The sequence below is a fragment of the Stenotrophomonas sp. YJH_SMC_19 genome (assembly GCF_059367915.1).
Genome location: NZ_JCAFRI010000001.1, coordinates 396041 through 452529 on the forward strand (window position 1 = coordinate 396041; position 56489 = coordinate 452529).

Annotated in this window: 53 protein-coding genes (2 of these 53 running past the window's edge); 33 read left to right on the forward strand and 20 right to left on the reverse strand. The window is 67.4% G+C overall.

The window, feature by feature from the left end; genetic code table 11:
* From AC5P5R_RS01780 to AC5P5R_RS01805, 6 genes are all read right to left on the reverse strand, one after another.
* Positions 1 to 84, reverse strand: the start of a protein-coding gene (locus AC5P5R_RS01780; RefSeq protein WP_100437973.1) for a hypothetical protein. 225 nt of this gene lie to the left of the window's left edge; 84 of the gene's 309 nt are visible here — the first part of the coding sequence; it begins with the start codon at positions 82 to 84; its stop codon lies off the left edge, out of view.
* Positions 81 to 545 carry a GNAT family N-acetyltransferase gene (locus tag AC5P5R_RS01785; RefSeq protein ID WP_012479386.1) on the reverse strand — a complete coding sequence of 155 codons (465 nt, stop codon included), beginning with the start codon at positions 543 to 545 and terminating at the stop codon, positions 81 to 83. The genes AC5P5R_RS01780 and AC5P5R_RS01785 overlap by 4 nt, the downstream gene beginning before the upstream one ends.
* A gap of 150 nt (positions 546 to 695) precedes the next feature.
* Positions 696 to 1082 carry an SseB family protein gene (locus AC5P5R_RS01790; protein WP_043034169.1) on the reverse strand — a complete coding sequence of 129 codons (387 nt, stop codon included), beginning with the start codon at positions 1080 to 1082 and terminating at the stop codon, positions 696 to 698.
* 121 nt (positions 1083 to 1203) lie between these two features.
* A complete protein-coding gene (locus tag AC5P5R_RS01795; RefSeq protein WP_044569633.1) occupies positions 1204 to 2919 on the reverse strand; it encodes an alpha-amylase family glycosyl hydrolase in 1716 nt (571 codons plus the stop codon).
* Positions 2919 to 4406 carry an MFS transporter gene (locus AC5P5R_RS01800; RefSeq protein WP_012479383.1) on the reverse strand — a complete coding sequence of 496 codons (1488 nt, stop codon included), beginning with the start codon at positions 4404 to 4406 and terminating at the stop codon, positions 2919 to 2921. The genes AC5P5R_RS01795 and AC5P5R_RS01800 overlap by 1 nt, the downstream gene beginning before the upstream one ends.
* Complete coding sequence (locus tag AC5P5R_RS01805) at positions 4403 to 6595, reverse strand: glucosidase family protein (RefSeq protein WP_100437971.1); 2193 nt, start codon at positions 6593 to 6595, stop codon at positions 4403 to 4405. The genes AC5P5R_RS01800 and AC5P5R_RS01805 overlap by 4 nt, the downstream gene beginning before the upstream one ends.
* Before the next feature lie 237 nt (positions 6596 to 6832).
* Here AC5P5R_RS01805 and AC5P5R_RS01810 point away from each other — a divergent pair, with 237 nt between their 5' ends.
* Positions 6833 to 8884, forward strand: a complete 2052-nt coding sequence (locus AC5P5R_RS01810) for a glycoside hydrolase family 97 protein (RefSeq protein WP_099524223.1) — start codon at positions 6833 to 6835, stop codon at positions 8882 to 8884.
* Between the two features lie 216 nt (positions 8885 to 9100).
* Positions 9101 to 11857, forward strand: a complete 2757-nt coding sequence (locus AC5P5R_RS01815; RefSeq protein WP_162292021.1) for a TonB-dependent receptor — start codon at positions 9101 to 9103, stop codon at positions 11855 to 11857.
* A 177-nt stretch (positions 11858 to 12034) separates the two neighbouring features.
* On the opposite strand, the gene AC5P5R_RS01820 is transcribed toward AC5P5R_RS01815, so the two are convergent.
* On the reverse strand, positions 12035 to 13648 hold the full coding sequence (locus AC5P5R_RS01820) for an alpha-glucosidase (protein ID WP_044569629.1): 1614 nt from the start codon (positions 13646 to 13648) through the stop codon (positions 12035 to 12037).
* A gap of 214 nt (positions 13649 to 13862) precedes the next feature.
* Here AC5P5R_RS01820 and AC5P5R_RS01825 point away from each other — a divergent pair, with 214 nt between their 5' ends.
* Positions 13863 to 14861 carry a polyprenyl synthetase family protein gene (locus AC5P5R_RS01825; RefSeq protein WP_005408451.1) on the forward strand — a complete coding sequence of 333 codons (999 nt, stop codon included), beginning with the start codon at positions 13863 to 13865 and terminating at the stop codon, positions 14859 to 14861.
* A 188-nt stretch (positions 14862 to 15049) separates the two neighbouring features.
* Here the strand turns inward: AC5P5R_RS01825 and AC5P5R_RS01830 are convergent, their stop codons facing one another.
* A complete protein-coding gene (locus AC5P5R_RS01830) occupies positions 15050 to 15841 on the reverse strand; it encodes a dienelactone hydrolase family protein (protein ID WP_100437970.1) in 792 nt (263 codons plus the stop codon).
* Positions 15842 to 15973: 132 nt separating this feature from the next.
* Between AC5P5R_RS01830 and AC5P5R_RS01835 the strand changes: the two genes are divergently transcribed.
* A complete protein-coding gene (locus tag AC5P5R_RS01835; RefSeq protein WP_043034176.1) occupies positions 15974 to 16567 on the forward strand; it encodes an SMI1/KNR4 family protein in 594 nt (197 codons plus the stop codon).
* A gap of 94 nt (positions 16568 to 16661) precedes the next feature.
* On the opposite strand, the gene murD is transcribed toward AC5P5R_RS01835, so the two are convergent.
* From murD to AC5P5R_RS01850, 3 genes are all read right to left on the reverse strand, one after another.
* The gene (gene murD / locus AC5P5R_RS01840) at positions 16662 to 18071 is read right to left on the reverse strand and encodes a UDP-N-acetylmuramoyl-L-alanine--D-glutamate ligase (RefSeq protein ID WP_043034177.1); all 1410 of its coding nucleotides are present in this window, start codon (positions 18069 to 18071) and stop codon (positions 16662 to 16664) included.
* Positions 18052 to 19404 (reverse strand): UDP-N-acetyl-alpha-D-muramoyl-L-alanyl-L-glutamate epimerase, encoded by a 1353-nt coding sequence (murL, locus tag AC5P5R_RS01845; protein WP_043034178.1) that lies wholly within the window; start codon positions 19402 to 19404, stop codon positions 18052 to 18054. Before murL ends, murD begins: the two co-directional genes overlap by 20 nt.
* 76 nt (positions 19405 to 19480) lie before the next feature.
* Complete coding sequence (locus AC5P5R_RS01850; RefSeq protein ID WP_043034179.1) at positions 19481 to 22075, reverse strand: bifunctional aspartate kinase/diaminopimelate decarboxylase; 2595 nt, start codon at positions 22073 to 22075, stop codon at positions 19481 to 19483.
* A 75-nt stretch (positions 22076 to 22150) separates the two neighbouring features.
* Here AC5P5R_RS01850 and AC5P5R_RS01855 point away from each other — a divergent pair, with 75 nt between their 5' ends.
* Positions 22151 to 23023 (forward strand): PhzF family phenazine biosynthesis protein, encoded by an 873-nt coding sequence (locus tag AC5P5R_RS01855; RefSeq protein WP_164281461.1) that lies wholly within the window; start codon positions 22151 to 22153, stop codon positions 23021 to 23023.
* A 91-nt stretch (positions 23024 to 23114) separates the two neighbouring features.
* Complete coding sequence (locus AC5P5R_RS01860) at positions 23115 to 23993, forward strand: PhzF family phenazine biosynthesis protein (RefSeq protein ID WP_043034181.1); 879 nt, start codon at positions 23115 to 23117, stop codon at positions 23991 to 23993.
* A gap of 158 nt (positions 23994 to 24151) precedes the next feature.
* Here the strand turns inward: AC5P5R_RS01860 and AC5P5R_RS01865 are convergent, their stop codons facing one another.
* Positions 24152 to 24583, reverse strand: coding sequence for an OsmC family protein (locus tag AC5P5R_RS01865; RefSeq protein WP_005408443.1), 432 nt, complete (start codon positions 24581 to 24583; stop codon positions 24152 to 24154).
* Positions 24584 to 24955: 372 nt separating this feature from the next.
* On the opposite strand from AC5P5R_RS01865, the gene AC5P5R_RS01870 reads away from it, so the two are divergent.
* The 4 genes from AC5P5R_RS01870 (at position 24956) to AC5P5R_RS01885 (ending at position 27219) form a co-directional block, all read left to right on the forward strand.
* Entirely contained in the window at positions 24956 to 25354 is a 399-nt protein-coding gene (locus AC5P5R_RS01870) for an HU family DNA-binding protein (protein ID WP_005408442.1), read from the forward strand.
* 295 nt (positions 25355 to 25649) lie between these two features.
* Positions 25650 to 25958 carry a DUF3861 family protein gene (locus tag AC5P5R_RS01875; RefSeq protein ID WP_005408441.1) on the forward strand — a complete coding sequence of 103 codons (309 nt, stop codon included), beginning with the start codon at positions 25650 to 25652 and terminating at the stop codon, positions 25956 to 25958.
* A gap of 51 nt (positions 25959 to 26009) precedes the next feature.
* Positions 26010 to 26540 (forward strand): hypothetical protein, encoded by a 531-nt coding sequence (locus AC5P5R_RS01880; protein ID WP_043034182.1) that lies wholly within the window; start codon positions 26010 to 26012, stop codon positions 26538 to 26540.
* Between the two features lie 82 nt (positions 26541 to 26622).
* Complete coding sequence (locus AC5P5R_RS01885) at positions 26623 to 27219, forward strand: YceB family lipoprotein (RefSeq protein ID WP_005408439.1); 597 nt, start codon at positions 26623 to 26625, stop codon at positions 27217 to 27219.
* Positions 27220 to 27257: 38 nt separating this feature from the next.
* Here AC5P5R_RS01885 and AC5P5R_RS01890 read toward each other — a convergent pair whose 3' ends face one another.
* Positions 27258 to 27800, reverse strand: coding sequence for a type 1 glutamine amidotransferase domain-containing protein (locus AC5P5R_RS01890; RefSeq protein ID WP_012479370.1), 543 nt, complete (start codon positions 27798 to 27800; stop codon positions 27258 to 27260).
* Positions 27801 to 27962: 162 nt separating this feature from the next.
* Entirely contained in the window at positions 27963 to 28430 is a 468-nt protein-coding gene (locus AC5P5R_RS01895) for an SET domain-containing protein (RefSeq protein ID WP_012479369.1), read from the reverse strand.
* A 208-nt stretch (positions 28431 to 28638) separates the two neighbouring features.
* On the opposite strand from AC5P5R_RS01895, the gene AC5P5R_RS01900 reads away from it, so the two are divergent.
* From AC5P5R_RS01900 to AC5P5R_RS01925, 6 genes are read left to right on the forward strand one after another with little or no spacing between them, the layout of a single operon-like run.
* Positions 28639 to 29094 (forward strand): SUF system Fe-S cluster assembly regulator, encoded by a 456-nt coding sequence (locus AC5P5R_RS01900; RefSeq protein ID WP_005408436.1) that lies wholly within the window; start codon positions 28639 to 28641, stop codon positions 29092 to 29094.
* Positions 29095 to 29111: 17 nt separating this feature from the next.
* Positions 29112 to 30587 (forward strand): Fe-S cluster assembly protein SufB, encoded by a 1476-nt coding sequence (gene sufB, locus AC5P5R_RS01905; protein WP_005408435.1) that lies wholly within the window; start codon positions 29112 to 29114, stop codon positions 30585 to 30587.
* On the forward strand, positions 30584 to 30988 hold the full coding sequence (locus AC5P5R_RS01910) for a hypothetical protein (protein WP_043034183.1): 405 nt from the start codon (positions 30584 to 30586) through the stop codon (positions 30986 to 30988). Before sufB ends, AC5P5R_RS01910 begins: the two co-directional genes overlap by 4 nt.
* Positions 30989 to 30990: 2 nt before the next feature.
* Positions 30991 to 31755 carry a Fe-S cluster assembly ATPase SufC gene (gene sufC / locus AC5P5R_RS01915; RefSeq protein WP_043034184.1) on the forward strand — a complete coding sequence of 255 codons (765 nt, stop codon included), beginning with the start codon at positions 30991 to 30993 and terminating at the stop codon, positions 31753 to 31755.
* A complete protein-coding gene (gene sufD / locus AC5P5R_RS01920; RefSeq protein WP_043034185.1) occupies positions 31755 to 33017 on the forward strand; it encodes a Fe-S cluster assembly protein SufD in 1263 nt (420 codons plus the stop codon). Before sufC ends, sufD begins: the two co-directional genes overlap by 1 nt.
* Positions 33014 to 34270, forward strand: a complete 1257-nt coding sequence (locus AC5P5R_RS01925) for a cysteine desulfurase (protein ID WP_043034186.1) — start codon at positions 33014 to 33016, stop codon at positions 34268 to 34270. Before sufD ends, AC5P5R_RS01925 begins: the two co-directional genes overlap by 4 nt.
* Positions 34271 to 34411: 141 nt before the next feature.
* On the opposite strand, the gene AC5P5R_RS01930 is transcribed toward AC5P5R_RS01925, so the two are convergent.
* A complete protein-coding gene (locus AC5P5R_RS01930; protein WP_099524193.1) occupies positions 34412 to 35062 on the reverse strand; it encodes a transposase in 651 nt (216 codons plus the stop codon).
* Between the two features lie 206 nt (positions 35063 to 35268).
* On the opposite strand from AC5P5R_RS01930, the gene AC5P5R_RS01935 reads away from it, so the two are divergent.
* The 13 genes from AC5P5R_RS01935 to AC5P5R_RS01995 all read left to right on the forward strand — a co-directional run bounded on the left by AC5P5R_RS01935 (position 35269) and on the right by AC5P5R_RS01995 (position 48748).
* A complete protein-coding gene (locus AC5P5R_RS01935; protein WP_005408429.1) occupies positions 35269 to 35808 on the forward strand; it encodes a GNAT family N-acetyltransferase in 540 nt (179 codons plus the stop codon).
* Positions 35805 to 36137 (forward strand): non-heme iron oxygenase ferredoxin subunit, encoded by a 333-nt coding sequence (locus tag AC5P5R_RS01940; protein WP_012479365.1) that lies wholly within the window; start codon positions 35805 to 35807, stop codon positions 36135 to 36137. Before AC5P5R_RS01935 ends, AC5P5R_RS01940 begins: the two co-directional genes overlap by 4 nt.
* Before the next feature lie 201 nt (positions 36138 to 36338).
* A complete protein-coding gene (locus AC5P5R_RS01945; protein WP_005408427.1) occupies positions 36339 to 36743 on the forward strand; it encodes a hypothetical protein in 405 nt (134 codons plus the stop codon).
* A 152-nt stretch (positions 36744 to 36895) separates the two neighbouring features.
* Positions 36896 to 39202 (forward strand): TonB-dependent receptor, encoded by a 2307-nt coding sequence (locus AC5P5R_RS01950; RefSeq protein ID WP_033835561.1) that lies wholly within the window; start codon positions 36896 to 36898, stop codon positions 39200 to 39202.
* 68 nt (positions 39203 to 39270) lie between these two features.
* Positions 39271 to 39990, forward strand: a complete 720-nt coding sequence (locus AC5P5R_RS01955; RefSeq protein WP_012479363.1) for a tetratricopeptide repeat protein — start codon at positions 39271 to 39273, stop codon at positions 39988 to 39990.
* Between the two features lie 10 nt (positions 39991 to 40000).
* Positions 40001 to 40678, forward strand: coding sequence for a Fe2+-dependent dioxygenase (locus tag AC5P5R_RS01960; RefSeq protein WP_012479362.1), 678 nt, complete (start codon positions 40001 to 40003; stop codon positions 40676 to 40678).
* A gap of 165 nt (positions 40679 to 40843) precedes the next feature.
* Positions 40844 to 41245 carry a hypothetical protein gene (locus AC5P5R_RS01965; protein ID WP_044569619.1) on the forward strand — a complete coding sequence of 134 codons (402 nt, stop codon included), beginning with the start codon at positions 40844 to 40846 and terminating at the stop codon, positions 41243 to 41245.
* Positions 41246 to 41391: 146 nt separating this feature from the next.
* The gene (locus AC5P5R_RS01970; RefSeq protein ID WP_164281734.1) at positions 41392 to 43812 is read left to right on the forward strand and encodes a TonB-dependent receptor domain-containing protein; all 2421 of its coding nucleotides are present in this window, start codon (positions 41392 to 41394) and stop codon (positions 43810 to 43812) included.
* Between the two features lie 199 nt (positions 43813 to 44011).
* The gene (locus tag AC5P5R_RS01975) at positions 44012 to 44650 is read left to right on the forward strand and encodes a PepSY-associated TM helix domain-containing protein (RefSeq protein ID WP_076739864.1); all 639 of its coding nucleotides are present in this window, start codon (positions 44012 to 44014) and stop codon (positions 44648 to 44650) included.
* Positions 44651 to 44676: 26 nt separating this feature from the next.
* Positions 44677 to 45195 carry a DUF2271 domain-containing protein gene (locus AC5P5R_RS01980; protein WP_005408420.1) on the forward strand — a complete coding sequence of 173 codons (519 nt, stop codon included), beginning with the start codon at positions 44677 to 44679 and terminating at the stop codon, positions 45193 to 45195.
* Between the two features lie 122 nt (positions 45196 to 45317).
* Positions 45318 to 46121 carry a DUF4198 domain-containing protein gene (locus AC5P5R_RS01985; RefSeq protein WP_049459151.1) on the forward strand — a complete coding sequence of 268 codons (804 nt, stop codon included), beginning with the start codon at positions 45318 to 45320 and terminating at the stop codon, positions 46119 to 46121.
* A gap of 54 nt (positions 46122 to 46175) precedes the next feature.
* A complete protein-coding gene (locus AC5P5R_RS01990; RefSeq protein ID WP_049459152.1) occupies positions 46176 to 47147 on the forward strand; it encodes an FAD:protein FMN transferase in 972 nt (323 codons plus the stop codon).
* Positions 47144 to 48748, forward strand: coding sequence for a sulfite reductase subunit alpha (locus AC5P5R_RS01995; RefSeq protein ID WP_164281733.1), 1605 nt, complete (start codon positions 47144 to 47146; stop codon positions 48746 to 48748). Before AC5P5R_RS01990 ends, AC5P5R_RS01995 begins: the two co-directional genes overlap by 4 nt.
* Before the next feature lie 147 nt (positions 48749 to 48895).
* Here the strand turns inward: AC5P5R_RS01995 and AC5P5R_RS02000 are convergent, their stop codons facing one another.
* From AC5P5R_RS02000 to AC5P5R_RS02015, 4 genes are all read right to left on the reverse strand, one after another.
* Positions 48896 to 49504: a HutD/Ves family protein gene (locus tag AC5P5R_RS02000; RefSeq protein ID WP_005412516.1), complete on the reverse strand. Its 609-nt coding sequence runs from the start codon at positions 49502 to 49504 to the stop codon at positions 48896 to 48898.
* 34 nt (positions 49505 to 49538) lie between these two features.
* Positions 49539 to 50264: a murein L,D-transpeptidase catalytic domain family protein gene (locus tag AC5P5R_RS02005; RefSeq protein WP_005408415.1), complete on the reverse strand. Its 726-nt coding sequence runs from the start codon at positions 50262 to 50264 to the stop codon at positions 49539 to 49541.
* Between the two features lie 17 nt (positions 50265 to 50281).
* Positions 50282 to 51367 carry a L,D-transpeptidase gene (locus AC5P5R_RS02010; RefSeq protein ID WP_049459154.1) on the reverse strand — a complete coding sequence of 362 codons (1086 nt, stop codon included), beginning with the start codon at positions 51365 to 51367 and terminating at the stop codon, positions 50282 to 50284.
* A gap of 352 nt (positions 51368 to 51719) precedes the next feature.
* Complete coding sequence (locus AC5P5R_RS02015) at positions 51720 to 52046, reverse strand: ComEA family DNA-binding protein (protein ID WP_024958219.1); 327 nt, start codon at positions 52044 to 52046, stop codon at positions 51720 to 51722.
* A gap of 199 nt (positions 52047 to 52245) precedes the next feature.
* On the opposite strand from AC5P5R_RS02015, the gene AC5P5R_RS02020 reads away from it, so the two are divergent.
* The 4 genes from AC5P5R_RS02020 (at position 52246) to murU (ending at position 55874) form a co-directional block, all read left to right on the forward strand.
* The gene (locus AC5P5R_RS02020) at positions 52246 to 53739 is read left to right on the forward strand and encodes a M20 family metallopeptidase (RefSeq protein ID WP_049459155.1); all 1494 of its coding nucleotides are present in this window, start codon (positions 52246 to 52248) and stop codon (positions 53737 to 53739) included.
* A 68-nt stretch (positions 53740 to 53807) separates the two neighbouring features.
* On the forward strand, positions 53808 to 54077 hold the full coding sequence (locus tag AC5P5R_RS02025; protein WP_099498037.1) for a GlsB/YeaQ/YmgE family stress response membrane protein: 270 nt from the start codon (positions 53808 to 53810) through the stop codon (positions 54075 to 54077).
* 64 nt (positions 54078 to 54141) lie between these two features.
* Positions 54142 to 55167 (forward strand): aminoglycoside phosphotransferase family protein, encoded by a 1026-nt coding sequence (locus AC5P5R_RS02030; protein ID WP_099498036.1) that lies wholly within the window; start codon positions 54142 to 54144, stop codon positions 55165 to 55167.
* The gene (gene murU / locus AC5P5R_RS02035) at positions 55164 to 55874 is read left to right on the forward strand and encodes an N-acetylmuramate alpha-1-phosphate uridylyltransferase MurU (protein WP_100437969.1); all 711 of its coding nucleotides are present in this window, start codon (positions 55164 to 55166) and stop codon (positions 55872 to 55874) included. Before AC5P5R_RS02030 ends, murU begins: the two co-directional genes overlap by 4 nt.
* Positions 55875 to 56373: 499 nt before the next feature.
* Here the strand turns inward: murU and hda are convergent, their stop codons facing one another.
* On the reverse strand, positions 56374 to 56489 hold the final stretch of the coding sequence (gene hda / locus AC5P5R_RS02040; RefSeq protein WP_005408408.1) for a DnaA regulatory inactivator Hda. It continues 592 nt past the right edge of the window; only the last 116 of its 708 coding nucleotides appear in the window; the start codon falls outside the window, past its right edge; the stop codon is at positions 56374 to 56376.

Sequence of the window (56489 nt, forward strand, 5' to 3'; positions counted from 1 at the left end):
GGGCATGGACACCAGCGCGGCAGCGATCGCCGCGATCAGGAAGATCAGGGCCGAGCGGGAATGGCGTGCCGTGGATACGCTCATGCGGCCAACCTGCGCACCATCACCAGCACGCGATAGCTGCGGTTGTCGGCTTCCTCCAGCGGCTTCCAGCCCAGACGCGCATACAGCCCACCGTCCAGGGCCTCGGTCTGCAGGTAGAGATCGGAAACCCCCATCCGCACCGCCTGCGCCGCTGCTTGCTCCACCAGCGCGCCAGCCAGCCCACGCCCGCGATGGCTGTCGGCCACGAACACGCTGCCCAGCCAATGTTCGTACTGTGGGAAAGCCTGCATTTCCCGCCGCTTGAGCTGGACTGCGCCAACCACCTGACCGTCATCGAATACGGCGATCAGGTGCGGGAAACCTTCGGCATCCTGTGGCGGATTGAGCCGCTGCAGTTCCTGTTCCACTGTCAGGCCGGCGTCCTGGCCCCATTCCGCGTGGTACCACCGGGCCAATTGCTGCCGTTCCGGTGCGTCGGCGGGTAGTCCCCTGAATTCCATGGCAATGCCTCGATCCCGATGTCACCCAAGGGGATCATGGACGGCGCCCGAAGGGAAGCCTTCTGTAAAGTCGAGCCATGCTCGACACATCAAGCCATGCGCGAAAGGCAGTCGAGTATGGCTCGGCGTTACAAATGGCGCGACGGCAACTCAGCCTTGGGCGAAGTCCTTCAGGATCTCGCCAACGCCGCTGGGCGAGATCTCAAAGCCCAGCGAAGTACCCGGGTTGATCACCACGCCGTAGCCACCCGGCACGCGGCGCAGCACGTCCAGCATCAGCCAGCGGATCTGGTGTTCGGCCTGCTGGCTGTAGACGCCCACCCGCGACGGATCGGTGAACACCGCCACATGCAGGGTGCCCTGCTTGTCGAACAGCAGCGGGTCGAAGCCGCTGCCGTCCGGGGTGACCAGGCTGCCGGTCAGCAGCACTACCTCGGAAGCGACGAAGGCTTCCATGAAGGTGCGGATCGGCACCGCCCCGTCCATCGCCGCCTTCAGCAGGGTTTCGATCGGGGTCTGCGGGGCGAGGTCGGTCATGGCGATACGGCGGGGCGTGAGGGGTGCCTATTGTGCCGGATGCGGCCAAACCCGGTAGTGCCGGCCACTGGCCGGCAGCTGCAGGTACCCGGAATCCGGGGCTGCCGGCCAGCGGCCGGCACTACCGCCCCAGACGCTGGTCCCGCGCCTTCTGGTCGGCCATCGCCTTGTCCAGCTCGGCCTGCAGCGCCGGCTGCTGCACGGCAGCGTCCAGCACATAGACCTTCACGCCGTGCGCGGGCACGTCGGCCTTCAGCGGACCGTTCACCTGCAACGAACCGCCGTCCAGCGCATCGCGCCAGCGGCCGGACTGGACGAAACGCGCCACGGTGAGGGTCCTGGCGTGGTCGCCCTTGTTCAGCAGCACCAGCGCGGTCTGCGCCACCTCGCCATGCTGCAGCACGCGCAAGAACACTGCCTCATCGCCCTGCAGGCGCTCGTTCACCTGCAGGCCGCGCTGCAGCGCCGGGGTGGCTTCGCGCAGCCTGGCGATACGCTGCAGCGGCGCGAAGATCGGGCTCTTCGGCGCCGCATCCACACGCGGCTGGCCGAAGTACGCACGATTGCCGGCATGCTCGGCACGGCCACGCATGAAGCCCGTCTCCGAACCGTAGTAGACCACCGGAATGCCGCGCGCGGTGAACAGCCAGTTGTGCGCATCGATGAAACCATCGTCGCTGGCCTGCAGGCGCGGCATGTCGTGGTTGTCGTAGAAGCTCATCAGCTCGTACGGGTTGGCGTACGGTCCGCCGCTCAGGTGCAGCGGCTCGGCCAGGGTTTCGAAGCCCTTGCCGGCGGTGCCGAAGGTCTGCTCCAGCGCGCCGCGCAATGGGAAATCGAGCACGCTCACGTTCGCGTTGGCGGGCCAGGTGTGCTCGGCGATGCGCGCGGCATCGTAGTCGAACGCTTCGCCGAACATGAACATGCCCGGATGCTCGGCGCGGATGCGCTTGACGAATTCATGCCACCACGGGTGCGGCAGCCAGCCGATGGTGTCGATGCGCAATGCGTCCACGCCCTGCGCGGTCCATTGCAGGTAGGCGCCGACCAGGTAGTCCATCACCGCCGGATTGTCCTGGTTGAAGTCCGACAGCTCGGCCAGGTTGCCGTCGAAGATCGAGCCGTCCTTGCTGTCGACCGGACCGATGTTGTTGTAGAACGCGTGCAACGGGTTGTGCTTCGGATCCAGTTTCTGCGGCGGCAGGTTCTGGTGGTCGGCGATCAGTTTTCCGTCCTTGTCGAAGATCTGCCCGAACTGCGGCTGCCGTGTCGGCATGGTCCAGGCCGGCGAACCGTGGTTGCCTACGATATCCAGCACCACCTTCAAGCCAGCACCGTGCAGGCCCTTGGTCAGCCCGGCGAAGTCCAGGCCCCTGCTCGGCAGGTGCTCGTCGAGCTTGTAGAAATTGATGCCCCAGTAGCCGTGGTAACCGGTCTTCCCACGATCAGTCAGCGTGCTGGTACAGCTGATCGGCTTGCTGCCGGTAAAGGCCTCGTCCGGGTTGTCGACGATGGGCGTGATCCACACCGCACCGAAGCCCAGGTTGCGGATGTACTGCGCATTGTCGAGCACGCCGCGAAAGTCGCCGCCGAGATAGCCGATGTTGCCGTCCACCTTGTCCGGGCATGGCACCGGGATATCGAAGGTGCGGTGCGCGCCACCCTGGTCACGATGGTCATTGGACGGGTCACCGTTGACAAAGCGGTCGGTGACCACGAAGTACACCGCATCGCTGGCGAACGGCTCGGTGGTGCCGACGTAGTCCGGGCGCGGCGCGGCCGCGGCCTGGCCGGCGAACAGGGCAAGGGAAACAGCAACAGCCAGGACACCACGCATCACACCACCTCCGGACGGGACGGAACCCGCAGCACGCACAGGCCGGCCAGGAACAGGCTGCAGCCGCCCAGCACCAGCACATGCATCGGCTGGCCACCCAGCCATGCGCGCAGGGCAAAGCCAAGCGCGCTGGCCGCCACCAGCTGCGGGATCACGATGAAGAAATTGAAGATGCCCATGTACACACCCATCTTCGACGCCGGCACGCTGTCGGACAGCAGTGCATACGGCAACGACAGGATCGAGGCCCAGGCAAAGCCCACACCCACCATCGACAGCAGCAGCCAGTGCGGGTCGCGGATGAACATCAGCGAGACCAGGCCGGCGCCGCCCAGCCACAGGTTGACCAGGTGGCTCCAGCGCAGGCCGATCGCACGCACCATCGGCGGAATCAGCACCGCCGCCAGCGCAGCGAAGCCGTTGTAGGCGCCAAACAGCACGCCCACCCAGTTGGCACCTTCGTTGTAGGCGGCCGACTGTGGATCGGTCGAACCGAAGTGGGTACCGGCCACCGCAGCGGTGGTGTAGATCCACATGGCGAACAGCGCGAACCACGAGAAGAACTGCACCCACGCCAGGCGGCGCATGGTGACCGGCATCGCGCGCAGGTCGCCGACGATGGCGGCCAGCATATGCGTGGCCGGCAGCGCGCGCGCCGCCGCCAGCAGCAGGCCGTAGCCGGCGCACAGGCCGGCCAGCACGTACAGCATCCTGTCGCCTTGCCGCCAGGTGATCAGCAGCGCCAGCAACACACCCAACCCAAGCCACAGGGTCACCCGCGTCCATGAAGCCGGGCCGTTGATCGCGGCCGCCGCGTGATGTTCCGGTGGCTCGGCATCATCGAACCCGGCCAGCTCCGCTGGTGAATATTCGCGGGTGCTGACCACCGTCCAAGTGATCGCCGCGAGCAGCACCACCGCGCCGAAGTAGAACGCATAGCGCACAGTGTCGGGCACTTCCCCGGCGGCCGCGGTGTTGGCAACGCCGAAGTGGGCCAGGATGAATGGCAGGAAGCTGGCGACGATGGCGCCCACGCCGATGAAGAAGCTCTGCATCGCGTAGCCGGCCGGACGCTGGCGTGGCGCCAGCTGGTCGCCGACAAAGGCACGGAACGGCTCCATCGATACGTTGATCGAAGCATCCAGCACCCACAGCGTGCCGGCCGCGATCCACAGCGTCGGCGAGTTCGGCATCACCAGCAGCGCCAGCGTGGTCAACACCGCACCGATCATGAAGTACGGACGACGACGACCCCAGCGGGTCCAGGTGCGGTCGGACAGGTAACCGATCACCGGTTGCACCAGCAGGCCGGTCAGCGGCGCGGCAATCCACAGCCCGGGTACCGCGTCGATGTCCGCACCCAGCGTCTCGAAGATGCGGCTGGCGTTGGCGTTCTGCAGGGCGAACCCGAACTGGATGCCGAGGAAGCCGAAACACATGTTCCAGATCTGCCAGAACGACAGCTGCGGTTTGGCGGGACGATTCATCGTGCACCCTCTTCCATCGCCACCGGCGCCACCGTCAGCGCCTGCACCTGGGCATGGTTGAGCACGCCCTCGCGGCCGCCCTTGCCACCGGTGTAGTGCGCGAAATGTTCAAGCGCGCTCATGTTGAAGCCCTCTTCAAGCGCGACCGTACATTGCCCCTTTGGCACCGTGAATGTTGCCGAGGTCGAGTCCTGCACGGCCACGCTGTGCGGCAGCGTGACCGTATGCCGCTGCAACGGCTGGCCCGGGCACTGCAGCACCAGCTGCTTGACCGCAGCCGTGACGCCGGTGTTGATCGGCCCGTTCGGGTTTCGATATTGCAGGCGCAGGCGAACCTGCCCGGCCTTGGCCGAGGTGAACTGCCAGCGCTGCGCACCCTTCAGCACCTGCTGCGGACCGACGCAGACCATTGGGCTGTGCAGCGATTCCAACGCGCCTTCGCGTCGGGTCAGGCTGAGGCAATGCTGCAGCCCATCGTCGCTGATCTGCACCTGGCCATTGCTGGCGACGACGGCCCTGCCGTCCTTCCACAGAACCTGCCCGGCTTGCACCGGAACGTTCCAACCCGTGCCCCTGCGCAGGGCCTGCGGTGCCGCCGGTGTTGCGGGCGCACGCGCGTTGGCATCCGCAGTCGTGGCAGCGAAGCCTGTTGCTGCCGGGGCAGTCACCAGCTGCACCGTGGTGGTCGTGCCGCGCGTGGTGGTCCTGCCCGCCACCAGCAAGCCATCGCCCACGCTCTGCGGACGCTCCACCACATAGCGCTTGCCAGTGACTTCCAGGCTGATGCTGCGCTGCGTGCCGAACAGTTCCGGCACCAGCGCGGCCGGCAGCTTGGGCTGCACGCGGCCATCGTCCTGCACGCCGAACACGCCTTCGACCACCATCGACAGATACCCGGCCACCGACCACAGCTGGCGTTCGGAGTTGACCACCGGGCCGCTCAGCGCGCCTTCCTCGACATGCACGGCCTGGCTGACCAGCTCGTAGTTCTCCATGTTGGAACCGGCCAGCGCGGCGCCCCGCATCAGCGAACGGATCTCGGCGGCGATGCGCGGCGCATCGTCCAGCTGCCGCGCCGCACGCAGCGAGTAGGCGCTGACAAACGGCCAGATCGCGCGGTTGTGGTAGATCGGCTGCTGCGCTTCCTGCGGCCAGACCACGGGGCTGCCGGCTGGCCCCATCGGGTAAGCAGCCAGTGCACGGCGCGCGCGCTCGGGCGGCAGCACCCCGGCGAGGATGCCCAGCGACAGGCCCAGCAGATCGACCTTGGCGTACGGCACCGGGTGCGCGGCTTCGCCGATGTAGCTCATGTACTGGCCGATATCCTCGCGCCAGAAGCGCGCATCGATCTGCTGCGCCAACGCATCGGCCCACGCCTTGTAGTTGGCCCCGCGGGCGTCGCCGTGCTGGCCGGCCAGGCGTTCGGCCAGGCGCAATGCCTGGTAGTGCAGCACGTTGGTGGACAGTGCGTAGGAATCACCGATGAAGCGCACGTCCTCGCGGGTCCAGTCCGGATAGGTCTGCTCGCGCCAGTCCAGGAAGGAGGTCTCGCCACGGTACAGGCCCACCTGCGCGTCGAACACCATCGCGCGGTCCTGCGCCAGCGTGCCCTTCAGCGCCTGCCAGACCTGGTCGGCAAACGCGCGATCCTCCAGCAGATGACGGGCCGCCAGGAACCACACCACGCGATCGCTGCTGATCGGCCAGCTGCCACCGGAACCGGTGTCCTGCGCCACGAACAGGCCGGGCGTGTGCCCGTCGCGCGCCGCCGACAGCTTGAACTGCAGCGACTGCCTCGTGCGTTGCGGGTCCAGCCGCGCCAGCGCCAGATCGGCGGCGAAGCTGACATCGCGGGTCCACACATAGGGCCAGCGCGCGCCGGTCTGGAAACACTCGCACGGCACCGGCCGGCCTTCGTCGAACGCGGGATCGCGAATCGCGTCCACGCGGTCCTGGTCCATCTCCTGCTGGGCCAGCGCGAACAACGCGTCGAACATCACGCTACCGGTCTGGCTGCGCATCGGCATCGGCGCGATACGCACCTCACCTTTCGGCGCATGCAGCACGAAGCTGCCGTTGGCAGCGGCTTCGGCGCGCGCATGGCGGCCGTCGAATTGCAGGTCGGCCGCCTGCGCGGTCGATCCCAGCGCTGCCCCCAGGGCAGCGGTCAGGCAAATGATCTTCAGCATCGAAGCGGCGGACCGGCTTGCGCCCGTCGGCCTCCCTCCCTCTCTGCACGCGTTGTAGGTCCGCACCGTCGTTGCCGGCGGGCGGGCGCGGCCCCTCCCTCAAGGTGCCTTGGCCCCATGGTAGACGCGGGGCTGTCGGCTGCGTCCAGCTGCATACGTATTCATGGCGCCACGCGGTAGCACGCCTGCCGCACTGGCTTATGGTCCGGGTCTGCCAACGGCGCCTTGGGAGGGGAACTGCCGATGTCACCCACTGCTGTACGCGCGGCAATCGCGCACCTGCTCGGTCTGGCCCTGCTGGCCTGGGCCACGCTGGCACAGGCCACGCCACAGGTGGCCAGCGTCGAGTCACCGGGCAAGATACTCAAGGTCAGTCTCGTGCTGGACGGCGGCACCGCCCGCTATCGCGTCGAGCGTTTCGACGAGCCCGTGGTGGAGGATTCGAAGCTCGGCTTTACCCTGCGCGACGGTCGCCTGGACCGCGATTTCGCCCTGCTTGGCCAGCAGCGGCGCAGCGTCGATGACCGCTGGGAGCAGCCGTGGGGCGAGCGCCGGCTCACCCGCAACCACTTCAACGAGCTGACCGTACAGCTGGCCGAAACCACCGGCAGCAAGCGGCGGCTGGACGTGGTGTTCCGCGTCTACGACGATGGCGTTGGCTTCCGCTATGTGTTCCCCGAGCAGCCGAACCTGCACGAAGCGATCATCGATGACGAGCTGACCGAGTTCGCCATCGCGCAGGATTCCACCGCCTGGTGGATTCCCGCCGGCGAACCGATCCACTACGAATACCTGTACCAGCGCACGCCGCTGCGCGAGGTGCCGCTGGTGCATACGCCGATGACCCTGCGCGGCCGCGATGGCCTGCATGTGGCCATTCACGAGGCCGCGCTGGTGGACTACGCCGGCATGTGGCTGCGGCGAACCGAGGGACAACGCCTGCGCGCGCAGCTGTCACCCTCGGCCGAAGGCTGGAAGGTGCGCCGTGCCCTGCCCTTCGCCACGCCCTGGCGCACGCTGCAGATTGCCGACCGCGCCGGCGGCCTGGTCGAATCGGACCTGATCCTCAACCTCAACGAGCCCAATGCGCTGGGCGACGTGAGCTGGGTGAAGCCGGCCAAGTACGTGGGCGTGTGGTGGTCGATGCACCTAGACAACGAGAGCTGGGCCACCGGGCCGAAGCACGCGGCCACCACCGCCAAGACGAAGAAGGTGATCGATTTTGCCGCCGCGCATGGCTTCCGCGGCGTGCTGGTGGAGGGCTGGAACCCGGGCTGGGACGGCATGTGGGTGGGCAACGGCTACGACTTCGATTTCACCCGGGCCACGCCCGATTTCGACATTGAAGCGCTGTCGGCATATGGCCTGAAAAAGGGTGTGCACCTGATCGGCCACCATGAAACCGGCTGCGCCATCGAGCACTACGAGGATCAGCTGGGCGCCGCGCTGGACCTGTACGCACGGCTGGGCGTGGACCAGTTCAAGACCGGCTACGTCTGCGACGATGGCCAGGTCGACCGCCGCAATCCCACGGGGGGCCCGCTGTGGCGCGAGTGGCACGACGGGCAGTTCATGGCCCGCCATCACCTGAAGGTGGTGCAGGAGGCTGCGCGCCGGCACCTGTCGGTGAACCCGCATGAGCCGATCAAGGACACCGGCCTGCGCCGCACCTACCCCAACTGGATCTCGCGCGAAGGCGCGCGCGGCATGGAGTACAACGCCTGGGGCCAGCCGCCGAACCCGCCGGAGCACGAGGCCAACCTGGTGTTCACCCGCATGCTGGCCGGGCCGATGGATTACACCCCCGGCATCCTCAGCCTGAAGGGCCGCCACGGCCAGGCCATCCCCAGCACGTTGGCCCGCCAGCTGGCGCTGTACGTGGTGCTGTACAGCCCGATCCAGATGGCCGCGGACCTGCCCGAACACTACCTGCAGCACCGCGAGGCGTTCCGTTTCATCGAGGACGTGGCGGTGGACTGGGAGCAGAGCCGCGTGCTCGATGGCGAGGTGGGCGACTACGTGACGATCGTGCGCCGCGACCGCAACAGCCGCGACTGGTTCCTCGGCAGCATCACGGATGAACACGGACGCGTGCTGCCGGTATCGCTGGGCTTCCTGGAGCCGGGCGTGCGCTATCGCGCCGAGATCTACCGTGATGGTGAAGGCGCTGATTTCCGCAGCAACCCGTTCGCGTTCGCACGCGAAACCCGCGAGGTGACCAGTGCCGATGCACTGACGCTGGTGCTGGCACCGGGCGGTGGGCAGGCCATTCGCTTCACGCCGCTGTGAATGCCCCGGTAGTGCCGGCCGCTGGCCGGCACCACCGCAAGCAGGATCTGAAAGCGATTACACCCCTGCAAACGCCATTGAATACGTATGCAGGGTGATTCCCGCGAAGAATGCGCTGCCTACCATAGCGGCGACGACAGCGGCCACCGCGTCGCACGTTCACGGCACCGCCGGAACGCTCACAAATCGATCTGCAACATTGCCTGGGAGGGGAAAATGTTGAACCACAAGCACAGTGCGCTGAGTCTCGCGCTGGCCGTTGTGCTGGCGCCGACGCTGGCGTCGGCACAGTCCACGCAGAGCACCACCACGCCGGCCGCCACCGCCGCCACCAACCTGGATACGGTGCAGGTCACCGGCATCCGCCGCGGCATCGAGAACGCGATCGCGGTCAAGCAGGACGCCACCTCGGTGGTCGAGGCGATTTCCGCCGAAGACATCGGCAAGCTGCCCGACGTCAGCATCGCCGAATCCATCTCGCGCCTGCCCGGCCTGGCCGCCCAGCGCGTGGCCGGCCGTGCGCAGGTGATCAGCGTGCGCGGCCTGTCGCCGGACTTCGCCACCACCCTGCTCAATGGCCGTGAAGTGGTCAGCACCGGCGACAACCGCGGTGTCGAGTTCGACCAGTACCCGTCCGAGCTGGTCAACGGCGTGACCGTCTACAAGACCCCGGACGCGGCGCTGGTCGGCCAGGGCCTGTCGGGCACCATCGACATGCAGACTGCACGCCCGCTCAGCTTTGGCGAGCGCGTGATCGCGGTCAGCGGCCGCTACCAGAAGAGTTCGCTGGGCCGCGCCGCCAACGTCGATCCGTACGGCAACCGCTTCAGCGCCAGCTACATCGACCAGTTCCTGGACAAGACCCTGGGCATTGCCATCGGCTACGCGCACAGCGACATGCCGATCCAGGAGAACCAGGTCGGCCTGTACGAACCGTGGACCACCGAACACACCGACAAGGGCGAGCGCCCGGGCGTGGGCGCCGGCACCTACTTCTCCGATGGCATCAAGGCGCTGCGCCGCACCGGCAACAACAAGCGCGACGGCGTGATGGCCACGATCCAGTTCCGGCCGAACAACAGCTGGACCAGCACCTTCGATGCGTTCCACACCGAAGCCGAGCAGATCGACACCGCCAACCAGTTCGAGCTGAACCTCAGCAACTACAACGGCAACTACACCCCGGGCCTGCTGGTCAGCAACCCGCAGATCAACGCCAACGGCTCGTTCACCGGCGGCACCGCCAGCGGCGTGTATCCGCTGGTGCGCGGCATGTACAACAAGCGCAAGGACAAGATCGATGCGTTCGGCTGGAACAACGAGTTCAACTTCGGCGGCGTCAAGCTGGTCGCCGACCTGAACTACTCCAAGGCCACGCGCGCTGAGCTGAACCTGGAAAACAACCTGCAGCTGACCCCGATGCCGCAGCTGGACACGGTCGGCGTGTCGATCCGTCAGAACGGCTTCTCGCAGATCAGCCCGGGCCTGAACTACTCCAATCCCGACGCGCTGTTCCTGACCAACACCATCTACGGTTCCGGCTACGGCAAGGTGCCGCAGGTGGAAGACCGCCTGAAGGGCGGCAAGCTGGCCGCGACGATTGCGCTGCCCGAGGCCATTGCCTCGTGGGCGCCAGACCTCGACATCGGCGTGAACTATGCCGACCGCCGCAAGGTGAAGACCCAGTCCGAAGGCAACATCCTGCTCGGTGCACAGGGTGATGCCAACATCGCCTCGGACCTGCAGTACCGCCCGGTCGACCTGAGCTTCGCCGGCCTCGGCACCATCCCGGCCTGGAACGTGCCGGCCGCGGTCGGTCGCTACATGACCTTCAACCCGGTCGACAACCTGGACTACCTGATTCCCAAGTCGTGGACGGTGCAGGAAAAGATCACCACCGCGTGGGCGCGCCTGAACATCAACACCGACATCGGCGTGGTCGGCGTGCGCGGCAACATCGGCGTGCAGATGCAGCACACCGACCAGAGCTCGGATTCGCGCTACTGGGACAGCTCGCAGCCGGCCGGCAGCAACATCCAGCCGTACTCCGCAGGCCGCAAGTACAACGACTGGCTGCCGAGCTTGAACCTGGCCTTCATGTTCCCGCACCAGCAGACGCTGCGCTTTGCCGCCGCCAAGCAGGTCGCACGCCCGCGCGTGGACCAGATGCGTGCCGGCCTCGAATTCGGCGTGGACACCGGCACCGGCCGCCCCGGCGGCAGTGGCGGCAATCCGCTGCTGGACCCATGGCGTGCCACCGCGCTGGATCTGTCCTATGAGAAGTACTTCGGCGAGAAGGCTTACGTGGCCGCCGCGATCTTCTACAAGGACCTGAAGAGCTACGTCTACACCCAGTCGGTGGACAACTACGACTTCACCGCGCTGCTGGGCAGCTACGTACCGCCGCCGGGCATGACCGCACCGGTGCTGACCACCGGCACCTTCTCCGCACCGCAGAACGGCAAGGGCGGCACGCTGAAGGGCCTGGAGCTGACCGCATCGTTCCCGCTGGACATGCTGACCGACAGCCTGCGTGGCTTCGGCGTGCAGGCCAGCGCGACCTTCAACAAGAGCGACATCACCATCCTGGATCCGGAAAGCGCGTCCAGCGTGGGCAGTGACCCGATCAGCCTGCCGGGTCTGTCCAAGCGCGTGTACAACTTCACCGCCTATTACGAGCGCAGCGGCTTTGAGGCACGCGTGAGCCAGCGCCGACGTTCGGACTTCATCGGTGAGATCGGCAATTTCAACGGCAATCGCAGCCTGCGCTACGTGGTGGGCGAAAACGTGACCGATGCGCAGGTCAGCTACACCTTCAGCGACAGCAGCGCCCTGCGGGGGCTGACCCTGCTGCTGCAGGGCAGCAACCTGACCAACGAGCCGTACCGCACCTACGCCGGCAGCAAGGACCGCCCGCTGGAGTACATCGAATGGGGCCGCACCTACATGCTGGGCGTGAACTACAAGTTCTGACCACGACCGGGTAGTGCCGGCCGCTGGCCGGCAACACAAGGGGAGCAGGACCGGAAACCCGCTGCGCAGGCAGCGGGTTTTCTTTTGCGTGGATGCCCTTCACCGCAATCCCACCCACAAAAAAGGGACGGGGCGCTTCGGCCCCGTCCCCGCAAGTACCGCCACCGGAGAAAACGGTCAGCTGCGTCGGGCGCAATACACCGCGCGCGGCGGCAGCTGGAGTTCATTGCCCTGCACCGTGCCCGCATCCGGGCCCGGCACCGCCACCTGCTGCCAGTTGCCCGGCGGCAGCGGATGGCTCACCGCTTCGGCCGACAGGTTGAAGGCCAGCAGGAGGGTTTCATCTGCAAGCATACGCTCGAACAGCAGCACTGGCTCGGCGCTTTCAATGAACCGGATGCTGCCATGCAGGAGCGCCGGCTGGCTACGCCGCCAGGCCAGGAAGGCGCGGAACGCCGCCAGGACCGAGTGCGGGTCGCGCTCCTGCACGGCCACCGCCGCCGCCCGGTGCTCGGCCGGGATCGGCAGCCAGGGCGTGCCGGAGGTAAAGCCAGCCAGCGGAGCGTCGGTCCACGGCAGCGGGGTGCGGCAACCGTCGCGGCCCTTGAAATTCGGCCAGAAGGTGATGCCATACGGGTCCTGCAGCGCCTCAAACGGCACCTCGGCCTCGGCCAGGCCCAGCTCCTCGCCCTGGTACAGGCACACCGAGCCGCGCAGCGAGCACAGCATCGCCACCAGCATCCGCGCCAGGCGCGGATCGGCCGGATAGCCGCCCCAGCGGCTGACCGCGCGTTCCACATCGTGATTCGAAACCGCCCAGCACGGCCAGCCTTCGGTCATCGCCGCTTCCAGCCGGGAGACTGTGTCGCGGATGTAGGCCACGCTGTAGTCGTCCACCAGCAGCTCGAAGCTGTAGCCCATGTGCAGGCGCCCGTCCTGGGTGTACTCGGCGGTGGTGGCCAGCGAGTCTTCCGACGAGATCTCGCCCAGGCTCACCGCGCCCGGATACTCATCCAGCAGCGCGCGCAGCTGCTCCAGGAATGGCAGGTTCTCCGGTTGGGTGTTGTTGTAGAAGTGGTACTGGTAGGCGTACGGGTTGTCCGGACTGAAGCCGCGGCCCACGCGCTTGTCCGCCGGCTTGGGCGGGTTATCGCGCAGCTGCGCGTCGTGGAAGCAGAAGTTGATCGCATCCAGGCGGAAGCCGTCCACGCCGCGGTCCAGCCAGAACCGCACATTGTCCAGGGTGGCCTGCTGCACGTCCGGGTTGTGGAAGTTCAGGTCCGGCTGGTCGACCAGGAAGTTGTGCAGGTAGTACTGCTCACGGCGCGGTTCCCACTGCCAGGCGCCGCCGCCGAACAGCGACAGCCAGTTGTTGGGCGGGGTGCCGTCCTCGCGCGGGTCGGCCCAGACGTACCAGTCGGCCTTCGGATTACTGCGGTCCTGGCGGCTCTCGCGGAACCAGGCGTGCTCGATCGAGGTATGGCTCAACACCTGGTCGATCATCACCTTCAGGCCCAGGTCGTGCGCCTTGGCCAGTAGACGGTCGAAGTCGTCCAGGCTGCCGAACAGCGGGTCGACGTCGCGATAGTCGGCGATGTCGTAGCCGAAGTCGGCCATCGGCGACTTGAAGAACGGCGAGATCCAGATCGCGTCCACGCCCAGCGCGGCAATATGGTCCAGGCGCTGGATGATGCCCGGCAGGTCGCCCACGCCATCGCCGTTGGCATCGAGGTAGCTGCGCGGGTAGATCTGGTAGATGACGGCTCCGCGCCACCATGGATAGTGCGACATCGACAGCCCCCCTCCGGGCATGCGGGACCCGCCAGAAGCGGGCCGAAATCCTGTTCCGGCAAGCTTAGCGGCGGCCTCGCGGGCATGGCGCAACCTGCATACGTATTCACGCAGGCGGCAGCGTTTGCGGGGCCGGGAACGCCGGCCAGCCCGGTTTGCGCCCGAATTCACGGCCAGCGCCTATAATCGGTGGTGAGCCTGAAAGCCTGATCGCATGACCATCACCGAAGACACCCGTCCCGCCCTGGGCCTGCCCCAGATCCAGTCGCTTGCCGCGGCCGACATGGCCGCCGTCGACGCCCTGATCCGGCGCCGGCTGTCTTCGGACGTCGTGCTGATCAACCAGATTGCCGACCACATCATTTCCGCCGGCGGCAAGCGCCTGCGCCCGATGCTGGTGATGCTGGCCGGCCACGCGGTCGGCCAGGCCGGTCCGGAGCACCACCAGCTGGCGGCGATCATCGAGTTCATCCATACCTCCACCCTGCTGCACGATGACGTGGTGGACGAATCCAGCCTGCGCCGTGGCCGCAGCACCGCCAACGCGCTGTGGGGCAACGCGCCCAGCGTGCTGGTCGGCGACTTCCTGTACTCGCGCAGCTTCCAGCTGATGGTCGAGCTGGAGCGCATGCCGGTGATGCAGATCCTGGCCGACGCCACCAACCGCATCGCCGAGGGTGAAGTGCTGCAGCTGCTGCACGTGCACAACCCGGATACCGACGAAGCCGCCTACCTGCGTGTGATCGAGCGCAAGACCGCGGTTCTGTTCGCCGCCGGCACCCGCCTGGGTGCGCTGGCCAGCGGCGTGGACGAAGCCACCCAGCAGGCCCTGTTCGACTACGGCATGCATCTGGGCTACGCGTTCCAGATCGCCGACGACGTGCTGGACTACTCGGCCAATGCCGAGGAACTGGGCAAGAACCTGGGCGACGACCTCGCCGAGGGCAAGGCCACGCTGCCGCTGATCCACGCGATGGCCCACTCCGACGACGCCACCCGCGAGCGCCTGCGCACCATCGTGCAGGACGGCGACGCTTCGGCGATGCCGGAAGTGCTGGCCGCGATCCGTGCTACCGGCGGCCTGGAGTACAGCCGCGCGCGTGCCGAGGAATATGCCGAAGCCGCCGAGCGCGCGCTCGATGGCCTGGGCGACAACGATGCCGTGGCGGCCCTGCGTGGCCTGGCGCGTTACGCGGTGCAGCGTTCGCATTGATGGGTTGAGGTATGCCGACCAACGGTCGGCACCCACCCACCGGCATTCCGGTGGGTGCCGACCGTTGGTCGGCACGGAAACGCTCGCATTGACCGCATCCGGTAGCGCCGGCCGCTGGCCGGCATTCCCGATGACATCCGCAGCATCATGAGGTTGCCGGCCAGCGGCCGGCACTACCGCTGCGCGGATCAACGTTTCTCGAAGCGCTCCTCGAAGAACTCATCCAGCGCCTTCCACGCGCGCTTGGCCGCCCGCTCGTTGTACTGGCACCCCGGCGGGCTGTTGGCATCGCGCTCGGCGAAGCAGTGCACCGCCCCGCTGTAATTGGTGAACTCCCAGTCGACCTTGGCCGCGTTCATTTCCCTCTGGAAACCGGCGATATCCTCGGCGGTCACGCTCCTGTCGTCGGCACCGTTGAGCACCAGCACCGACGGGTGACTGCCACCGGCCTGCGCCGGCAGCGGTGAACCCAGCCCGCCGTGCAGGCTGACCACACCGGCCAACGGCGCACCTGCACGGGCCAGCTCCAGCACCGTGGTGCCGCCAAAGCAGAAGCCCACCGCACCGATCCGGCTGGCATCGAGCGGCACCTTGCCGGCCTGCGCCTTGAGCACGTTCACCGCTTCCAGCGCACGTGCCCGCAGCAACGGCCGGTCGTTGCGCAGCTTGGTCGCCACCGGCCCGGCCTCGGCATCGGTCTTCGGCCGCACGCCCTTGCCGTACACATCGGCCACCAGCACCACGTAATCATCGCCCGCCAGCTGCTTGGCCTTCTCGATGGCCGACTCGTTCACACCCTTCCAGTTCGGCACCATCACCAGGCCCGGGCGCTTGTCGTTGTCGCCGTCGTCATAGACCAGCACGCCACTGAAGGTCGTGCCCTGGTGTTTCCACTCCACCGGCTGCGTCTTCATCGCCGCCCACGCCGGCATCGCCGCCAGCCCCAGCATCACCGCCACACCGCATCGCCAACGATTCATGCGCCTGCTCCGCAAGAAAAAGGGGACGGAGGGGATTAAGCCGTATTCGCCCCTCCCGCGTCGCATTCTGCATTGGCGACGTGACGCAGGTGTGGTTGGATACGACTTAATCCCCTCCGTCCCCTTTTTCGCATGAACCTTGTTGACCGCTTTCTGTCTGGCCTGATCCCACGCCTGCCTGCCGACGATGCCCCGCAATGGGCTCACGTCCAGGGCGCCAGCGCACAAGACCTGCAGCGCCTGCGCATGCAATGGCCGCAGGTGCCTGACAGCCTGGTGGAACTGTTGTCCCGCGTCGATGGCACCCATTTCCGCGAGTACCCCGGCGGCGGGGTCTGCGTGCTGATGCTCGGCTCGGACGTGGAAGACGGGGGCTACCCGTACTACCTGCGTTCGGTCGCGCAGATCTTCGAGGACCAGCAGCAATGGGACGACAGCATCCGTTCGATCTACGAAGAGTGGCTGGATGACGAGCCGGAGATTCTGGGTGAAGGCATCGACGCGGATCTGCCGATGAACCGCCGCCTGTGCTTCTCGCACTGCATGAACAACGGCGGCACGTCGATGCTTTACCTGGATTTCAACCCCGCACCGGGCGGCACGGTCGGCCAGGTGGTGCGCTACCTGCACGACCCGGACAGCTATGCGGTGATCGCCCCCAGCTTCGATGCGTATCTGCAGCAATTGATCGACGGCGGCTACGCGTTCATCGACGAGGAGCAGTAGATCCACGCCATGCGTGGATGAATTTCTCCGGAGGGTTGCCGGCCAGAATCCCGTTGGGGTCAGAGCCCTTTCCTGCGGAAAGGGATCCGACCCCTCAGGCGATGCCCAACCCCGGAATCGCGCTGATGCTGTCCGGGTCGAATCCGGCCAGCTCGGCGAAATGACGGCCACGCGCCACGTAATCGCGGTACGCACCAAAGCTCGGCGCACCCGGGGACAGCAGCACCACCCCGCCCTGCGCACCCAGCGCGGCGCGTGCCAACGCCATCGCTTCGGGCAGGTCACCGGCCGCATGCAGACCGAAGCGACCGGCATCGGCCAGCGGCTGCAGCATGGCGTGGATGCGCGGGCCGTTGCTGCCCATGGTCACGATCTCCACCGGCGGCACGTCGTGCGCCATGTGCTGCATGAAATCGGTCCAGTCCAGGCCACGGTCGTGCCCGCCCACCAGCAGCGCAATGCGCTGGCCGGCGAAGCACTCCAGCGCAGCCAGGCTGGCATGCGGCGTGGTGCTGATCGAATCGTTGACGTAGGTCAGGCCATCGGCCACGCCGATGCGCTGCAGGCGGTTGGGCAGCGGACGGAAGTCCTGCACCGCCGGCGCCAGCGCCACGGCATCCAGCCCCAGCGCTTCCAGCGCGGCCAGCACCGCGCACAGGTTGCCGCGGTTGTGGCGGCCCGGCAGCGGCGTGTTGCGGGTATCGAACACCGGCTGTTCGCCGCGATGCACGATGTCACCGCGCATGTGCCAGCCCTGCGGCTGGTTGAACCAGACCACCTCGCTGTCGGGCAGCGACAGCGCGGCCAGGTGCGGATCGGCGGCATTGAGCACGGCGATGCGCGGTGCGGCTTCAGTCACCAGCCGCAGCTTGTCTTCGATGTAACGCTGTTCGCTGCCGTGCCAGTCCAGATGCTCCGGGAACAGGTTCAGCACCACCGCCACCTGCGGGCGGGCGCCACTGCGTGCCACTTCGCCGGTCTGGTAGCTGGACAGTTCCACCGCCCAGTACTCGGGCGCGGGCTGCGGATCCAGCACTTCCAGCAGCGGCAGGCCGATGTTGCCCACCAGGCCGGTGCGATGGCCGGCGGCACGCAGCAGGTGCGCAACCAGCGCGGTGGTGGTGCTCTTGCCCTTGGTACCGGTCACGCACACGGTGTCGTGCACGATGCCATCGTCGGCCGCGTGTTCGGCGAACCACAGCGCGGTGCCACCAATGAAGCGGGTGCCCTGCCCTTCCGCCGCCAACGCGATTGGCTGGTAAGGGCTGATGCCGGGAGACTTGATCACCACGTCAAACGCGGCCAGCGCTTCAGCAGAAGGCTCGCCACGCACGTCCAGCACGCCCTGCGTTTCCGCACGCGCGGCCTCGACTTCAGCCGCCGGGCAGAACAGGCTCAGCGGCAGCGTGGGCAGGCGCTCACGCAGCACCGCAAACGCGGCGCGGCCCTCACGGCCCCAGCCCCACAGCGCAACGCGCTTTCCTTCAAGCTTCGAAATCTTCACGCACCCGTTCCCACAGCGCAGCCGGAACGCGGTGCTCGCCCTGCAGCTGCAGCAGCGGTGCCAGTTCCAGTTCGGCGGCATCCAGCTGCGGCTGGATCTCGTTGCAGAAGCGCTTCACCAGCACGTCTTCCTTCCACTCCGGGCGTTGCGCCAGGGTCGCCATCGCCGCACGCGATTCGCGGCCTTCGCCCACGCACTCGAACGGCTTGTGGTCCTGGAATTCCAGCAGCGCATCGAAGCCACCGGCCTGCTCGGCATCGTCCAGCAGGTTGCGGCCGAAGATACGCACCAGGCGCGTCTTGGGCATGAACGGGGCCAGCGCCAGGAACACGAAGTGGCACTTCGGGCAGACGCCGCACCAGCGGTTCACCGGGCGCTCGCCGAGGATGTGGAAGTTGCGGTTGCAGCTGGAGAAATGCGCGTCGTAGAAGTCACTCTTGGCGAACTGGCGGGCCACCGCCAGCTCGGACATCGGGCGCAGCAGCGAGTAGTACTGCAGGTCCGCCGCCACGTACTTCTGCACATGGCTGCCGAACGCCTGCTCGCAGGCCCAGCCCTTGGACCACTGATGATTCACTTCGCCGGTGCCCGGAATCTGGCTGCCGTAGCTGGCCGAGCGCTCGTTGGAGAACACCACCTGGTCCACGCCGTGCAGCAACGCGGCCAGCACCATGATCGCCGAGTTCACCACCGTCACCGGGATATGGCCGTTCCATGCGCCCTGGCGATTCAACTCGAACAGTTCAGGTGCCAGCGTGCGGCCCAGGTTCAATGTCGGCAGGCCGGTGCGCTCGGCGCACGCACGGATCAGCTGCGAGCCACCGATCCAGGTCACGGTTTCGTCCACGCCGGCACGGCGCAGCGCTTCGATGCTGACCAGCGAATCCTTGCCGCCGCCGATGGCCACCAGCGCGTGCGGCTGCAGGCCCAGCGACGGCGCCTGCACGGCCTCGCCCTGCACCGGCAACCGGAAGCGGCCGCGCAGGTTCAGGCCATTGCGGTAGGCGAATTCGCCCAGGCCGTTGAGGTAAATGGTCTCCACCAGTGCGGCGGTATCGGCATCGATGCTGTAGCTGTCGATGCTGACCGTCTCCGGCACGCCCGCCTTGTAGTAGCTGACACCGGCGATCAGGTGCAGCAGCTGCAGCGCACGCTGCACGGCGGCGGCACGCGCCTCGTCCAGCACGAACGGGGCGCCCGGCACGGTGATGGTCTCCACCATCTCCGGGCCGTCATCAAAGGCATAGACCAGCCTGGCCACGCCGGTCTCCGCGGCGAATTCGCAGCGGACGAAGCGGAAGCGGGAAACCTGGTGTTTGTCGAAAGCAGTCATGGTGTATCCGGTCAGGCACGGGCCCGCGCGATGGCGCGCGGCGTGTCGGTGGGCGGGTGCAGGGCGCGCGCGGCGATCATTCGATCACGTCTTCGCGCGGCAGCATCCGCTGGTTGTAGGTGTTGGCCATCGAATAGCCGTAGGCGCCGGCATCGGCGATCAGCATCACGTCGTCCGGCGCGGTCGACACCGGCAGCTTGCGGCGCTTGCCGAACACGTCGCTGGACTCGCAGATCGGGCCGACCACATCGAACGCCGCCTCGGCATACCCACCCTGGCGGCTGAGGTTCTCGATGTCGTGCCAGGCGTCGTACAGGGCCGGGCGCATCAATGCATTCATGCCGGCATCCAAGCCGACGCGGCGCACGCCGTCCTTTTCCACCACCTGGGTGGCGTGGGTCAGCAGCACGCCGGATTCGGCCACCAGGTAGCGGCCCGGCTCGATCGCCAGGCGGAACGCCGGATGCAGCGCCTTGACCTCAGCCAGGCCCTCGGCCCAGGCATCCAGATCGAACGGCTCGTCCTCGGCGGAATACGGAATCGGCAGGCCGCCGCCGATGTCGATGGTCTGCACGCTGCCGATGCGGCGGGCGAAACCGGCCAGCTCATCGCACATCAGGCGCCAGTGCTGCGCGGTCTCCACGCCGCTGCCCAGGTGCGCGTGCAGGCCGACCACGCGGCTGCCCAGATCAGTGGCTGCGCGCACGAACTCATCGACACGGGCGATCGGCAGGCCGAACTTGGACTCCTTGCCACCGGTACGGACCTTGGCGTGGTGGCCCTCGCCACGGCCCAGGTCAACGCGCAGCCACAGCTCGCGGTTGCGGAACAGGTCCGGCCAGCGCTGCAGTGCCTCGACGTTGTCGACCGTCACGGTCACGCCCAGCGCGAATGCGGCTTCGTACTCGCTGCGCGGGCAGAAGCTGGGAGTGAACAGCACGCGCTTGGGCGACAGTTCCGGCAGGTGCTGGAACACGTGCTTCAGTTCGCCATGCGACACGCACTCCAGGCCGAAGCCTTCGGCTTCCAGCAGCTGCAGGATGGCCGGGTGGCTGTTGGCCTTGATCGCGTAGTAGCGCTGGTCGATCGGCTTGATCGCGGCCAGCGCGCGGGCGCGGGCGCGCACGGTCGGCAGATGGTAGACGTAGCGCGGCGTACCGGCATCGGCCAGCTGCAGCAGGTGCGCACGCTGGCCGCGCCACCACGGCGTGCCACGCGGGCGCACGGTGCCGGCGATCTCGCGCCAGCGCGGGCCGAACACTTCGGTCTCTTCCACCGGCATCGCGCCGCTGTCGATCAGCTCGGCGTGCAGCACCGGCAGCAGGCCATCGGCATCGGCCTCGTCGATGACGAAGGTCAGGTTCAGGTCATTGGACGACTGCGAGATCATGTGCACGCGCTCGCGGCCGAAGGTCGCCCACACGTCCGACAGCTTGTGCAGCAGCGAACGCATGCCACGGCCAACCAGAGTGATCGCCGCACACGGCACGATCACCTTCACCTTGCAGATCTGCGACAGGTCGGCCGACAGCGCGGCCAGCACATCGGTGTTGACCAGGTTCTCGGACGGATCCAGCGACACGGTGACGTTGGTTTCGGCCGAACCGATCAGGTCCACCGACAGGCCGTGCTTCTTGAACAGATTGAACACATCGGCCAGGAAGCCGACCTGCTGCCACATGCCGATGCCTTCCATCGACACCAGCACGATGCCGTTGCGGCGGCTGATCGCCTTCACCCCTGGTACCGGCGCGGCGCTGCCGTCGATGCTGGTGCCGGGCAGTTCCGGGCGCTCGGTATCGAGGATGGCCATCGGTACGCCGGCATCGCGGCACGGCTTGATCGAGCGCGGGTGCAGCACCTTGGCGCCGGTGGTGGCGATTTCCTGCGCCTCGTAATAGTCCAGGCGGGTCAGCAGGCGCGCGTCCGGCACATCCTTCGGATTGGCGCTGAACATGCCCGGCACATCGGTCCAGATCTCCACGCGGCTGGCACCCAGCAACGCGCCGAAGTACGCCGCCGAGGTATCCGAGCCGCCGCGGCCGAGGATGGCGGTACCGCCATCGGCATGCCGCGAGATGAAGCCCTGGGTGATCAGCAGGCGGGTCGGCTGCGCGCGGAAGCGCTGCATCCATTCCGCGTCGGCACGCCACTGGCAGTTCACCGACAGGCGCTGCGACCAGTCGCTCTGGTTCGGCTGCGGCGGCATCGCGTCCAGCCACTGGCGGGCATCCATCCAGCCCATGTCCAGGCCCGACGCGCGCAGGTAGGCCGCACCCAGAGTGGAGGACAGCAGCTCGCCCTGGCCCAGCACTTCGGCCTGCCAGTCGAGCGGACGGGTGGCTGCACGCACGTCGTCGAGCAGGCCCTGCAGCGCGGCGAGGCGATCGGTCAGCACCTCGCGGCCCAGGCCGAGTTCAACCAGGAAGGCCTCGTGGCGTTCGACCAGCGCCGCCACGCGGTCCCGGCTGTCGGGCGCGCCATCGGCGATCGCGGTCAGTTCGTTGGTGACCCCGGACAGCGCCGACACCACCACCAGCACGCGCGAGCCGGTCTCTTCCGCGCGTTTTTTCGCCAGCTTCCCGATCGTGTCCCAGCGGTGACGACGCGACACCGAGGTGCCGCCGAACTTCAGTACGATCCAACGATCGACAAGGGGGGAAGCTGACATGGATTGGCTATGTAGAATGTGGGGAAGCCGCCCTCGGGGGCGGAACCTTTGATTCTAAGCGCAATATCCCCGTAGATGGCCGTCCTCCGTTACCTGCAGCTCGATGTCTTCGCCCCCCGCCCCGGCACCGGCAACCCGTTGGGCGTCATCCTGGACGCCGACGGGCTCCCCAGCAGCCAGATGCAGGCCCTGGCCGCCTGGCTGAACCTGTCCGAGACGGTGTTCTTCCTGCGCCCCAGCACGCCGGGCGCCGACTACCACATCCGCATCTTCACCCCGACCCGCGAGCTGGCCTTCGCCGGCCACCCCAGCGTCGGCGCCGCCTGGGCGGCGGTGACCTGCGGCCTGGCGCAACCGCACGACGGTGCCCTGCTGCAGCAATGTGCGGCGGGGTTGCTGCCGGTACGGGTGAGCGGCCCGGTCGAGGCACTGCAGATCCAGCTGGCCAGCCCACCGGCGCGGCAACTGGACACAGCGGCCGACGGAGCGCCCGAAGCGCTGCTGGCGCTGGCCGACAGCGGGCACGTGCCCGAACTGTGGGACAACGGCGCACGCTGGTGGCTGTTGCCGCTGCGCGACGCCGCCGCCGTACGCAACCTGGTGCCGGACATGGCCACGCTGGCCGACTGGAGCCTCGCCACCGACGCGACCGGTGTGGCCGTGTTCACCGACGAGGCCGGCGACGACCACACCCGGGTGGTGCGCGCCTTCTGCCCCGCTGATGCAGCCGCCGTGCCCGAGGATCCAGTGACCGGCAGCGCCAATGCGCTGATCGGTGTCTGGCTGCGCCAGCGCAATGCCCTGCCCGGCCGCGAGGGCCGCTACGTCGCCAGCCAGGGCCGCGAAGTCGGCCGCGATGGTCGCGTACAGGTCGAGGTTGATGCGCAGGGCACGGTGTGGATCGGCGGCCAGGTGCAGTGCGTGATCGACGGCAGCATCCATTGGTAGCACCGGGCCACGCACGGCGAATGCCGCGCACGGTCGCCGGGCATGGCCCGGCGCTACCGTATCCCCTCTCGTTTTACGGAGTTTGCCCCCTATGACCACCCGCCGTTTCCTGCAGCTGGACGTGTTCTCCCCGCGCGCCGGCGCTGGCAATCCGCTGGCCGTGGTACTCGATGCCGAGGGCCTGGACGACGCCAGCATGCAGGCCATCGCGCGCTGGACGCGCCTGCCCGAAACCACCTTCGTGTTCCCGCCGCAGGTGCCGGGCGCCAGCTATCGATTGCGCATGTTCAGCCCGCAGAAGGAAGTACCGTTCGCGGGCCATCCCAGCGTCGGTACCGCGCACGCGGTGCTGCAGGCGGGCCTGGCCGCAGCGGTCGACGGCGTGCTGGTGCAGGACGGCATTGCCGGCGCGCTGCCGCTGCGCGTCAGCGGTGAGGGTACGCAGCAGCGCATCGCCATCCGCACCCCGCGCGCGCAGCTGGCCGAAACCGCTGAGGCCACCGATCCGCGCCTGCAGGCCGCGCTGAAGGACTGGCCGCTGGGCACACTGCCGCCGGCACGCATGCAGGGCGGCCGCAGCTGGTGGGTGGTGCAGGTGGCCGACGAGGCCGCATTGCGCGTGCTGCAGCCAGACTGGGATGCAGTGGCCGCACTGGCTGAATCCACCGACAGCATGGGCGTGTTCGCCTATGCCTTCAGCGATGGCAGCGAGGGTTTCGACCTGGCCGTACGTGCCTTCGTCGGCAATGGACGCCGCTTCGAGGACGCCGCCTCGGGTGCGGCCAATGCGGTGCTGGCCGCGTGGCTGGACCTGCGTGACGCGCTGCCGCGTGGACGGACGCCGTTTGAAGTCAGCCAGGGCCGCGAAGTCGGCCATGACGCGCGCCTGACCCTGCTGGTCGACCAGGACGGCGAGGTCTGGTCTGGCGGGCAGGTGCAGACGGTGATCAGCGGCACCATCGATTGGTAAACACCATCGAGGTGGAGCCGAAGGCAGCGGCAGGAGCCGCTGCCAACGTCGGACGCGACGGCCCGGAGGGTGGCGGCCAGGAAGGCCGCCATAACGCTGGCCGGCTGTTACCTGGACCTCGAGATCATGCGGTTGCCGGCCAGCGGCCGGCACTACCCTCAGCCCAGCTCGGCTTCCAGGCTGATCGGCACCGCGCTCAGCGCCTTGGACACCGGGCAGTTCTGCTTGGCGTCATCGGCAATCGCACGGAACTGCGTCGCGTCGATACCCGGCACCACTGCCTTCACCTTCAGCCGGATCTGCGACAGCTGCGGGCCGCCCTCCAATGACAGATCTACCTTGGCTTCGGTATCCAGCGAGGTCGGGGTAAAGCCGGCTTCGCCGAGCTTGGCCGACAGCGCCATGGTGAAGCAACCGGCGTGCGCAGCAGCGATGAGCTCTTCCGGATTGGTGCCCTTTTCGTCGCCGAAACGGCTGTTGAAGCCGTAGCGTGTCTTGTCCAGCAGCCCGCTCTGCGGCGTGCTCAGCTGCCCCTTGCCCGACTTCAGATCGCCTTCCCAGTGCGCGGTGGCGTGTCGCGAGATTCCCATGTGCTGCTCCTGCGTGACGGTGATGAACGGTCACCCTCGCACGGGAGGCGTTAGCCCTGCGTCGCTCCGCCGCACGCCGCAGGTCGCCTTCCGAACCCGGCGCGTGGACACTTTCTCACCAGCCGGAAACGCATTTTTCTCTTGTTTTCAGTGGTTTCGCGCATTCCGCCGATGGGCGGGCGTGGGCCGTAGCGCGCGTTGCCACACCCCCGTCCCCCACGGCGCGCCATGTACTGAATCGGCCTGGATATGAAAAAACATGCACTTTCCGCGCTTCGGGCTATTGGCGGCGCCCAAGAGTTGCCCTACATTGCGCTTGCCGACGGGGTTCGGCGCCGACCAAACAACCAACCGTTCACGGAACAGGAAACCATGGCAAAGACCGCTAAGAAGGCTGCCCCGAAGAAGGCAGTGAAGAAAGTCGCGACGAAGGCAGCCGCCAAGCCGGCCGCTCCGAAGCCGATCAAGGAAGTGCTGACCAAGTCCGGCCTGGTTGCACACATCGCTGAAGCCTCCGGCGTCGTCGCCAAGGACGTCCGCGCTGTGCTGGCCTCGCTGGAAAGCGCCGTTGCCTCCTCGGTGCACAAGAAGGGCGCTGGCTCCTTCACCCTGCCGGGCCTGCTGAAGATCACCACCGTCAATGTGCCGGCCAAGCCGAAGCGCAAGGGCATCAACCCGTTCACCAAGGAAGAGCAGTGGTTCGCTGCCAAGCCGGCCACCACCAAGCTGAAGGTGCGTCCGCTGAAGAAGCTGAAGGACGCCGCGCTGTAAGCGCGCGCCCCAACGCGGATTCCGACGGGACGGCTCTGGCCGTCCCGTTTTCTTTTGCACGTTCCCGGCAGCAGGTCCACGCCACGCGTGGATGCGCCGCCCCGGGGCATCCGCAACACAGCGTTGCCGCATACTGGAAAATCCCCGTTCAAGCCCGTCGCCATTAGCCAGGCGCGGCCTGGGCAGGCCCTGGAACGTACCGGGTGGAACACTGCGTGCAGCCCCGGCCATCGCCGCCGGGCACGGCCTTGCCTAAGGTGGGCGCATCCTCCACAGCAACGGCGAGCATCCCCTCATGGCCAGCCCCTCCACCCGCTACCGGATCTCGGTGACCCCCATCGAAAAGGACGGGTTGCAGTGCACCGGGCGCTGCACCATCGAACTGGAGCATCGCGCCAGCCGCGACCTGATGCGCCTGCTGGAAGCGGCGCCACGCACCGCTGGCATCAGCGGTGATGAACGCGCGACCCTGGTGATCGCCACCCAGCTGCTGCGCGACATCGTGCAGCGCCACGCAGAGACCGATGGACATGCGTTGGCCGCCATCGCCGGGCAGGTGCTGCCGGCACTGGATGCGCTGGAGCAGTTGCCCTCCTCCCGCTGATTCCCGCGCAGCCGATACACTGTCTCCCCCACATCGCCTCGGGGAGGAGGCATGCGCAGGACGCTTTTCCTGATCGTGCCCCTGGCGCTGCTCGGCTGCTCCAAGCCTGCGGCAGCGCCTGATGTTGCGCCAGCGCCGGCTGTCGCCAGCGCCGGAACGCAGGGCATTACCAGCACCGAAGCGGCGTCCCTGCAGACACCGGCGATCGATCCGCTGTTCGCTGCGGTCGCTGCCGACGCCCAACCACCATCGGTGATGCTCAACCGCTACGTGATCGCGCTGCTCAACCGCAACCGCAGCGCCAGCGATGCGGCATGGGCGATTCCACCGGCCGACCCGCACCGCGCAGATGACGCTGCCATACGCCAGCTGCAGGGCGTGCGTACGCTGCGGCTGGACAGCGAGCCCCCGGTGGCACGCGACGGCCAGCATCCTCCCAAGCTGCTGGAGGTGCCGGTGCGGATCCGCGCGGTCACCACGCAAGGCACCTTCCGCTTCGGCGGCTGGTACCGCGTGCAGCCCAGTGCTGATGGCCGCGGCTGGCAGATCCAGTCGGCGCAACTGCGGCCAACGCTGGACTGAACCATTGCAGCGGCATGCACGCGCGATTCAGCCGCCCCGGCTACTCTTTCCTCCATCCTTTCCCAGTCCAGCGGTCACCGCCATGCGCCTGCGTTCCCTGATGACCCGCCTCGCCGCCTCCACCGTGCTGATCGCCGCCGCGATCGGCGCGCAGGCCGCCCCATCCATTTCCGGCCGCGAACTGTCGGTCGGCGCCAGCGATGTGCAGCAGTATCTCGATGGCAGCTTCCCGCGCACCCAGGACGCGTTGGGCGGACTGATCGCCCTCACCATGAGCCACCCCCAGCTGAGCCTCCCGGCCGGCGAGCGCTTGAACCTTGGCATGGACGTGGCACTGGCCACTGCCGGTGGCAATCCGGCCAAACTGGGTACGGTGAAGCTCAGCAGCGGCCTGCGCTACGACGCGCAGACCCAGGGATTCCACCTGCAGCAGCCGAGCGTGGATGACTTCACACCGGCCAACCAGGGCGGTCGTCTCGACTCCCGTACCCGTGGCCTGCTAAACGCCTGGCTGAGCGACTACGCCCAGCGGGAGCCGATCTACAAGCTGGACCCGGCCGTGGCCGGCGTGCTTGGCGCGCTGCAGGTGCAATCGGCACAGGTGAAGAACGGCAAGCTGGTGGTCACCTTCAACCAGAACCTGGGCAACCTGGTGCCGGCAGGCGTGCTGGGCAAGTAAGGTGGTGCCGGCCAGCGGCCGGCACTACCGGCAGCGCATCAGGCGGCGAGTGCCTTGACCACCGCCTCACTGAAGGCTGGGATGTCGTCCGGCTTGCGGCTGGTGATCACGTTGCCGTCGACCACGACCTCGGCATCGCGCCAGTTCGCCCCCGCATTGGTCAGATCCTGCTGCAGGGACGGCCAGGACGTCAGCTCGCGGCCATCGGCGAGGCCACTGTTGATCAGCAGCCACGGGCCATGGCAGATCGCCGCCACAGGCTTGCCGGCTTCGTCTACTGCGCGGACGAAGCCGAGTACAGCCTCGTCGATACGCAGCGTGTCCGGATTGATGACCCCTCCCGGCAGCACCAGGGCATCGAAGCTGGCCGGATCGGCCTCATCCAGCGGAATATCCACTGCAACGGCGTCGCCCCAGTCCTTCTCTTTCCAGCCCTTGATCGTCGCCTCCTTTGCAGGCGACACGACGCTGACGCGCGCGCCTTCGGCTTCCAGCAGACGCTTGGGTTCGGTCAGTTCGGACTGTTCAAAGCCGTGGGTGGCAAGGATGGCAATCTGCTTGCCCTTCAATCGTTCTGCCATGGGTGCACTCCGGTTGGGGGTGCCGACAGAATGGAAGAACGGCCCTTGCACGGCGGTGACCCTGCCGTGCACGGCAGGTGGAGAGCCTCCGGGTGGTGCCGGCCGCTGGCCGGCACCTGGATTGCGCCTTGCCGGCCAGCGGCCGGCACTACCCGGTACCGGTCAGCGCTTGGGCTGCAGCATGGTGCCGGTGCACTTGGGCGAGCCGCAGCGGCACTCCCAGATCTTCTTCAGCTTGGCGGTGTGACGCTCGGCCAGGGTGATGCCGTAGTTGTAGGTCAGCTCTTCGCCGGCCTTGATGTCACGCAGCGCCTCGATGAACACCTTGTCGCCACGGCTGTCACCGTCCTCGTCTTCCTCGATCACCGCCTCGCAGTTCGGGTCGCAGCTGTGGTTGATCCAGCGCGCATCGTTGCCCTTGTAGTTGGCATCGATCACCCAGTCATCGTTGAGGGTGAACAGGAAGGTATGGCCGCTTTCAACGTCGCCGCTATCATCGGCATCAACGTCGCCGTGGCTGCGCAGCAGGCCCTTGTACTGGATCACGCGCTCGCCCTGCTTGATCGGGGCCACGGCGAACACGCCGTTGCCATGGATGGCGGACTTGCGGGCTTGGATCTTCTTCGGCATCGGCACGGGCTGTTTGCAGCGGATGGAACCGGGATTCTCGCCCATTCCGGGTGATTGCGAAAATCACCCCGTTGGCGCAGCATGGCGCCCCGGCGGTGGCCCCGGTGCGTCGTCCCGGTCCGTCCCAGCGCCGGCTGAATGCCCGGGTTGGATGCCGGCGAATAAAAGCGTACAATTTCAGTCCGCTTTAAGAACCGCTCGCATTCCCATGTTGCGTGTCACCAAGCTCACCGATTACGCCACCGTGGTGCTGACCGTGCTTGCCGCCCGTCCGGGCGAGGTGCTCAGTGCCACTGAGCTGGCCGAATTCACCGGCCTGGAGCCGCCCACCGTCAGCAAGGTGCTCAAGCCGCTGGCGCAGGCCGGCCTGGTCGAAGGCCTGCGCGGTGTCCGTGGCGGCTACCGCCTGACCCGCCCGGCCATCGAGATCTCGCTGTTCGAAGTGGTCGAAGCGATGGAAGGGCCATTGGCCCTGACCGAATGCAGCCACGACCACCACCAGTGCGGCATGGCGCCCAAGTGCGGCGCGCGCAGCAGCTGGCGGCTGATCAACGACGTGGTCTCCGAGGCCCTGCGCGATGTCACCCTCGCCCAGATCCTGCCCCCTCTTCCCCTTGCCGATGACGAACAGCGCCGCACCATCGCTGTCGACGTCGTCTCCTGATCCACAGGCAGCCCCCCATGGCCACCGAAACCATCGAAAACGTCGCCCACGACGACACCCCCAACCGCGAGATCCACGAGCAGCTCGGTCGCAAGTATTCGGCCGGCTTCATCACCGAGATCGAATCGGACTCCCTGCCGCCGGGCCTGGACGAGGACACCATCCGTGCCCTGTCGGCCAAGAAGGACGAGCCGGAGTGGATGACGCAGTGGCGCCTGGACGCCTACCGCCACTTCCTGACCATGCCGATGCCGGACTGGGCCAAGCTGGAGATCGCGCCGATCGACCTGCAGGCGCTCAGCTACTACTCCGCGCCCAAGGGCCCGAAGTACGCCTCGCTGGATGACGTGCCAAAGGAACTGCTCGACACCTACGACAAGCTGGGCGTGCCGCTGCACGAGCGTGCCAAGCTGGCAGGCGTGGCGGTGGACGCGGTGTTCGACTCGGTGTCCGTCGGTACCACGTTCCGCAAGGAACTGGCCGAGAAGGGCATCATCTTCTGCTCGATGTCCGAGGCCATCAAGGAACATCCGGAACTGGTCCGCCAGTACCTGGGCACCGTGGTCCCGGTAGGCGACAACTACTTCGCCGCGCTCAATTCGGCGGTGTTCTCCGACGGCAGCTTCGTGTTCATTCCCAAGGGCGTGCGTTGCCCGATGGAACTGAGCACCTACTTCCGCATCAATGCCGGCCACACCGGCCAGTTCGAGCGCACCCTGATCGTGTGCGAGGACAAGGCCTACGTGTCCTACCTGGAAGGCTGCACCGCGCCGATGCGCGACGAGAACCAGCTGCACGCGGCGGTGGTCGAGCTGGTCGCGCTGGAAGACGCGGAGATCAAGTACTCCACCGTGCAGAACTGGTACCCGGGCGACGAGAACGGCGTCGGCGGCATCTACAACTTCGTCACCAAGCGTGCCGAATGCCGTGGCGCGCGCAGCAAGGTCACCTGGACCCAGGTCGAAACCGGTTCGGCGATCACCTGGAAGTACCCGTCCTGCGTGCTGCTCGGCGACGACTCGGTCGGTGAGTTCCACTCCGTGGCGCTGACCCATCACCGCCAGCAGGCCGACACCGGCACCAAGATGATCCACGTCGGCAAGCGCACCAAGAGCAAGATCGTCAGCAAGGGCATCAGTGCCGGCCGTGGCCAGAACACCTACCGCGGCCTGGTGCGGGTGGACCGCAACGCCGATGGCGCGCGCAACTACACCCAGTGCGATTCGCTGCTGATCGGCAAGCAGTGCGGCGCGCACACCTTCCCCTACATCGAGGTGAAGAACCCGGGCGCCACCGTCGAACACGAGGCCACCACCTCGAAGATTTCCGACGACCAGCTGTTCTACTGCCGCGCCCGTGGCATCAGCCAGGAAGACGCGGTGTCGATGATCGTCGACGGCTTCTGCAAGCAGGTGTTCCGCGAACTGCCGATGGAGTTCGCGGTGGAGGCCAAGAAGCTGCTGGAAGTCTCGCTGGAAGGAAGCGTCGGATGATGCGTACGTCTTTGCCCGCACTGTTGCTGCTGGGCCTTTCGCCCTGGGCCTTCGCCAACGCGTCCTGCACCCCCGAAGACCTGGTGGGTGCCACCCCGGTCAAATTGCCCGCCAGCACGGTCATCTCCGCGCCGAAAGAATTTTCGATAGTGCTGACAACGCAGCAGGACGGCAGCTTCGGCGCGATCCGGGCTCGCCTGAGCTCGGGCAACCGTGAGCTGGATCGCGCCGCTGCCGAATCCATCCGACAGGCCTCCCTCGCAGTCTCCTGCCTGCAAGAACCCGGTGAAGAGATCATCGTGGTTTTCTCCGCCCTCCCCGCTCAACCTGGGCAGCCCGGCAACGGCACGGTGCAGATCGTCCGCATCGACCCCGCAGCCCCGAAACCTACCAAGCCATGACCATGCTGAAGATCGAAAACCTCCACGCCCGCATCGGCGACAAGGAAATCCTCAAGGGCCTGTCGCTGGATGTTAAGCCCGGCCAGGTGCACGCCATCATGGGCCCCAACGGCGCCGGCAAGTCCACCCTGGGCAATGTCCTGGCCGGCCGTGACGGCTATGAAGTGACCGAAGGCAGCGTGCAGTTCGACGGCAGCGACCTGCTCGACCAGGACCCGGAAGCCCGCGCCGCCGCCGGCCTGTTCCTGGCGTTCCAGTACCCGGTGGAAATCCCGGGTGTGAACAACACCTACTTCCTGCGCGCCGCGCTGAACGCGCAGCGCAAGGCGCGTGGCGAGGACGAACTGGACTCCATGCAGTTCCTCAAGCTGGTGCGCCAGAAGCTGGCCGTGCTGCACCTGAAGGACGAGCTGCTGCACCGTGGCGTCAACGAAGGCTTCTCCGGTGGCGAAAAGAAGCGCAACGAGATCTTCCAGCTGGCCGTGCTCGAGCCGAAGCTGGCGATCCTGGACGAAACCGATTCGGGCCTGGACATCGACGCGCTGAAGAGCGTGGCCGACGGCGTCAACGCGCTGCGTGCCGCCGACCGTTCGTTCCTGGTCATCACCCACTACCAGCGCCTGCTGGACTACATCAAGCCGGACGTGGTGCACGTGCTGGCCGATGGCCGCATCGTCAAGACCGGTGGCCCGGAACTGGCGCTGGAACTGGAAGCGCACGGCTACGATTTCCTCAAGGATCGCGTGGTGCGCGAGGCGGCGGTCTGATGAGCGCCCTGCTCGACTCCATGGCCCAGGCCTTCTGCGGCAGCGACGCGCGCCGCGAAGTGCTGGACGCGGCCCTGCGTGACGGCCTGCCGGCCGCGCGCAACGAAGCCTGGAAGTACACCTCGCTGCGCCAGCTGGAACGCCGTGCGTTCGCGGCTGCACCGCTGCAGGGCCCGGCGCTGGACGCCGCGCTGCTGGAGGACATCCCGGCACCGCGCCTGGTGTTCGTCAACGGCCGCCTGGATGCCGCGCTGAGCGACGTGCAGGTCCTGCCGGACGGCGTGCAGCTGCAGCCGCTGTCGGCCGCACTGGCCTCCGGCGAAGACGCCGTGCGTTTCCTTGGGCGCCGCTACGAGCGCAGCGAAGAGATCTTCGCTCGCCTGAATGCCGCGCTGGCCGATGAAGGCGTGGTGCTGCGCGTGGACGAAGGCGTGCAGGTCGAAGCGCCGCTGCAGCTGGTGTTCGCCAGCGTCGCCGGCGATACCGACCTGGCCTGGCACCACCGCCACCTGATCGAACTGCGTGCCGGCGCCAGCCTGGGCGTGGTCGAGCACCGCCTCAGCGTCGGCGATTCGGCGCACCTGGACAACACCGTGCTGCACGCCCATGTCGCCCGCGATGCCGTGCTCAAGCACGCCCGCGTGCAGGCCGGCAGCGCGCGCCAGACCAGCTTCCTGCGTACCGACGCGGTGCTGGCCCGCGACGCGCAGTACCACCGCGTCGACCTGGAACTGGGCGCAGCACTCAGCCGCCACGAACTGAACGTGCGCCTGGAAGGCGACAACGCCCAGCTGACCGCCAACGGCGTACTGCTCGGCAATGGCCGACGCCACGTCGAGACCCGCCTGGGCATCGACCACATCGCGCGCGATACGAGTTGCGAGCTGCTGTGGCGTGGCGTTGCCGCCAACCGCAGCCGCGTGGTGTTCCATGGTGGCATCCAGATCCGCGAAGGCGCCGACGGCACCGATGCGAACCTGTCCAACAAGAACCTGCTGCTGTCGGCCGACGCCGAGATCGATACCCAGCCGACGCTGGTCATCGACGCCGATGAAGTGAAGGCCGCGCATGGCGCCACCGTCGGCCAGCTCGATGCCAACGCGCTGTTCTACCTGCGCTCGCGCGGCCTGCCGCAGGCACAGGCGCAGGCACTGCTGAGCGCCGCGTTCTGCCACGAGCCGCTGAAGATCCTGCCGGAAGCCCTGCGCGAGCAGCTGGCACGCCGTTTGGACAAGGCCCTGGCCGAAGCGGGTGTGGCATGAACCTGTCCACCCCGCGCCCGATCGAAGAACGCACCGGCGCGCCCGATTGGGATCGCGTCCGCCTCGACTTCCCGCTGCTGATGCGTGAAGTGCACGGCAAGCCGCTGGTCTATTTCGACAATGCCAACACCGGCCAGAAGCCGGTGCAGGTGATCGGCGCGGTGGACGAGTTCTACCGCCGTTACAACGCCAACGTCAGCCGCGCGGTGCATGCACTGGGCAGCGAAGCCACCGACGCCTACGAAGGCGCGCGCAACAAGCTGGCACGCTTCCTCAACGTGCGCCCCAGCGACCTGGTGCTGTGCAGCGGCACTACCTTCGCCATCAACCTGGTGGCGTATTCGTGGGCCCTGCCGCGATTGAAGGCCGGCGACGTGATCCTGATCACGCGCATGGAACACCACGCCAACATCGTGCCGTGGCAGCTGGTCGCACAGCGTACCGGCGCCACCATCCGCGTGGCCGAGATCACGCCTGACGGCGCACTCGATCTGGATGCGCTGCGCGCGGCAATGACCCCGAATGTCAAGCTGCTGGCGGTCACCCACGTGTCCAACGTGCTGGGCACGGTCAACCCGGTGCGCGAGATCTGCCGTGAAGCGCGCAAGCGCGGCATCATCACCGTGGTTGATGGCTCGCAGGCCGTGCCGCACCGCAAGGTCGACGTGGCCGCGATCGGCTGTGACTTCTACGCCATCACCGGCCACAAAATGTGTGGTCCGACCGGCACCGGTGCGCTGTGGGCGCGCCGCGAGCACCTGGATGCGATGCCGCCGTTCCTTGGCGGCGGCGAGATGATCAAGGAAGTCAGCTTCGACGGCACCGTGTTCAACGATGCCCCGCACAAGTTCGAAGCCGGCACCCCGAACATCGCCGGCTTCATCGGCCTGGGCGTGGCCGCCGACTACCTGCAGCAGCTTGGCCAGGAGAACGTGGAGGCACGCGAGGCTGAACTGCTGGCGCATTTCACCGAAGAGCTGCGCCGCGTCGACGGTCTGCGCATCATCGGCGAAGCACCGGAGAAGGCCGCCGTGGTCTCGTTCCTGATCGACGGCGCGCATGCCCACGACCTGGCAACCCTGCTCGACCTGGAAGGCGTGGCGGTGCGCTCCGGCCAGCACTGCGCACACCCGCTGCTGCAGTACTTTGGTGTGGCGGCCACCTGCCGTGCCTCGCTGGCGTTCTACAACACGCACGCCGAGATCGAGCGGTTCATGACCGCGCTGACCAAGGTACGGAAGCTGTTGGGCTGAGCCGGCACACCGGGTCAGATCCCTTTCGCGATGCGAAAGGGCTCTGACCCCATCAGCATTCCCGACAGCCGCCGTTGCGACTGCAATGCCCGCCGGATCGCGACCAGATGAACCCGGCATACCGCCCGTAGCACACCGGGGTCAGATCCCTTTCGCGATGCGAAAGGGCTCTGACCCCACCAGCATTCCCGACAGCCGCCGTTGCGACTGCAATGCCCGCCGGATCGCCAGCAGATCCCCCGCCGGAATGCCCGCCTCGATGAACTCCACATAGCGCCTGCGCCGTTCATCCGCATCAGAACCCATCAGCTCGAATGCCGAATGCGGCTCGAGCAGCGCATTGGGCCTGCCACGCGCATTGGCGCGATAGCTGGACCAACGATAGTCGCCGGGATGCGCCACCTTCCCCGCCCGAACCGGGTTGAGCTCTATGTAGCGCTGGCAGGCCAGCAGATAGCGATCCGAATCCACCACCGTGGAGTGGAAGCGCCCTTCCCATAACGTGCCGGTGCGGCCCTGCCGTTCATTCACCCGACGTACGTAGGTCCGGCTCACGGCCTGCATCATCCGTGACAGCCCGCCGCAGACATCAGGCGTTGCCAGAAGATGGATGTGGTTGCCCATCAACACATAGGCGTGAACCCGGCAATGCTGCTGGTGCGCGTGATGACACAGCAGGCGAAGGTAGGCGACGTGGTCGCCATCGGTGAAGAACACGGGCTGGCGGTTGTTGCCGCGCTGGACGACATGTTGCGGATATCCGGGTGCATCGACCCGTCGTGGCCTCGGCATGGGCAGCTCCTGGTAACAGGGGGTCAGAGCCCTTCGCTGCGCAAAGGGATCCGACCCCGAGCATCTGCCGATTCCGCGCCCGTGCCAGTCGGTCCATGGCCTGCCGTTGGGTCAGTAGACGCCGGGGTCAGATCCCTTCCGCGTTGCGAAAGGGATCTGCCCCCTCCCCCATTTGCGCCCGCCCACACCCCACCTAGAATGGGGCCATGAGCACCCTGACCTTCCGCGCCGCCACGCCGGCCGACATCCCCGCCCTGATCGCCCTCGTCACCTCGGCCTACCGTGGCGACGCCAGCCGCGTCGGCTGGACCACCGAAGCCGACCTGCTGGATGGCGCCCGCATCGACGCCGAAGGCATCCAGGCCGACCTCGACCGCCCGCGCTCGACCATCCTGCTGGCCGAGCGCGGGGACCAGCTGGTGGCCTGCGCCCACGTCGCCGATGTCGACGGCAAGGGCTACTTCGGCATGTTCTCGGTCGATCCGGCCCAGCAGGGCGGCGGCGTCGGCAAGCAGCTGATGGACGCCGCCGAAGCACACGCCGCGCGCGAATGGAACGTACCGGTGATGCAGATGACCGTCATCGACGTGCGCGACGAGCTGATCGCCTTCTACGAGCGCCGCGGCTACAGCCGTACCGGCATCAAGAAGCCGTTCCCGTATGGCGACGAACGCTTCGGCATCCCCAAGCGCGACGACCTGCGCTTCGAGATCCTGGAAAAGCCGCTGAACGGAGCCGCCGCGTGAGCGAGGCCTGGACCTTTGTCTGTGCCGGCAACGAGCTGCTGCCGGGTGAAATGAAGAGCGTGTTCGACGAAGTGACCGGCACGCCGATCGTGGTATTCAACCTCGACGGCGAGCTGTACGCACTGGAAGACCAGTGCACGCATGAAGAGTTCGAACTGTCCTCGGGCGAGTTCAACACGACCGAAGGCAGCGTGGAGTGCGTGCTGCACGGCGCGCGTTTCGACGTTCGTGACGGCCGCGCCCTGTGTGCCCCGGCCTATACCCCGGTGCCCAAGTTTCCGGTGAAGCGCGAGCACGACGCGGTCTGGACCCGCGACGACCGGGATTGAGGCGGCGCTCGGCCCGGAGAGCCCCCAGAGGGCGCCTCGCGGGAGAGCATCCACCCATGGGGCGGATCCACTGAAGTGCACTGAGGGGCCCTCCAAGGCCCTTCCAGGCCATCCAGATCGGCAACCCGATTGCGCATATGCGAATCATTATCGTTGATGTTATTCTACGTAACATCTTCGTAACGACATCGCCCCTGCGCCATGGCTTCGCCCGCGCCCACCGCCACGCTGTGCCAGCTCGCCCGCCAAGGGTGGCCACTGCTCGTGGCCGTGCTGCTGACGTTGCTGCTGGGCTGGTCGGCCTTGCACGAGGGGCGTGGCGGCGATCCGGCTGCGCACGGCTGGCAGGCACACGCTGAAGATCTGCTGCAGGCGATGCCGCTGCCGCAACCGCCAGCCGACGAATGCCCGCAGCACGCCGCACCAGCACCGGAGCCTCCGTTTGATGGCGAGGGCACCTCGCCCTGCACCGGTCTGGTCCCTGCACGCGCCGCTCTGGTCGCGCGTATCCCGCTGTGGCGCTCCGATGCCCTGCGCTGGCAGTTGCATGATCCCGCGCTGCGGTTGAACCCCGGCCACGCACCGCCCGCACCGCACGCCAGCTGAGGCGCCCTGCGGCCGTTGCCGTGCGCCTGATTGCGTTTCCCGCCAGCCGAGCCTGGCTCGGCTCTACAGCACCCACCTCCCGCCTGTCGCCGCATGCCCATCTGCGCCGGCTCGCGCTCGCCCTTTCCCGATCCAAGCCACTACCCACCGCCATGACCCACATCACGTCCCGCAAGCACGCCCCGCGCGTTTCCCTGCTCGCCACCGCCACCCTGGCCGCGGGCTTTGCTCCGCTGGCTGCGCAGGCTGCCGACGGCGCCGACGCCGGTTCCCGCAACGCCACCGAGCTGGACAAGGTGCAGGTGCGCGGCAGCTGGTTCAACCCGTCCTCGCCGAAGTTCACCGCCGAGCTGCTGGACACCCCGAAGTCGGTGTCGATCGTGTCGGAGAAGCTGATCGCCGAAACCGGTGCGACCAACCTGCAGGATGCGCTGCGCATGGTGCCGGGCATCACCTTCGGTGCCGGCGAAGGCGGCAATCCGACCGGTGACCGCCCCTTCATCCGTGGCTTCGATTCGCAGAGCAACGTGTTCGTCGACGGACTGCGCGACGTCGGCTCGCAGACCCGCGAGATCTTCGACCTGGAGCAGGTGGAAGTGGTCAAGGGCCCGAGCTCGGCCTACGGCGGCCGTGACTCCGGTGGTGGCAGCCTGAACCTGGTGAGCAAGACGCCGAAGCTGAAGAACGAGACCAGCGCCAGCATGGGCATCGGCACCGACAGCTACGCGCGCGGCACGGTGGACGCCAACTACGTGCTGGGCGATGGCATCGCCGCCCGCCTGAACCTGATGAAGCACGAATCGGACATCGCCGGCCGCGACGCCGCCAACGTCAGCCGCTGGGGCATCGCGCCGTCGATCGCGTTCGGCCTGAACGGCCCGGCGCAGCTGATCGCCAGCCACTACCACATGCAGAGCGATGACCTGCCGGACGCGGGTGGCTTCCCCTACAGCAATCCGTTCTCCAGCGGCCCGAACGTGGCCAAGAACGGTGATGGCCGCCCGATGGTGCCGGACCGCAACAACTACTACGGCCTGGTCGACCGTGATTTCCAGCGCACCCGCGCCGACATCAGCACTCTGGACGCCAGCTACGACTTCGGTGGCCACAAGCTGCGCAACATCGCGCGCCTGGGCAACACCAGCAACGACTACCTGTGGACCCAGCCGGACGACAGCAAGGGCAACCCCAACCTGTACGGCACCTTGTGGCGTCGCACCAACACCCGTGCGGTCGACGTCAAGAGCTTCGCCGACCAGCTGGGCCTGACCGGTGCGTTCCAGACCGGCGCGCTCAAGCACAGCTACAGCGCGGGCGTGGAGTACAGCGACGAGAAGATGACCCGTGGCAGCTACCTGATGTCGCCGGGCACCGCCAATCCCCTTGAAAACAGCGCCAACAGCACTCGCTGCCAGGTGTCCGGCGCGGCCACCGGCTACAACTGCACCGACTTCAACAATCCGAACCCGAACGATCCGTGGGCGGCCGGTCAGATCGTCTATCGCAGCGACAAGGCACTGGACGTCGAGCAGCGCACCAAGACCACCTCGGCCTACGTGTTCGACACCATCGAGCTCAATGAGCAGTGGATGATCAACCTCGGCCTGCGCTACGACGACTTCCGTACCACCCTGACCACTCCGGTGGCCGGCAAGGCACCGACCCGCGTGCGCAACAGCAACGACTTCCTGAACTACCAGGCCGGCGTGGTGTTCAAGCCGGCCGCCAACGGCAGCATCTACCTGTCCTGGGGCACCTCCTCGACCCCGCCGGGCATGGACGGTGGCGACGGTTCGGACGGCCTGAGCGCCGCCGTGGCCGACCTCAAGCCGCAGGACACCAGGAACCTCGAGCTGGGCACCAAGTGGGACCTGTTCGACAAGCGCCTGAACCTGACTGCCGCGATCTTCCACACCGTGATGAACAACGCACGCGTGACCATCGACAACGGCACCAGCCAGAACGCCGGCAAGAAGGAAATCAACGGCTTCGAGCTGGGCTTCACCGGCCAGCTGACCGATGCCTGGAGCCTGTACGGCGGCTACACCTACCTGGACTCGGAACTGAAGGACAACGGTTTCGTCTGTGGCGCACCGGTGGGCCGCACCTGTCCGTCCAACGTCTACGTGCCGTCGCCGAACAACGGCAACGTGTTCCCGAACACCGCCAAGCACAGCGCCAACCTGTGGACCACCTACCGCTTCCCGATCGGCCTGACCATCGGCGCCGGTGCGTTCTACTCGGACAAGCAGTACGGTGACGTCGCCAACACCAAGTGGATTGCCAGCTACACCCGCTTCGACGCGATGGCCAGCTACGCGATCCAGGACAACATCAGCCTGCAGCTCAACGTGCAGAACCTGACCGACAAGACCTACTTCACCAAGGCCTATGCCTCGCACTACGCGAGCATCGCCCCGGGTCGCTCGGCCACCCTGGCACTGAACGTGAAGTTCTGATGTAACTGCGCTCCACCACGGCGGCAGGCTCTCCTGCCGCCGTTTTTGTTTCCGGCGATACTCACCCCATGGCAACCCGTACCCCCATCGACAGCGACGCTCTTGCCGCGCTGCTGCAGCACGATCCGCAGGCTGCCTTCGCACGCGTGCGCGACGCCGCGCAGGCCGGACAGGTCGAGGCACAACTGCTGCTCGCGCAGATGCACATGGAAGGCAAAGGCACCGCACAGGACGCCTCGGCGGCACGGCTCTGGTACGAGACCGCCGCCAACAACGGCGCGCCGATGGCGATGAACATGCTGGGCCGCTGCCACGAACTGGGCCAGGGCACCGCACCCGACCCGGTGCTGGCCGCGGTGTGGTACCGGCGCGCGGCCGACACCGGCCTGGACTGGGGCCTGTACAACCTGGCCAACCTGCTGGCCACCGGCCGCGGCGTGACCCAGGACCGCGCACAGGCACTGACCCTGTACACCCGTGCCGCACACCTGGGCCATGCCAAATCGATGAACCTGCTGGCCCGCCACCTCGAAGACGGGCTGGATACCGCACCCGATCCGCAGGCAGCGCTGGCCTGGTACCAGCGCGCGGCCGAAGCCGGTGATTTCCGCGGCCAGGCGAACTACGCCTCGATCCTGCTGCAGGCCGGACAGGTCGAGCAGGCCGTGCACTGGTTGCGGCTCGCACTGGCCCACGGCAGCCCGGCGTTCATGGCGCACATCGTGCCCGAACTGGCCGCGTCGCCGCATCCACAAGTGCGCGCCCTGGTCGCGCCGCCGTCCCTCTGAGGAGCCCCGCATGCTGCTGCACATCCCCGACATTCTCAGCGCCGACCAGGTGGCCGACTTTCGCCGCCGACTGGATGCCGCCGACTGGACCGATGGCCGCGAAACCGTCGGCCATCTGGGCGCGCAGGCCAAGCACAACCAGCAGCTGCCCGAGGGCTCACCGCTGCGCCGCGAACTGGGCGAGATCATCCTCGTCGCGCTGGCCCGGCACCCGCTGTTCTTCAGCGCCGCGCTGCCGCTGAAATACCTGCCGCCGCGCTTCAACCGCTACAGCGGTGGCGGCACCTATGGCTTCCATGTTGATGGCGCGGTGATGAACCTGGCCAACGGCGAACAGCTGCGTTCGGACATTTCCTGCACCCTGTTCCTGTCGGCGCCGTACGAGTACGAGGGCGGCGAACTGATCATCAGCGACACCTACGGCGAGCACGAAGTGAAGCTGCCGGCCGGCGACCTGATCGTGTACCCGTCCAGCAGCCTGCACCAGGTGCGCCCCGTCACCGCCGGCGCGCGCGTGGCCTCGTTCTTCTGGGTGCAGAGCATGGTCCGCGACGATGTGCAGCGCCGCCTTCTATGGGAAATGGACGGCTCGATCGAGCGCCTGCGGCAGACCGGCGGCGACGCCGAGGCGGTGCTGCAGCTGACCGGCGTGTACCACAACCTGCTGCGGCGCTGGAGCGAGGTCTGAGCCCCGTCCGGCTGGCCCGCGACATTTTGGCAATCATTCTCATTTGCAACGGCTAACAGCTCTCATTACAATCACGCCCCGTTGATGCCGGCCGCTGCCGGCAGACCCCTGGGGACCCCCTGCTTGCTGCGCCCGCTTCGCCCTCGTCCACTCATCCATCGCAAGATGGGCACCGCCATGCGCGGCCAGCGTCCTGCGCTGGCCAGCCTGCTGGCGTGGGTGGCGATGCTGGCCTTGCTGCTGGGCACCCTGCCGCTGCTGCCACACGGCCAGGCCGGAATGGCCGTGCAGATGCCGCTGGAAGAGCGCGGCGGCGAAGGCGCCTTGCAGGAAGAGGCACCGGCCAAGCTGCGCCGCTGTGCTGCCGCTCCGGTGAAATCAGCCGAGAAGGCACGCCCGCCGTTGCTGCTGGCCAGCCAATGGCTGCGCACCGAGCTTGAACTCATACCCGCCACGCCGGCCATGCCCGGCGTGCGCCCGGACTGGCCGCTGGCCGCTCCGGACACGCCCTGGGCCGATGCGCCCGGGCGCCGCCAGCAACGCGGCCAGGCGCCGCCGCTCGCCTGATTCACGGCCCCGCGTGACCGCCTGCGCGGTCGTGCCCGCGCGCCGCTGCCTGCTTCATCCCTGCCGCCCCTGACCGGGCCTCCCCGTGCATGCCGCGCCGTTCGCGCCTGGCATCGCACCACCCTGCATCCTTCGAGGTTACTGCCATGGCCCAGCGCCATCGTGTCCGTTCGTCCCTGTCCCGTACCCTGCTGACCAGCGCCGTGCTGGCGGCCATGACCGCCCCTGCCTTCGCCCACGGTGACGCTACCGGCGCGCCACAGACGCTGGACAAGGTGGTGGTCACCGCCTCCGGCTTCGAGCAGAAGGTGATCGATGCACCGGCCAGCATCAGCGTGGTCAGCCGCGAAGAACTCAGCAAGCGCCCCTACACCAACCTGGTCGACGCGCTGCGCGACGTCGAAGGCATCGACGTCGGCCTGGAGGCCACCGACAAGAACGGCCGCGCCACCATCTCCATGCGCGGCCTGCCGTCCGAATACACCCTGGTGCTGATCGACGGCCGCCGCCAGAGCAATGTCGGCCAGCTGTACCCGAACAATTTCGGTGGCGGCCAGTTCGCCTACCTGCCGCCGCTGGACGCGATCGAGCGCATCGAAGTCGTGCGCGGCCCGATGTCCACGCTGTATGGCTCGGACGCGATGGGTGGCGTCATCAACATCATCACCCGACGCAACCAGGACCGCTGGCACGGCGCCGTGACCCAGGGCTTCACCGTGCAGCAGGATGACCAGTTCGGTGATGCGCGCACCACCGACCTGTACCTCAGCGGCCCGCTGCTGAAGGACCGCCTCAGCCTGGCGGTGCGCGGCAGCTACTACGACGCCAAGGCCTCCAATCCGGAGTGGGACGCAGTGACCCTGCCCGACGGCAGCCTGTGGGAGCGCAGCATCGGCTTCGGCGGCGGTGGCAAGTCGGTGGCCAACACCAACTGGAATACCGGCGTGCGCCTGGACTTCCGGGTCAACGATGACCACGAACTGTGGCTGGACTACGACGTGTCGCGGCAGAAGTACGACAACAGCGAAGGCCAGACCGGCACGCTGGACAGCCTGGCCAGCCTGTGGCGCGTCGGCAATGCGGTCATCCCCAACCCGAACGGCAGCGGCACCGTCACCCGCCGCGTGGTGCAGCCGCGCGTCGGCTACACCGCCTACCAGCGCTACGAGCGCGATCAGCTGTCGCTGACCCACCAGGGCCGCTACAGCTTCGGCACCTGGCAGACCTCACTGACCCACAGCAAGAGCAGCAACCTGGGTCGTTCGCTGCCGCTGACCCTGGACGAGCGCGCCAACCTGCAGACGCTGTGGAATGACGTCTGCCGCCGCACCGGCGCCGCCAACAACTGTGCGGCCGGCCGTGGCAATGCCCTGGCCGCGCTCAACCCGAGCGAGATGGCGCGCCTGCAGGCGTTCCTGCCGCGTCCGCTGCGCACCATGGAACTGGAAGGCTACGTGCTCGACACGATGCTCGACCTCGACTTCGGCGCGCACAAGCTGACCGTCGGCGGCCAGTACAACGACACCGACATGATCGACGGCGTGTTCGGCATGGATGGCGCCGGTTATCGCAGCAACACCAGGCAGAAGCACCGCATGTGGGCGCTGTTCGCCGAGGACAACTGGGCGCTGACCGATACCCTCACCGCTACCTTCGGCCTGCGCTACGACGACCACAACGTGTTCGGCAGCCACGTCAGTCCGCGTGGCTACCTGGTGTGGAACGCCAGCGATGCGTGGACCTTCAAGGGTGGCGTCAGCACCGGCTACAAGACCCCGCGACCGGACCAGTTGTTCCCGGGCATCACCGGCTTTGGTGGCCAGGGCGTGCTGCCGCTGGTCGGTTCCCCGAACCTCAAGCCTGAAACCAGCACCAACTACGAGCTGGCCGCCTACTACGAAGGCCAGCGCTGGGGCTTCAACGTCACCGGCTTCTTCAACACGTTCGAAGACAAGATCGCCAGCGGCGGAACGTTCCCGAACTGCGAAGTGGCGCGCGCCGGCAGCGGCTACTGCGTGGACATCGGCCCAGGCTGGGCAGCACTGGGCTACAGCACCTTCACCCAGAGCGTGAACATCGACAAGGCCGAGACCCGCGGCGCGGAACTGGCCGGTCATGTCGACCTGCTCGACACCCTGCAGCTGCGCGGCAACTACACCTGGACCAGGAGCGAGCAGACCAGCGGCCCCGACAAGGGACGCCCGATCTCAGGCACCACGCCGGCAAAGCACATGGCCAACGCCAGCCTCAACTGGCAGATCAACGAAGCGATCAGCCTGTCGCTGATCGGCGAAGGCCGCTACGACCGCTATCGCGACACCCTCATCGACAGTGCCGGCGCCCGCCACGTGCGCTATTACGAGGACTACACGATCTTCCACCTGGGCGGCAGCTGGAAGGCCACGCCGTGGCTGACGGTCAACGCACGGGTCAACAACCTGTTCGACAAGGACTTCGTTTCGCAGTCGTGCCTGCTGCTCAATCCCAGCGAGTTCAGTTGCGTGGATGACTACGCGACCAAGGACCAGCGCCGCAGCTACTGGATCTCGCTCAACGCGAAGTTCTGATCGCCGCGCCCTGCTGTGGTGGGTGCCGACCTTGGTCGGCACCGCTTCATCCACGCATGGCCTGGATCTACCGATCGGTAGTGCCGGCCGCTGGCCGGCAACCCGCAATGCCTGCTCCCGGGATACAGAACGATACGCAATTGCGAGCTATTCTCATCAATGATGTAATGGGCAGTCCTCGTCCGCCTCGAACCGTGCCGTGAGCCGTCCTGCCTCTTCCACCGTGCAGCAGCAACAGAACCGTGGCTTCTGGCTGCGGACGCTGCACCAGTGGCACTGGATCAGCTCGGCGGTGTGCCTGATCGGCATGCTGCTGTTCGCGGTGACCGGCCTGACCCTCAACCATGCCGCGAAGATCGAGGCCAAGCCCGAGGTGCAGAACCAGCATCTGGAACTGCCGGCCGCGCTGCTTGGACAGCTCGGCACGCGCGAAGACGGCAACGCACCGATTCCGCGCCCTGCCCGGCAATGGCTGGACACGCAGCTGGGCATCGCCATCGGCGGGCGACCGGCCGAGTGGTCGCCCGAAGAGATCTACCTGTCGCTGCCGCGCCCCGGTGGCGACGCCTGGCTGAGCATCGATCGCGAGAACGGCGCGGTGGAATACGAATCGACCTCGCGCGGCGCGGTGTCCTACCTCAACGACCTGCACAAGGGCCGCAACGCGGGCCCGGCGTGGGGCTGGTTCCTGGACCTGTTCGCCGTGGCCTGCCTGGTGTTCTGCATCACCGGCCTGTTCCTGCTGCACCTGCATGCGCGGCAGCGGCGCATGACCTGGCCGCTGGTCGGCCTCGGCCTGATGATCCCGCTGCTGATCGCCCTGTTGCTGATCCACTGACTTTTCCCCGTTTCCGGAGCCGCCCCATGCGCGTCACCCTGACCATCGCCCTCAGCGGCCTGCTGGCCACCTCGCCGGCCTATGCCACCACCCTCGACATCAACGTCGAAGTGCCCAAGCTCAACGTGGCCGAATACCACCGGCCGTATGTGGCCGTGTGGCTGGAAGGCGCCGACCAGAAGGTCGCGGCCAACCTCTCGGTCTGGTACCAGCAGACCAGCAACAGCGAAGGCCACGGCACCAAGTGGCTGCCCGACCTGCGCCAGTGGTGGCGCAAGAGTGGCCGCACCCTGCAGGTGCCGGTGGACGGCGTGACCGGCCCGACCCGCCCGGCCGGCAAGCACGCGCTGTCGTTCAACGACAGGCAGCCGGCACTGAAGCAGCTGGCCCCGGGCAACTACACCCTGGTGGTGGAAGCGGTGCGCGAAGTCGGCGGCCGCGAGCTGTTGAAGATCCCCTTCACCTGGCCGGCCACCGCCGCGCAGAACGGCAAGGCGCAGGGCGCCACCGAACTGGGCCAGGTCACCCTCGCCGTCAAACCGTAATCGCCTGAGCCGGGGTCGAGTCCCTTCCGCAGGAAGGGCTCTGACCCCATCGCCCTATCCCCCGGGGTCAGAGCTCTTTCCGATGGAAAGGGATCCGACCCCTTCCAACTGGAGTCTTCCGCATGAAGCGCACGCTCGTCCTCGCCGCCGCCCTGGCCGCTGCCCTTCCCTTCTCCGCCCTGGCCCACAAGGCCTGGCTGCTGCCCTCGCAGACCGTGATCGCCGGCAACGCGCCGTGGATCACCGTCGACGGTGCGGTCTCCAACGATCTGTTCTACTTCAACCACGTGCCGCTGCGCCTGGAATCGCTGGTGATCACCGCACCGGACGGCAGCACCGTGCAGCCGCAGAACGCGTCGACCGGCAAGTACCGCAGCGTGTTCGACATCGAACTGAAGCAGCCGGGCACCTACCGCATCGCGTCGGTCAACGATGGCCTGTTCGCCACCTACGAGCAGAACGGCGAGCGCAAGCGCTGGCGCGGCAGCGTCGCGACCCTTGACGAACTGCCGAAGGACGCGAAGAAGCTGGAAGTGAGCCAGTCAATCGGTCGCGTGGAAACCTTCGTCACCAACGGCGCGCCGAACGACACTGCGCTGAAGCCGACCAACCGTGGCATCGAGCTGGTTGCGGTCGGTCACCCGAACGACCTGTTCGCCGGCGAGGAAGCCACCTTCCGCGTGCTGGTTGACGGCAAGCCGACCGCCGGCCTGGAATTCGAGATCGTGCGTGGCGCCACCCGCTACCGCAACGCGCAGGACGAACTGAAGCTGACCAGCGATGCCAAGGGCGAGATCAAGGTGACCTGGCCGGAAGCCGGCATGTACTGGCTGGAAACCGGCACCGAGGACAACAAGACGTCGGTGAAGCAGGCCGCCAAGCGCCGCCTGAGCTACGTCGCCACGCTGGAAGTGCTGCCGCAGTAATGACGCGAACCGCGATGCCGGGCAACCCCGGCATCGCACCCGCAACGCATCACCATGACCGATTCCCTGCTCGACATCGCCCGCCTCGGCGGCACCACCATGGGCACCACCTGGAGCGTGTCGCTGGTCGCGCCGCGCCAGCGCGACCTGCACCCGCTGCACGCCGGCATCCAGGCGCGGCTGGACGAAGTGGTCGCGCAGATGAGTACCTGGGAGCCCGGTTCGGACCTGAGCCGCTACAACCGCGCCGACGCGGGCCAATGGTGCGTGCTGCCGGCCGAGACCCGCCACGTTCTGACCTGCGCACAGGCGATCGCGTCCACCAGTGGCGGCGCCTTCGATCCCACCGTCGGTCCGCTGGTTGCCCTGTGGGGCTTCGGTGCACATGCCGGTGAACGCCGCCAGCCCGACGACGCTACCCTGCAGGCCACGCGCGATCGCTGCGGTTGGCAGCGCCTGCAGTGGCAGGACGATGCGCTGCTGCAACCGGGTGGGCTGGAACTGGATCTCTCCGCGATCGCCAAGGGCTTTGGCGTCGACCATGTCGCTGCGTGGCTGCGCACACAGGGCATCACTGCCGCGCTGGTCGAAGTCGGCGGCGAACTGGCCGGCTACGGCCGCAAACCGGACGGCCAGCCGTGGCGCGTGCTGGTGGAGTCCGCGCCGGAAGAAGATGCGCACACCAATACCCCGCTGCGGGTGCTGGCGCTGGAGGGCAAGGCGGTGGCCACCTCCGGCGATCGCTGGCACCAGTACCAGGTCGATGGCGAGGCCTACAGTCACAGCCTGGACCCGCGTTCGGGCAGACCGGTGCGCCAGGTTGCCGCGGCAGTCACCGTGGTGGCCGACGACGCCATGCACGCCGATGCCTGGGCCACCGCACTGACCGTGCTGGGCCGCGAACAGGGCATGGCGCTGGCCGAGCGCGAAGGCCTGGCTGCACGCTACCTGCAGCGTGCAGCAGACGGCCCGCAGGAATTCCTCAGCAGCGCCTTCCAGCGCCTGCTCGACGAGCAGAGCCCATGAGTACCCGGCCGTCGCGCGCGTGGCTCGGCAACGCGCTGGTCCTGCTTCTGCTGGCGCTGATCGGCTGGGCGCTGCTGCGCCTGCACCTCGGTGAGGCCTGGTGGCAGGGCGCGCCACCTGCGCGGCAGTCGCAGATCGCGGTGCTCTCCACGGTGCTGTACGCGCTGGCCTGCGCTGCATTGTGGTGGCGTGGGCGCCCGCGCGACGATGCCGCAAGCGGAGACACCGCGCCCATCCTGCTGGTCTGGTCCAGCCAGACCGGCTTCGCCCGCGAACTGGCCGAACGCAGTGCCGAGGCCCTGCGCGGTGCCGGCGTGCCCGTGCGCGTGCGCGGACTGCACGAGGTCGACGCCGTGTTGCTGGCCGGCAGCCAGCGCGCGCTGTTCATCGCCAGCACCACCGGCGAAGGTGATCCGCCCGACCACGCCCTGCCGTTCCTGCGCGGGGTGATGTCCACGCCGCCCTCGCTGCAGCATCTGCACTACGGCGTGCTCGCACTGGGCGACCGCAGCTATGGCCACTTCTGCGGATTCGGTCACCAGCTCGACCAATGGCTGCGCCAGCACGGCGCGCATCCACTGTTCGATGCAATCGAAGTCGACAACGCCGATCCGGCGGCGCTGCGCCATTGGCAGCAGTTGCTGGGACAACTCGGCGGTAACGCCAGCGAACTGCCCGACTGGAGTCCGGCCGAGTACCAGCCGTGGACGCTGCTGCAGCGCGAGCATCTGAACCCGGGCAGCCCCGGCGGCCCCGTGTATTGGTTGCGCCTGCAGCCCCCAGCCGATGCAGATGCGCAATGGCAGGCCGGTGACATCGCCGAGATCGGCCCACAGCACGCATCGCACACCGTGCGTGCCTGGCTGGACACACAACGCTTTGACGCGGACATCGTGCTGGATGACGGACAGACGTTGCTGGCACGCGTCGCGCGCTCGCACCTGCCCTCATTGGTTCCCCCGGGTGATCTGCCTGCATTGCTGGCGACCCTGCAGCCGCTGCCGCATCGCGAGTACTCGATCGCCTCGGTGATGGCCGACGGTGCGGTGGAGCTGCTGCTGCGCCGCCAACTGCGCGCCGATGGAACACCGGGCATCGGCAGTGGCTGGCTGTGCGACCACGCGGCCATCGACGAACCGGTGCAGCTGCGTCTGCGCCGCAACGACAATTTCCATGGCGTGCCCGCCGATGTGCCGCTGCTGCTGATCGGCAACGGCACCGGCATCGCCGGCCTGCGCGCGCATCTGCACGAACGTGCCCGGAGTGGCGCGCGCCGCACCTGGCTGCTGTTCGGTGAGCGCACCGCCGCGCACGACTTCCATTTCGGTGAAGAACTGCAGGCGATGCTGGCCAGCGGAACGCTGGCGCGGCTGGATGCTGTGTTCAGCCGAGATGGCGGCGCGCATCGCTATGTGCAGGACCGGCTGCTGGCCGAAGCGGCAACGCTGCGGCAGTGGGTGGATGAAGGCACGACGATCCTGATCTGCGGCAGCCTGCAGGGCATGGCCCCGGCGGTGGATGCGGTGATCGAGCAGGTGTTGGGTACTGCGGGCAAGGAAGCGCTGTTGCTGGCCGGTCGTTACCGGCGCGATGTGTATTGAACGAACCATCGGGGTCGGATCCCTTTCCGCAGGAAAGGGCTCTGACCCCAACCACAGCCGCACCATGACGGCGTGCCCAGGCATGGTGACAACCTCACAGCTGTAGATCCACGCCATGCGTGGATGGCGCCCACCGGCGCCCAGGAATCATCCCGCTGCTGCACTGACCCGTATCGCCAGCAACTCGCCACCGCCCTGCAACGCGTGCCGCTGACGTTCGCCGGCCGCCAACCATGCGGTATCGCCCGCCTGCAACGCCGGCAGCCCGCTGTCGGCACCAAACTCCGCCTGACCGGCCAGCAGATGCAGCGCCCAGGCCACGCCCGGTTCGCAGAAGAAGAACATCGCGCCCACCAGCGGCCGGTGCAGCAGTTCGGCCTGCAGCAGCTCGCGCTTCCACATGAGGTTGAAGTCGTGGGTGGTGCCATCGACCAATTCCCCGTGCAGTGTCTCCTCACCAGCAAACCGCACTCGTCCGTGTGGCGGCAGCACTTCCGCCACGCGTCCATCGTCGAAGCGCAGGCGCACGCCATTGCCCTGCAGCAACACCAGTTCGCGCTCCACGCCGGGGAAGGCAGAGAACGCGGCATCCTGTTCGATTTCGGCCACCGACAGGCGCAGCGCCCAGTCATCGCCCTGCGCGGGCAGGCGCAGGATCTCGCGGGTCCAGCCCAGGCCGTTGCGCCAACGTTCGCGGCGGTAGTCCAGGCTGGAGATCACCTGGCTCGGAGTGTGCAGCAGGGAGTCGATGTTCATCGGCGCATTGCATCATGCCGCGCGCCGTCGTGCATCACCGCGTGGCGAGCGTGCCCTGGCCACCGCACCCGCCGGCCAGCAGCTGCGAGTGCTTCAGCCAATCCTGGTCGGGGTAGTAAGCGAACACCATCGTGCCGCCACGCAACGCATCGATCAGCGGCCTGGCCACCGACAGGCGCACCGCCGGGCAACCCAGGCTGCGGCCCAGCCGCCCCTGCAGCTGCGCGGCAGCCGGATTCACGTATGGCGCACCATGGATGACGATGGCTCGGTCACGCGCGCGGTCGTTGAAGCCCGGTTCCAGCCCGGCCAGGCGCAGCGAATATCCATTGCCCCCCATGTAGGTCTCCTGCGCGGTGAACGCGCCGAGGCTGGACATGAAACTGCCATCGCGGTTGGAGAAGTGCTCGGTGCGGTTCTCGCCACTGTTGCGGCCATGCGCCACCCACTCCTCGAACAGCAGGCGCTGGTGGGCCAGGTCGAACACCCACAGGCGCGGCTCGGTGGACGGGCGCGAATAGTCGATCACGCTGAGGCGATCACCATTGATGCCCAGTTCCGGCCGCTGCAGCGCACAGCGCATGGCGTGCGCCGCCAGCTGCAACACGTGGCGGTCGGCCTTGGGCGCACTGCGCGACAGCAGGGCAGCCAGATCATCGGCGCTGGTGGCAAGGGCGGGCGTCTGTGCCAGCGCCGGGGCGCTGGCCGAGGTCGCCAGCAGGCCGAACGCGGCCAGCCGGCACAGGCGGGATGCAGTCATGGGCACAACGAGGGCACTCAGTTGCCCTTGAGGGTGGACCCTGGCGGCTCGGATTCCAAGACCGGCTGCATTCCGGATTCAGCCGGGCTTGGGCGGACCGCCGGCAGCGAGGTCACCAGCAGGGTCGTGCCCGGCACCAGCACCTGGTACAGCTGGCGGGCGAAATCCGGCGGCAGCGCCATCGGCAGCGAGGGCGTGGCCAGCAGGTCCGGCGTGGCCTGGGCACGGTCCTGGCCCAGCAACGGGTAGGCCGTCCACTGGTGCAGGCGCTGGTTCACGTCCAGCGGGCTGGGGGTGTCGCTGTAACCCTGCCCCATCACGAACAGCGTGGTGCCCTGGAACGCCGGCAGGGCGTCAGCCTTCAGCGGCGACTCGCCGATCATCACGCCATCGCGCAGCACGTACAGGCGCTGGTCGTGCAGGCTGACCAGGATGCCGACCTGCCCGGCCGGCGCCGCGCTGTCGTCCCACCAGGCCTGTGCCGGGGCTCCGCCCTCGGCCTCCGGCAGCGCCTGACCGCGCGCGTTCACCGGCGCCAGCACCGACGGATAGGCCAGGGTCATCGGTGAGCTCTTGGCATCGGCCACGACCACGGTATCGCCGCGCTGGGTTTCGCTGAACAGCTTCTGCGCGAAGGCCTGCGGCAGGCGCACGCAGCCGTGCGAGGCGGGATGCCCGGGCAGGCTGCCGCCATGCAGGGCGATGCCGTCCCAGGTCAGCCGCTGCATGTACGGCATCGGCGCGCTGTTGTAGAGGTTGGACCTGTGGTCCTTGTCCTTCTGCAGGATGGTGAACACGCCGGTCGGCGTCTCGTGCCCGGCCTTGCCCGAGCTGATCGTGGTCAGGCCGATGGCAATGCCGTTGCGGTAGACGTAGGCGCGCTGCTCATCGAGGCTGACCACCAGCACGATCGGGCCGGTCGGCGAGATTTCCGGATGCCAGAGGTATTCGCCCGGCTTGAGGTCGGTCGGCCCGCGCACTTCAGCGCTGCTGGCTGCGGCAGCCGTGGGCTTGGCAGCCGCTGTCGGCGCAGCGGCATGGGCCAGCAGCGGCAGGGCCAGTGCAAGGGCGAGCATCAGGGTGGTGGGGCGGAGCGGGAGCATCCAGCGGGGGTCCTTTCCATGCGGTGCGGCCACCGTACACCATCGGCCCGTGGTGGCCGCGGCAAAACCAGGCGCCGGAAATGAAACTGCCCGGCGACACAGCCATGTGTCGTACCGGGCAATCGTTACGTCCTTGTCGGCCTGCTGCCGCCCCCTCGCATCCTGCGCTGTGGGGGTAGCGTTGCATCCTGCACGCGGCCGCGTCTGTCCTGTTTGTATCTCAGCCCCTTCCACAGGTCTGTGATGCCACCATCCTGGTGATTGGTGCCGCGTCCTGCGGCGGTCGGTGGTCACGGCCGTCCTGTCCGTGACCGCTGAACCAGCTTCCTGCCGGTTCCGACGATTCCTGCTGTCAGCGCCTCGGTACGGTCCGCACCGGTACCGATCCGGGTACCGGATCCGCCGGCAACAACCTGTTGCCTACGGTGATCCGCTGTCGATTCCGTTCGACGATTGCTTTCCCTATCCCCTTCACCTGCGTCAGGTCCTCGACGCGATGAAACGGGCCGTGTCTGCGCCGGTGCTCGACGATCGCCTCGGCCTTGGCGGCTCCGACCATCGTCAATCCCTGCTGCAGCGCCTGGGCATCGGCGCGGTTGATGTCGATCGGTTCGGCGGCATGCGCCCCAGCGATCCCCATGACCAGCACCAGTGCCCTCAACACGACAAACCAAGGCACAACGTGTATCTCCTTGTGATTCTGGCCGCCCCGACCGGCAATCCCGTCGGTAGGAACAGTGTCCGTCACCACATGCACACAGCCTATCGGTTTCCCGGATTTCCGTAAGCCAGCCAAATACCCGACGTGATGTAGGAAAAACCCTACCCGTGGCACAGGCGTAGAATGGCCGGATCAGCCCATGCAACCGGAGTTTCAGATGGACAGCGCCAAGCTCGGCCAATTCGTCAATGACAAGTGGGACAGCGAGATCGTCCCGCAGTTGGTCGACTACATCCGCATTCCCAACAAGTCGCCGATGTTCGACGCCGATTGGGTGCAGAACGGCTACATGGAACAGGCGGTCACGCTGATGGAGAACTGGGCCAGGGCCCAGCAGCTGCCTGGCCTGAAGGTTGAAGTGGTGCGCCTGGAAGGCCGTACCCCGCTGATCTTCCTGGAAATTCCGGCCACCGGCGCCGAGACCGGCGACGACACCATCCTGCTCTACGGCCACCTGGACAAGCAGCCGGAAATGACCGGATGGGACGACGACCTCGGCCCGTGGACCCCGGTCCTGCGCGGCGACAAGCTGTATGGCCGCGGCGGCGCCGATGACGGCTACGCCATCTTCGGCTCGCTGGCCGCCGTGCTGGCGTTGCAGGCCCAAGGCCTGCCGCACGCGCGCTGCGTGGTGCTGATCGAAGCCTGTGAAGAGTCGGGCAGCTACGACCTGCCAGCCTACGTCGACCACCTCGCCGACCGCATCGGCAAGCCGTCGCTGGTGGTCTGCCTGGATTCGGGCTGCGCCAACTACGACCAGTTGTGGTGCACCACCTCGCTGCGCGGCCTGACCGGCGGCAATTTCACCGTGAAGGTGCTCAACGAAGGCGTGCATTCCGGCGATGCCTCCGGCGTGATCCCGTCCAGCTTCCGCCTGCTGCGCCAGATCCTTTCGCGCATCGAAGACCAGGAGACCGGCCGCATCCTGATCGACGGCATGAACGTCGAGATCCCGGCCGAACGCCTGGAACAGGCCAAGCGTGCCGCCGAAGTGGTGGATACCGAGATCTTCGAGAAGTTCCCGATGGTCGACGGTCTGCGCCCGATGAACGAGGACCTGACCGAGCTGGTGCTCAACCGCACCTGGCGCCCGGCGCTGTCGGTCACCGGCGTCGGTGGCATGCCGCCGCTGGAATCGGCCGGCAACGTGCTGCGCCCGCAGACCTCGGTGAAGCTGTCGCTGCGCCTGCCGCCGACGGCCGATGGCAAGACCTGCGGCGAGCTGCTGAAGGAAGCGCTGCTGCGCGACCCGCCGAATGGCGCGCAGGTCACCCTGGACCTGGAAAAGGCCTCCACCGGCTGGAACGCCCCGGCCATGGCGCCGTGGCTGACCCAGGCCATCGACGACGCCAGCCAGGCCTTCTTCGGCAAGCCAGCGATGTACATGGGCGAAGGCGGCTCGATCCCGTTCATGGGCATGCTGGGCGAGAAGTTCCCGGGCGCGCAGTTCATGATCACCGGCGTGCTCGGCCCGCACTCCAATGCGCACGGCCCGAACGAGTTCCTGCATATCCCGATGGGCAAGAAGGTCACCGCCTGCGTGTCCAAGGTGATCAGCGAGCACTACGCGGCCAGCCTGCGCGGCGAGACCAGCGGTTCGCCGGTGGCTGCCGACAGCGGCACCCGCCACGGCGACCACGGCTGCTGCTGATCCGGCACCCGTGACGGACGCAGCCTGGCCTTGCTAGGCTGCGTCCACCCTTGGCGGAAATCGCTCGCATGAATGGTCTGTTCGGCAGCAGCAGCTGGCTCTACATCATCCTGGTCGGCTTCTTCGTCGGCCTGCTCGGGCGTTTCCTCATGCCCGGCAACAACCGCATGGGCTGCCTGCTGACCATCGTGCTGGGCATCCTTGGCGCCCTGGTGGCCGGCTGGTTCGGCCAGTACATGGGCTGGTACGCCCCCGGTGAGCCGGCCGGTTTCCTCGGTGCGGTAGTGGGTGCGGTGGCCGTGCTGGCCGTGCTGCGCCTGTTCAGCGGCCGTCGCTGACCCCGTCCCTCCTTCCCTTCCTGTTCCCGACGTTGGCGCGCCCGGCGCGCCCGGATATGTCTGCATGACCGAACCCGCCTCCGATCCCCAGCGCAGCGCGCAGCGCCTGCAGTGGGCCCGTACCCAGCTCGATGATGCCAACGCGGTGGTCGAACGCGCCTCGGTCGATGCCGGCATGCGCAGCTACTGGCGCACCACCAGCACGCGCGGCAGCCACATCGTGATGGATGCCCCGCCGGGGCTGGAAGATCCGAGGCCGTGGCTGCGCATGCGCGGCCTGCTGCACGACAACGGCCTGCGCGTGCCCGCGCTGCTGGCGCAGGATCTGGATGCCGGTTTCCTGCTGCTGGAAGATCTCGGTGGCCCGACCTTGGCGAAGATCCTCGATGAGCGCAACGCTGACGACTGGTTCGGCCGTTCGATCGAACAGCTGCTGCGCCTGCAGGCGATCCCGGTGCCGGCCGACTTCGGCCAGTTTGGCGAGGCGCTGCTGCAGCGCGATGCCGGCCTGTTCGACGAATGGTTCCTGCAGCGCCACCTGAACCTGGAGCTGGACTGCGGCGAGATCGAAGGGCTGCAGCTGGTACACCGCCGCTTGATGGACAACGCGCTGGGCCAGGCCCAGCTGATGACCCACCGCGATTACATGCCGCGCAATCTGATGCCGGTCGAAAATGGTCCCGCAGTGCTGGATTTCCAGGACCTGGTGCGCGGCCCGATCGCCTACGACGCGATGAGCCTGTTCAAGGACGCGTTCCTTAGCTGGCCGCTGGAGCGTGTGGACGAGTGGCTGGCGCAGTACCACGAGCGCGCCCGCGACGCCGGCCTGCCGGTGCCCAACCGCGCCACCTTCCTGCGCGATGCCGACTGGATGGGCATCCAGCGCCACGTGAAGATCCTGGGCCTGTTCTGCCGGCTGCGTTACCGCGACAACAAGGGCCATTACCTCGACGACGCACCGCGCTTCATCACCTATCTGGATGAAGTGCTGCCGCGCTATCGGGAACTGGCACCGCTGCAGCAGCTGCTGGACGAGCGCATCAAGCCGGCGCTGGCCGAGCTGGGTGCACCGATGCGCGTGGCCCGATGAAGGCGCTGGTCTTTGCCGCCGGCCTCGGCGAGCGCATGCGCCCGCTGACCCTGCACACGCCCAAGCCGCTGCTGGAAGTGGCTGGCAAGCCGTTGATCGTCTGGCACCTGGAACGCCTGGCCGCACTCGGCGTGCGCGAGGTGGTGGTCAACACCGCATGGCTGGCCGAACAGTTCCCGGCGACGCTGGGCGACGGCAGCCAATGGGGCCTGCATCTGCATTTCCTGTACGAAGGAGCGACCCCGCTGGAGACCGGCGGTGGCATCCTCAACGCCCTGCCGGCGCTGGGCGATGCCCCGTTCCTGGTGGTGAACGGCGACATCTGGACCGATTTCGATTTCGCCACGCTGCCGCGCGAGCCGCGGGGCCAGGCGCACCTGGTGCTGGTCGACAATCCGGTTCAGCACCCGCACGGTGACTACCGCCTCGATACGCAGGGGGTGCTGCACCACGATCGCGAAGGCCCGTGCCTGACCTATGCCGGCATCGGCGTGTACCGTCCTTCGATCGTGGCCGACTGGCGCACGGTGATCGGCGAGGCGCCGGGCAGCGAGCGGCTGCCGCCGAAGTTCTCGGTGGTGCCGCTGCAGAAGCATTTCATGGCGCAGGGGTTGATGACGGGACAGCACCATCGGGGGCGCTGGACCGATGTCGGCACCGTGGATCGGCTTCGTGCGCTGGATGCTGAGTTGGCGGCGAACGGCTGAGCCCCTCGTGGCTGGTCGCTCAAATCAACAGCCGTGCTTGGCCGGGCGGTGTGGGTTCGCGGGGGACGCCGTGGACCCGTCCCTGGGGGCTTGGCCGCGGCATCCATGCCGCGGACACCCCCGCGAACCCACCCCGCCCGGCCTCTGACAGTTTCCGTGGGCGTCCAGCCACGGAAAAGAAAAAAGAAAAGCAAAAGCGGGTCGCTTCGCTGCGCTTGCTCTGGTGACGACCAAGGTCGACACCCACCAACAGCAGTCAGCAGTCAGCAGTCAGCAGTGCAGTACGCAGTCCCGGCAGATCGCGGGAACCTGTCGAAGGCGGGGTGGGTCCGGTTGCGGGGGACGCTGCAAGTACGTCCATGTAAGCTCGGTCGCCGCATCCATGCGGCTCACGCCCCCGCAACCGGCCCCCCCCCGCCATCCCACGGAGATGGCCAGCTTTTGACGTTGACGTTGATTCGGCGGGTGCAGGGCGCAGCCCTGCAAACAAACCCCACCCTCAGTAGCGGGGCCGGCCTTCTTCCAGCACCTGGCGCAGGAACGGCACGGTGATCCGCCGCTTCGCCGCCAGCGACTCGCGGTCCAGCCAGTCCAGCAGCGTGATCAACCCACCCA

Coding starts and splice junctions, on each gene's coding strand:
- AC5P5R_RS01785 (WP_012479386.1), bottom strand. CDS start 545: ATGGAATTCAGGGGACTACCCGCCGACGCACCGGAACGGCAGCAATTG.
- AC5P5R_RS01790 (WP_043034169.1), bottom strand. CDS start 1,082: ATGACCGACCTCGCCCCGCAGACCCCGATCGAAACCCTGCTGAAGGCG.
- AC5P5R_RS01795 (WP_044569633.1), bottom strand. CDS start 2,919: ATGCGTGGTGTCCTGGCTGTTGCTGTTTCCCTTGCCCTGTTCGCCGGC.
- AC5P5R_RS01800 (WP_012479383.1), bottom strand. CDS start 4,406: ATGAATCGTCCCGCCAAACCGCAGCTGTCGTTCTGGCAGATCTGGAAC.
- AC5P5R_RS01805 (WP_100437971.1), bottom strand. CDS start 6,595: ATGCTGAAGATCATTTGCCTGACCGCTGCCCTGGGGGCAGCGCTGGGA.
- AC5P5R_RS01815 (WP_162292021.1), top strand. CDS start 9,101: ATGTTGAACCACAAGCACAGTGCGCTGAGTCTCGCGCTGGCCGTTGTG.
- AC5P5R_RS01820 (WP_044569629.1), bottom strand. CDS start 13,648: ATGTCGCACTATCCATGGTGGCGCGGAGCCGTCATCTACCAGATCTAC.
- AC5P5R_RS01825 (WP_005408451.1), top strand. CDS start 13,863: ATGACCATCACCGAAGACACCCGTCCCGCCCTGGGCCTGCCCCAGATC.
- AC5P5R_RS01830 (WP_100437970.1), bottom strand. CDS start 15,841: ATGAATCGTTGGCGATGCGGTGTGGCGGTGATGCTGGGGCTGGCGGCG.
- AC5P5R_RS01835 (WP_043034176.1), top strand. CDS start 15,974: ATGAACCTTGTTGACCGCTTTCTGTCTGGCCTGATCCCACGCCTGCCT.
- murL (WP_043034178.1), bottom strand. CDS start 19,404: ATGACTGCTTTCGACAAACACCAGGTTTCCCGCTTCCGCTTCGTCCGC.
- AC5P5R_RS01850 (WP_043034179.1), bottom strand. CDS start 22,075: ATGTCAGCTTCCCCCCTTGTCGATCGTTGGATCGTACTGAAGTTCGGC.
- AC5P5R_RS01855 (WP_164281461.1), top strand. CDS start 22,151: ATGGCCGTCCTCCGTTACCTGCAGCTCGATGTCTTCGCCCCCCGCCCC.
- AC5P5R_RS01860 (WP_043034181.1), top strand. CDS start 23,115: ATGACCACCCGCCGTTTCCTGCAGCTGGACGTGTTCTCCCCGCGCGCC.
- AC5P5R_RS01865 (WP_005408443.1), bottom strand. CDS start 24,583: ATGGGAATCTCGCGACACGCCACCGCGCACTGGGAAGGCGATCTGAAG.
- AC5P5R_RS01870 (WP_005408442.1), top strand. CDS start 24,956: ATGGCAAAGACCGCTAAGAAGGCTGCCCCGAAGAAGGCAGTGAAGAAA.
- AC5P5R_RS01875 (WP_005408441.1), top strand. CDS start 25,650: ATGGCCAGCCCCTCCACCCGCTACCGGATCTCGGTGACCCCCATCGAA.
- AC5P5R_RS01880 (WP_043034182.1), top strand. CDS start 26,010: ATGCGCAGGACGCTTTTCCTGATCGTGCCCCTGGCGCTGCTCGGCTGC.
- AC5P5R_RS01885 (WP_005408439.1), top strand. CDS start 26,623: ATGCGCCTGCGTTCCCTGATGACCCGCCTCGCCGCCTCCACCGTGCTG.
- AC5P5R_RS01890 (WP_012479370.1), bottom strand. CDS start 27,800: ATGGCAGAACGATTGAAGGGCAAGCAGATTGCCATCCTTGCCACCCAC.
- AC5P5R_RS01895 (WP_012479369.1), bottom strand. CDS start 28,430: ATGCCGAAGAAGATCCAAGCCCGCAAGTCCGCCATCCATGGCAACGGC.
- AC5P5R_RS01900 (WP_005408436.1), top strand. CDS start 28,639: ATGTTGCGTGTCACCAAGCTCACCGATTACGCCACCGTGGTGCTGACC.
- sufB (WP_005408435.1), top strand. CDS start 29,112: ATGGCCACCGAAACCATCGAAAACGTCGCCCACGACGACACCCCCAAC.
- AC5P5R_RS01910 (WP_043034183.1), top strand. CDS start 30,584: ATGATGCGTACGTCTTTGCCCGCACTGTTGCTGCTGGGCCTTTCGCCC.
- sufC (WP_043034184.1), top strand. CDS start 30,991: ATGCTGAAGATCGAAAACCTCCACGCCCGCATCGGCGACAAGGAAATC.
- sufD (WP_043034185.1), top strand. CDS start 31,755: ATGAGCGCCCTGCTCGACTCCATGGCCCAGGCCTTCTGCGGCAGCGAC.
- AC5P5R_RS01925 (WP_043034186.1), top strand. CDS start 33,014: ATGAACCTGTCCACCCCGCGCCCGATCGAAGAACGCACCGGCGCGCCC.
- AC5P5R_RS01930 (WP_099524193.1), bottom strand. CDS start 35,062: ATGCCGAGGCCACGACGGGTCGATGCACCCGGATATCCGCAACATGTC.
- AC5P5R_RS01935 (WP_005408429.1), top strand. CDS start 35,269: ATGAGCACCCTGACCTTCCGCGCCGCCACGCCGGCCGACATCCCCGCC.
- AC5P5R_RS01945 (WP_005408427.1), top strand. CDS start 36,339: ATGGCTTCGCCCGCGCCCACCGCCACGCTGTGCCAGCTCGCCCGCCAA.
- AC5P5R_RS01950 (WP_033835561.1), top strand. CDS start 36,896: ATGACCCACATCACGTCCCGCAAGCACGCCCCGCGCGTTTCCCTGCTC.
- AC5P5R_RS01955 (WP_012479363.1), top strand. CDS start 39,271: ATGGCAACCCGTACCCCCATCGACAGCGACGCTCTTGCCGCGCTGCTG.
- AC5P5R_RS01960 (WP_012479362.1), top strand. CDS start 40,001: ATGCTGCTGCACATCCCCGACATTCTCAGCGCCGACCAGGTGGCCGAC.
- AC5P5R_RS01965 (WP_044569619.1), top strand. CDS start 40,844: ATGGGCACCGCCATGCGCGGCCAGCGTCCTGCGCTGGCCAGCCTGCTG.
- AC5P5R_RS01970 (WP_164281734.1), top strand. CDS start 41,392: ATGGCCCAGCGCCATCGTGTCCGTTCGTCCCTGTCCCGTACCCTGCTG.
- AC5P5R_RS01980 (WP_005408420.1), top strand. CDS start 44,677: ATGCGCGTCACCCTGACCATCGCCCTCAGCGGCCTGCTGGCCACCTCG.
- AC5P5R_RS01985 (WP_049459151.1), top strand. CDS start 45,318: ATGAAGCGCACGCTCGTCCTCGCCGCCGCCCTGGCCGCTGCCCTTCCC.
- AC5P5R_RS01990 (WP_049459152.1), top strand. CDS start 46,176: ATGACCGATTCCCTGCTCGACATCGCCCGCCTCGGCGGCACCACCATG.
- AC5P5R_RS01995 (WP_164281733.1), top strand. CDS start 47,144: ATGAGTACCCGGCCGTCGCGCGCGTGGCTCGGCAACGCGCTGGTCCTG.
- AC5P5R_RS02000 (WP_005412516.1), bottom strand. CDS start 49,504: ATGAACATCGACTCCCTGCTGCACACTCCGAGCCAGGTGATCTCCAGC.
- AC5P5R_RS02005 (WP_005408415.1), bottom strand. CDS start 50,264: ATGACTGCATCCCGCCTGTGCCGGCTGGCCGCGTTCGGCCTGCTGGCG.
- AC5P5R_RS02010 (WP_049459154.1), bottom strand. CDS start 51,367: ATGCTCCCGCTCCGCCCCACCACCCTGATGCTCGCCCTTGCACTGGCC.
- AC5P5R_RS02020 (WP_049459155.1), top strand. CDS start 52,246: ATGGACAGCGCCAAGCTCGGCCAATTCGTCAATGACAAGTGGGACAGC.
- AC5P5R_RS02025 (WP_099498037.1), top strand. CDS start 53,808: ATGAATGGTCTGTTCGGCAGCAGCAGCTGGCTCTACATCATCCTGGTC.
- AC5P5R_RS02030 (WP_099498036.1), top strand. CDS start 54,142: ATGACCGAACCCGCCTCCGATCCCCAGCGCAGCGCGCAGCGCCTGCAG.
- murU (WP_100437969.1), top strand. CDS start 55,164: ATGAAGGCGCTGGTCTTTGCCGCCGGCCTCGGCGAGCGCATGCGCCCG.